The organism is Clostridium rhizosphaerae, from assembly GCF_016765585.1.
GTDB lineage: Bacteria > Bacillota > Clostridia > Clostridiales > Clostridiaceae > Clostridium_AT > Clostridium_AT rhizosphaerae.
In genome coordinates, this window is sequence record NZ_JAESWC010000008.1 from 115,344 (window position 1) to 173,014 (window position 57,671).

The 57,671-nt window shown below is 32.9% G+C and carries 54 protein-coding genes, 1 tRNA gene, 1 pseudogene, 2 riboswitches and 1 other annotated feature (1 of these 59 only partly in view); of the genes and pseudogenes, 12 read left to right on the forward strand and 44 right to left on the reverse strand.

Annotated features, from left to right (window positions below; translation table 11 throughout):
- Positions 1 to 7: 7 nt before the first annotated feature.
- Complete coding sequence (gene tkt / locus JK636_RS13305; protein ID WP_202749501.1) at positions 8 to 1,990, reverse strand: transketolase; 1,983 nt, start codon at positions 1,988 to 1,990, stop codon at positions 8 to 10.
- A gap of 168 nt (positions 1,991 to 2,158) precedes the next feature.
- Here tkt and JK636_RS13310 point away from each other — a divergent pair, with 168 nt between their 5' ends.
- Positions 2,159 to 2,413, forward strand: coding sequence for a YkuS family protein (locus tag JK636_RS13310; protein WP_202749502.1), 255 nt, complete (start codon positions 2,159 to 2,161; stop codon positions 2,411 to 2,413).
- A gap of 88 nt (positions 2,414 to 2,501) precedes the next feature.
- Here JK636_RS13310 and JK636_RS13315 read toward each other — a convergent pair whose 3' ends face one another.
- The 25 genes from JK636_RS13315 to JK636_RS13435 form a co-directional block, all read right to left on the reverse strand.
- On the reverse strand, positions 2,502 to 3,233 hold the full coding sequence (locus JK636_RS13315; RefSeq protein ID WP_202749503.1) for a class I SAM-dependent methyltransferase: 732 nt from the start codon (positions 3,231 to 3,233) through the stop codon (positions 2,502 to 2,504).
- A gap of 24 nt (positions 3,234 to 3,257) precedes the next feature.
- Entirely contained in the window at positions 3,258 to 4,169 is a 912-nt protein-coding gene (locus tag JK636_RS13320) for a ribonuclease Z (protein WP_202749504.1), read from the reverse strand.
- A gap of 127 nt (positions 4,170 to 4,296) precedes the next feature.
- Complete coding sequence (locus JK636_RS13325) at positions 4,297 to 5,508, reverse strand: HlyD family secretion protein (protein WP_202749505.1); 1,212 nt, start codon at positions 5,506 to 5,508, stop codon at positions 4,297 to 4,299.
- Positions 5,509 to 5,637: 129 nt separating this feature from the next.
- Positions 5,638 to 6,267, reverse strand: coding sequence for a TetR/AcrR family transcriptional regulator (locus JK636_RS13330; RefSeq protein WP_202749506.1), 630 nt, complete (start codon positions 6,265 to 6,267; stop codon positions 5,638 to 5,640).
- 250 nt (positions 6,268 to 6,517) lie between these two features.
- A complete protein-coding gene (locus JK636_RS13335; RefSeq protein ID WP_202749507.1) occupies positions 6,518 to 8,866 on the reverse strand; it encodes an ATP-dependent DNA helicase in 2,349 nt (782 codons plus the stop codon).
- Between the two features lie 9 nt (positions 8,867 to 8,875).
- Positions 8,876 to 9,604, reverse strand: a complete 729-nt coding sequence (locus JK636_RS13340) for a glycerophosphodiester phosphodiesterase (RefSeq protein ID WP_202749508.1) — start codon at positions 9,602 to 9,604, stop codon at positions 8,876 to 8,878.
- A gap of 224 nt (positions 9,605 to 9,828) precedes the next feature.
- Complete coding sequence (gene mnmA, locus JK636_RS13345; protein WP_202749509.1) at positions 9,829 to 10,941, reverse strand: tRNA 2-thiouridine(34) synthase MnmA; 1,113 nt, start codon at positions 10,939 to 10,941, stop codon at positions 9,829 to 9,831.
- Between the two features lie 115 nt (positions 10,942 to 11,056).
- Entirely contained in the window at positions 11,057 to 11,872 is an 816-nt protein-coding gene (proC, locus tag JK636_RS13350; protein ID WP_202749510.1) for a pyrroline-5-carboxylate reductase, read from the reverse strand.
- A gap of 42 nt (positions 11,873 to 11,914) precedes the next feature.
- Entirely contained in the window at positions 11,915 to 12,562 is a 648-nt protein-coding gene (locus tag JK636_RS13355; protein ID WP_202749616.1) for a deoxynucleoside kinase, read from the reverse strand.
- A 236-nt stretch (positions 12,563 to 12,798) separates the two neighbouring features.
- Positions 12,799 to 13,440 carry an endonuclease III gene (gene nth / locus JK636_RS13360; protein ID WP_202749511.1) on the reverse strand — a complete coding sequence of 214 codons (642 nt, stop codon included), beginning with the start codon at positions 13,438 to 13,440 and terminating at the stop codon, positions 12,799 to 12,801.
- Between the two features lie 177 nt (positions 13,441 to 13,617).
- Entirely contained in the window at positions 13,618 to 13,755 is a 138-nt protein-coding gene (locus JK636_RS13365) for an OadG-related small transporter subunit (RefSeq protein WP_202749512.1), read from the reverse strand.
- Between the two features lie 21 nt (positions 13,756 to 13,776).
- Entirely contained in the window at positions 13,777 to 14,898 is a 1,122-nt protein-coding gene (locus tag JK636_RS13370; protein ID WP_202749513.1) for a sodium ion-translocating decarboxylase subunit beta, read from the reverse strand.
- Positions 14,899 to 15,037: 139 nt separating this feature from the next.
- Positions 15,038 to 15,994: an L-threonine 3-dehydrogenase gene (locus JK636_RS13375; protein WP_202749514.1), complete on the reverse strand. Its 957-nt coding sequence runs from the start codon at positions 15,992 to 15,994 to the stop codon at positions 15,038 to 15,040.
- Between the two features lie 67 nt (positions 15,995 to 16,061).
- Positions 16,062 to 17,258: a glycine C-acetyltransferase gene (locus tag JK636_RS13380; RefSeq protein WP_202749515.1), complete on the reverse strand. Its 1,197-nt coding sequence runs from the start codon at positions 17,256 to 17,258 to the stop codon at positions 16,062 to 16,064.
- A 181-nt stretch (positions 17,259 to 17,439) separates the two neighbouring features.
- Positions 17,440 to 18,141, reverse strand: coding sequence for a 1-acyl-sn-glycerol-3-phosphate acyltransferase (locus JK636_RS13385; protein WP_202749516.1), 702 nt, complete (start codon positions 18,139 to 18,141; stop codon positions 17,440 to 17,442).
- 36 nt (positions 18,142 to 18,177) lie between these two features.
- The gene (queG, locus tag JK636_RS13390; RefSeq protein WP_202749517.1) at positions 18,178 to 19,158 is read right to left on the reverse strand and encodes a tRNA epoxyqueuosine(34) reductase QueG; all 981 of its coding nucleotides are present in this window, start codon (positions 19,156 to 19,158) and stop codon (positions 18,178 to 18,180) included.
- A gap of 62 nt (positions 19,159 to 19,220) precedes the next feature.
- On the reverse strand, positions 19,221 to 19,805 hold the full coding sequence (epsC, locus tag JK636_RS13395) for a serine O-acetyltransferase EpsC (RefSeq protein WP_202749518.1): 585 nt from the start codon (positions 19,803 to 19,805) through the stop codon (positions 19,221 to 19,223).
- Positions 19,806 to 19,908: 103 nt separating this feature from the next.
- Positions 19,909 to 20,820: a cysteine synthase A gene (cysK, locus tag JK636_RS13400; RefSeq protein WP_202749519.1), complete on the reverse strand. Its 912-nt coding sequence runs from the start codon at positions 20,818 to 20,820 to the stop codon at positions 19,909 to 19,911.
- Between the two features lie 136 nt (positions 20,821 to 20,956).
- Positions 20,957 to 21,208 (reverse strand) — a binding site (T-box leader).
- An 82-nt stretch (positions 21,209 to 21,290) separates the two neighbouring features.
- Positions 21,291 to 22,031: a spore cortex-lytic enzyme gene (sleB, locus tag JK636_RS13405; RefSeq protein ID WP_202749520.1), complete on the reverse strand. Its 741-nt coding sequence runs from the start codon at positions 22,029 to 22,031 to the stop codon at positions 21,291 to 21,293.
- Positions 22,032 to 22,184: 153 nt separating this feature from the next.
- A complete protein-coding gene (locus JK636_RS13410) occupies positions 22,185 to 23,411 on the reverse strand; it encodes an Nramp family divalent metal transporter (protein ID WP_202749521.1) in 1,227 nt (408 codons plus the stop codon).
- A gap of 34 nt (positions 23,412 to 23,445) precedes the next feature.
- Entirely contained in the window at positions 23,446 to 24,708 is a 1,263-nt protein-coding gene (locus JK636_RS13415; protein ID WP_202749522.1) for a magnesium transporter, read from the reverse strand.
- Between the two features lie 211 nt (positions 24,709 to 24,919).
- Positions 24,920 to 25,088: riboswitch (M-box (ykoK) riboswitch) on the reverse strand.
- Between the two features lie 167 nt (positions 25,089 to 25,255).
- Positions 25,256 to 26,143, reverse strand: a complete 888-nt coding sequence (locus tag JK636_RS13420; RefSeq protein WP_202749523.1) for an ATP-binding cassette domain-containing protein — start codon at positions 26,141 to 26,143, stop codon at positions 25,256 to 25,258.
- Positions 26,130 to 26,852 (reverse strand): ABC transporter ATP-binding protein, encoded by a 723-nt coding sequence (locus JK636_RS13425; protein ID WP_202749524.1) that lies wholly within the window; start codon positions 26,850 to 26,852, stop codon positions 26,130 to 26,132. Before JK636_RS13425 ends, JK636_RS13420 begins: the two co-directional genes overlap by 14 nt.
- Before the next feature lie 3 nt (positions 26,853 to 26,855).
- Positions 26,856 to 29,801 carry an ABC transporter permease gene (locus JK636_RS13430; protein WP_202749525.1) on the reverse strand — a complete coding sequence of 982 codons (2,946 nt, stop codon included), beginning with the start codon at positions 29,799 to 29,801 and terminating at the stop codon, positions 26,856 to 26,858.
- Positions 29,802 to 29,847: 46 nt separating this feature from the next.
- The gene (locus JK636_RS13435; RefSeq protein ID WP_202749526.1) at positions 29,848 to 30,840 is read right to left on the reverse strand and encodes an efflux RND transporter periplasmic adaptor subunit; all 993 of its coding nucleotides are present in this window, start codon (positions 30,838 to 30,840) and stop codon (positions 29,848 to 29,850) included.
- Between the two features lie 238 nt (positions 30,841 to 31,078).
- Between JK636_RS13435 and JK636_RS13440 the strand changes: the two genes are divergently transcribed.
- The gene (locus JK636_RS13440) at positions 31,079 to 32,929 is read left to right on the forward strand and encodes a YgiQ family radical SAM protein (protein WP_207751754.1); all 1,851 of its coding nucleotides are present in this window, start codon (positions 31,079 to 31,081) and stop codon (positions 32,927 to 32,929) included.
- A 200-nt stretch (positions 32,930 to 33,129) separates the two neighbouring features.
- Positions 33,130 to 35,028 (forward strand): BMP family ABC transporter substrate-binding protein, encoded by a 1,899-nt coding sequence (locus JK636_RS13445; RefSeq protein WP_202749527.1) that lies wholly within the window; start codon positions 33,130 to 33,132, stop codon positions 35,026 to 35,028.
- Between the two features lie 258 nt (positions 35,029 to 35,286).
- Here the strand turns inward: JK636_RS13445 and JK636_RS24215 are convergent.
- The 8 genes and pseudogenes from JK636_RS24215 to JK636_RS13485 all read right to left on the reverse strand — a co-directional run bounded on the left by JK636_RS24215 (position 35,287) and on the right by JK636_RS13485 (position 43,086).
- Positions 35,287 to 36,441 (reverse strand): annotated as a pseudogene (locus tag JK636_RS24215) (IS701 family transposase).
- Positions 36,442 to 36,653: 212 nt separating this feature from the next.
- Positions 36,654 to 38,552, reverse strand: coding sequence for an LPXTG cell wall anchor domain-containing protein (locus JK636_RS13455; RefSeq protein WP_202749528.1), 1,899 nt, complete (start codon positions 38,550 to 38,552; stop codon positions 36,654 to 36,656).
- A 61-nt stretch (positions 38,553 to 38,613) separates the two neighbouring features.
- A riboswitch (cyclic di-GMP riboswitch) is annotated at positions 38,614 to 38,698 on the reverse strand.
- A 149-nt stretch (positions 38,699 to 38,847) separates the two neighbouring features.
- Entirely contained in the window at positions 38,848 to 39,243 is a 396-nt protein-coding gene (locus tag JK636_RS13460) for an RHS repeat-associated core domain-containing protein (protein ID WP_202749618.1), read from the reverse strand.
- 250 nt (positions 39,244 to 39,493) lie between these two features.
- Complete coding sequence (locus JK636_RS13465; protein WP_202749529.1) at positions 39,494 to 40,081, reverse strand: metallophosphoesterase; 588 nt, start codon at positions 40,079 to 40,081, stop codon at positions 39,494 to 39,496.
- Between the two features lie 68 nt (positions 40,082 to 40,149).
- Positions 40,150 to 40,797: a hypothetical protein gene (locus JK636_RS13470; protein WP_202749530.1), complete on the reverse strand. Its 648-nt coding sequence runs from the start codon at positions 40,795 to 40,797 to the stop codon at positions 40,150 to 40,152.
- A gap of 75 nt (positions 40,798 to 40,872) precedes the next feature.
- On the reverse strand, positions 40,873 to 41,763 hold the full coding sequence (locus JK636_RS13475) for a YegS/Rv2252/BmrU family lipid kinase (RefSeq protein ID WP_202749531.1): 891 nt from the start codon (positions 41,761 to 41,763) through the stop codon (positions 40,873 to 40,875).
- Between the two features lie 112 nt (positions 41,764 to 41,875).
- Complete coding sequence (locus JK636_RS13480; RefSeq protein WP_202749532.1) at positions 41,876 to 42,304, reverse strand: CBS domain-containing protein; 429 nt, start codon at positions 42,302 to 42,304, stop codon at positions 41,876 to 41,878.
- Between the two features lie 98 nt (positions 42,305 to 42,402).
- Positions 42,403 to 43,086 carry a TVP38/TMEM64 family protein gene (locus JK636_RS13485; protein ID WP_202749533.1) on the reverse strand — a complete coding sequence of 228 codons (684 nt, stop codon included), beginning with the start codon at positions 43,084 to 43,086 and terminating at the stop codon, positions 42,403 to 42,405.
- A gap of 203 nt (positions 43,087 to 43,289) precedes the next feature.
- Here JK636_RS13485 and pssA point away from each other — a divergent pair, with 203 nt between their 5' ends.
- Positions 43,290 to 43,805 (forward strand): CDP-diacylglycerol--serine O-phosphatidyltransferase, encoded by a 516-nt coding sequence (gene pssA, locus JK636_RS13490; protein ID WP_202749534.1) that lies wholly within the window; start codon positions 43,290 to 43,292, stop codon positions 43,803 to 43,805.
- 17 nt (positions 43,806 to 43,822) lie between these two features.
- Here pssA and JK636_RS13495 read toward each other — a convergent pair whose 3' ends face one another.
- The 5 genes from JK636_RS13495 to JK636_RS13515 all read right to left on the reverse strand — a co-directional run bounded on the left by JK636_RS13495 (position 43,823) and on the right by JK636_RS13515 (position 48,700).
- Positions 43,823 to 44,161: a hypothetical protein gene (locus JK636_RS13495; protein WP_202749535.1), complete on the reverse strand. Its 339-nt coding sequence runs from the start codon at positions 44,159 to 44,161 to the stop codon at positions 43,823 to 43,825.
- Positions 44,162 to 44,234: 73 nt separating this feature from the next.
- Positions 44,235 to 45,278 carry a calcium/proton exchanger gene (cax, locus tag JK636_RS13500; RefSeq protein WP_202749536.1) on the reverse strand — a complete coding sequence of 348 codons (1,044 nt, stop codon included), beginning with the start codon at positions 45,276 to 45,278 and terminating at the stop codon, positions 44,235 to 44,237.
- 72 nt (positions 45,279 to 45,350) lie between these two features.
- Positions 45,351 to 46,226, reverse strand: a complete 876-nt coding sequence (sdaAA, locus tag JK636_RS13505; protein WP_202749537.1) for an L-serine ammonia-lyase, iron-sulfur-dependent, subunit alpha — start codon at positions 46,224 to 46,226, stop codon at positions 45,351 to 45,353.
- A gap of 9 nt (positions 46,227 to 46,235) precedes the next feature.
- Complete coding sequence (gene sdaAB / locus JK636_RS13510) at positions 46,236 to 46,913, reverse strand: L-serine ammonia-lyase, iron-sulfur-dependent subunit beta (protein WP_202749538.1); 678 nt, start codon at positions 46,911 to 46,913, stop codon at positions 46,236 to 46,238.
- 125 nt (positions 46,914 to 47,038) lie between these two features.
- On the reverse strand, positions 47,039 to 48,700 hold the full coding sequence (locus JK636_RS13515; protein WP_202749539.1) for a nucleoside kinase: 1,662 nt from the start codon (positions 48,698 to 48,700) through the stop codon (positions 47,039 to 47,041).
- Between the two features lie 264 nt (positions 48,701 to 48,964).
- Between JK636_RS13515 and JK636_RS13520 the strand changes: the two genes are divergently transcribed.
- Both JK636_RS13520 and JK636_RS13525 read left to right on the forward strand, forming a co-directional pair.
- Positions 48,965 to 49,654 carry a DUF421 domain-containing protein gene (locus tag JK636_RS13520; RefSeq protein WP_202749540.1) on the forward strand — a complete coding sequence of 230 codons (690 nt, stop codon included), beginning with the start codon at positions 48,965 to 48,967 and terminating at the stop codon, positions 49,652 to 49,654.
- Complete coding sequence (locus JK636_RS13525; protein WP_202749541.1) at positions 49,651 to 50,031, forward strand: DUF4363 family protein; 381 nt, start codon at positions 49,651 to 49,653, stop codon at positions 50,029 to 50,031. The genes JK636_RS13520 and JK636_RS13525 overlap by 4 nt, the downstream gene beginning before the upstream one ends.
- Positions 50,032 to 50,154: 123 nt before the next feature.
- Here JK636_RS13525 and JK636_RS13530 read toward each other — a convergent pair whose 3' ends face one another.
- From JK636_RS13530 to JK636_RS13545, 4 genes are all read right to left on the reverse strand, one after another.
- Entirely contained in the window at positions 50,155 to 50,340 is a 186-nt protein-coding gene (locus JK636_RS13530) for a cysteine-rich CWC family protein (protein WP_202749542.1), read from the reverse strand.
- A gap of 24 nt (positions 50,341 to 50,364) precedes the next feature.
- Positions 50,365 to 51,405, reverse strand: a complete 1,041-nt coding sequence (locus JK636_RS13535; RefSeq protein WP_202749543.1) for a nucleoid-associated protein — start codon at positions 51,403 to 51,405, stop codon at positions 50,365 to 50,367.
- A 152-nt stretch (positions 51,406 to 51,557) separates the two neighbouring features.
- The gene (locus JK636_RS13540; RefSeq protein ID WP_202749544.1) at positions 51,558 to 53,084 is read right to left on the reverse strand and encodes an alpha-amylase family glycosyl hydrolase; all 1,527 of its coding nucleotides are present in this window, start codon (positions 53,082 to 53,084) and stop codon (positions 51,558 to 51,560) included.
- A gap of 161 nt (positions 53,085 to 53,245) precedes the next feature.
- Positions 53,246 to 53,737 (reverse strand): DUF6106 family protein, encoded by a 492-nt coding sequence (locus JK636_RS13545; RefSeq protein WP_202749545.1) that lies wholly within the window; start codon positions 53,735 to 53,737, stop codon positions 53,246 to 53,248.
- Between the two features lie 191 nt (positions 53,738 to 53,928).
- Here JK636_RS13545 and JK636_RS13550 point away from each other — a divergent pair, with 191 nt between their 5' ends.
- The 6 genes from JK636_RS13550 (at position 53,929) to JK636_RS13575 (ending at position 57,246) form a co-directional block, all read left to right on the forward strand.
- On the forward strand, positions 53,929 to 54,525 hold the full coding sequence (locus JK636_RS13550; RefSeq protein ID WP_202749546.1) for an HD domain-containing protein: 597 nt from the start codon (positions 53,929 to 53,931) through the stop codon (positions 54,523 to 54,525).
- A gap of 44 nt (positions 54,526 to 54,569) precedes the next feature.
- Positions 54,570 to 55,115, forward strand: coding sequence for a class IV adenylate cyclase (locus JK636_RS13555; RefSeq protein WP_202749547.1), 546 nt, complete (start codon positions 54,570 to 54,572; stop codon positions 55,113 to 55,115).
- Positions 55,115 to 55,978: a DUF5685 family protein gene (locus tag JK636_RS13560; protein WP_202749548.1), complete on the forward strand. Its 864-nt coding sequence runs from the start codon at positions 55,115 to 55,117 to the stop codon at positions 55,976 to 55,978. Before JK636_RS13555 ends, JK636_RS13560 begins: the two co-directional genes overlap by 1 nt.
- Before the next feature lie 13 nt (positions 55,979 to 55,991).
- Entirely contained in the window at positions 55,992 to 56,597 is a 606-nt protein-coding gene (locus tag JK636_RS13565; RefSeq protein ID WP_202749549.1) for a J domain-containing protein, read from the forward strand.
- 33 nt (positions 56,598 to 56,630) lie between these two features.
- Positions 56,631 to 57,131 carry a hypothetical protein gene (locus JK636_RS13570; RefSeq protein ID WP_202749550.1) on the forward strand — a complete coding sequence of 167 codons (501 nt, stop codon included), beginning with the start codon at positions 56,631 to 56,633 and terminating at the stop codon, positions 57,129 to 57,131.
- 38 nt (positions 57,132 to 57,169) lie between these two features.
- Positions 57,170 to 57,246, forward strand: a tRNA-Gln gene (locus tag JK636_RS13575).
- Between the two features lie 112 nt (positions 57,247 to 57,358).
- Here the strand turns inward: JK636_RS13575 and potE are convergent.
- Positions 57,359 to 57,671: the 3' end of a putrescine-ornithine antiporter gene (gene potE, locus JK636_RS13580; RefSeq protein ID WP_202749551.1), read on the reverse strand. Its footprint extends 1,019 nt past the window's final position; 313 of the gene's 1,332 nt are visible here — the last part of the coding sequence; its start codon lies beyond the right edge, outside the window; its stop codon occupies positions 57,359 to 57,361.

Here is a 57,671-nt window from a genome sequence, read left to right on the forward strand (position 1 = left end):
CATTATACTACTTTACTAAGCTTAATGCTTTTTCAACTACATTTTCTACAGTAAAGCCAAACTTCTTAAATAATTTATCTGCAGGCGCTGATTCTCCAAAATGATCTAAAGAAATAATATCTCCATCAAGTCCTACATATTTATGCCATCCAAAGGATGTTAATGCTTCTACTGCAATTCTGTTTCTGCAAGCATTAGGTAAAATAAGTTCCTTATATTCCTTACTTTGCTTATCAAAAACTTCTAAAGAAGGCATACTTACAACTCTTGTATCAATACCTTTTTCCTTTAATATTTTTGAAGCTTCATAAATTAATTCAACCTCTGAGCCTGTTGCCATAAGTATTAAGTCTGGAATTTCCTTTTCACTGTCTCTTAATACATAAGCTCCCTTTAAAGCTTCGTTTGAGCTTTCTTCATATAAAGGTAAGTCCTGTCTTGTTAAAACTAAAGCAGTTGGTCCATCTTCTCTTGTTGCTGCTGAATACCAAGCAGCTGCAGTTTCCTTTGAGTCTGCTGGTCTAAACACATGGAAGTTTGGTATACTTCTTAGTGCAGCTAACTGTTCAATCGGCTGATGTGTAGGACCATCTTCACCTACTCCAATACTATCATGAGTTAAAACATATACTACTGGAAGCTTCATAAGAGCAGATAATCTCATTGCTGCTTTAGCATAATCTGAAAACACAAAGAAAGTTGCAACAAATATCTTTAAGCCTCCGTGAACTGCAATACCATTTCCAATTGCAGACATAGCAAATTCTCTTACTCCAAAATGAAGATTTCTTCCGCTTCTATCTTCAGCTGAGTAATCTCCCTTATCCTTCATGTAAGTTTTATTAGATGGAGCTAAGTCTGCTGATCCGCCTATAAGATTTGGAACTGCGTTAGCCAATCTATTTATAACTTCAAAAGAAGAATTTCTTGTAGCGGCTTTTCCACTGAACTTCCAAAAGTCTTCGTTATTTAATAATTGTTCAGCTGATTTATTGCTGTGCCATAGTTCCCATTCTGCTGCTAAGTCTGGATATTGCTTTTTATATTCATTAAACAGTTTATCCCAAGCAGCTTCTTCCTTTTTACCTTCTGATTTTAGAGTATTCATATATTCTCTTACTTCATCTGGCACATGAAATTCTTCGCCATAAGTCCATTTTAAGAACTCTCTAGTCTTTTGAAGATTTTCAATTCCAAGAGGCTCACCATGTGCACCTGCTGTGCCCACTTTAGGAGAACCATAGCCTATTTGAGTTTTTACAACAATCAGACTTGGTTTTTTGTTTTCTGCCTTTGCATTTTTAATTGCTTCACTTATAGCTTCAACATCGTTTCCGTCCTCAACAACTAACACTTGCCAGCCATATGCTTTGTATCTGTCTTCAACACTTTCTCTAAAAGCTATGTCTGTATTTCCTTCTATGGATATCTTATTTGAATCATATAAAACTATAAGTTTATCGAGTGCTAAAGTTCCAGCTAGTGATGCTGCCTCGGAAGTTATTCCTTCCATCATGTCTCCATCGCCTGAAAGCACATATGTATAATGGTCTACAATCTTAAATCCTGGCCTGTTAAACTTTTCTGCCAAATAGCTTTCTGCAACAGCCATGCCTACAGCGGTAGCAAAGCCTTGGCCAAGCGGTCCTGTAGTTGTTTCTACTCCTATAGTATGACCATACTCTGGATGTCCTGGTGTCTTACTTCCGAGTTGCCTAAAATTCATTAAATCATCAACTGTAAGTCCATATCCAAATAAATGTAATAATGAATATAAAAGCATTGAGCCATGGCCAGCAGATAGAACAAATCTATCTCTATCATACCACTTAGCATTTTCAGGACTATGCTTCATGTGTTTTGCCCAAAGAGTATATGCCATTGGAGCGGCTCCAAGAGGAAGTCCTGGATGTCCTGACTTTGCTTTCTGTACCCCTTCAGCAGATAATATTCTTATGGAGTTGATTGATAATTGGTCAATATTATTCATATATCCATTCTCCTTTACAAAAAAGTACAATATTCTAAATCGTCCATAATATAACTTCGTTATATATTATAACTCATAAAATTAAAATAATCCATTAGTACTTGACTCATAGTTAGTATATGAATCTTTTATATGCAAATAATAAACTTTGTGAAAGGAGATGTTAAAATGAAAAATATTGGTGTACAAAAGGAATTGAGTACAATACGCGATTATCTTTCCGATAATGGTTATAAGGTTTTTGAAGTAGATACAACAAACATAACAAGCAGCACTACTCTTTTAAGCTTTGATGCTGTAGTTGTATCTGGAGCTTCAGATAATATAATGGGTATTGATGATACTGAAGCAAAAATACCTGTTATTAATGCTGACGGCCTTACTCCAGTAGATATTTTAGATCAACTAAATAGAACTTTATAGCTTTATCTGGTAAAAAATTAAGAATGAATAATTAAAGGTGGTCTCTCAAGTGAAATCTTCAATTATTCATTCTTTTATTCATTTTTTATTATCCTTTAGCTCCCTTAACTACCAATGCAAAAGAATCTTCACTAAAAGGTTCTTCCGAAAAGCCTCCATAAACCTTTACAGTTTTAAAACCTGCATTTTTAAGCATTTCTTCAAGTTCATTTTTTCTAAGAGCAATTAAATCTACAGAATTAGTAAGCTTCTCTTCTTTATTGTCATTATGAATTATTAGCTCTGTTTGAAACTCTACTTTTTCCTCATGTTCCTTATAATTATAGTTTCTAATAAACTTAACTCCCTTTTCGTGTCTATCAATTGTAGGAAGTGATTTTATGTTTTGATTAATAATTCTATCATAATTAACTATTTGAATTATCAATGTTCCTTCTTCATTTAAGTTCTTGTAAATATCAGCAATAAAGTTTTCTATTTTTCCTTTGTTTTTAAGATGCACAATTGAGTTCCCTATACAATAGACCATATCATACTTTTCACTATCAAATACTTCATGGAATCTTGTCATATCACCAACTTTAAAATTAGCAAACAAGCCTCCTTTACCATTTGCAAGAGCAATCATTTCTTCATCTAAATCTATTCCATCTACCCTGTGCCCCTTCTGCGCCAAGGCTACCGAGTATGTTCCTGTGCCGCATGCCAGGTCAAGTACCTTTGAGTTATGATTTAGAGCTTTGCATAGAAACTTTAAGGTTGTTTCATCCTTAGGAAAAACTATATCATATACTTTGCTTAGTTCTTTATAAAACTTCATTTGAATCTCCTTTATCTATTTAAATTACTCTGAAAAATTCAGGGTTTTAGTCATTCTATCCTCACCGAGAAAAGTACTTTTAAATATTTTTCTTGTGCTTTCTATGTAATCTAAGGGTTCAATTAAGGATGGACTATAATGCGTAAGCCAAAGCTCTTTAACTTCACCTTCATTTCCTAGCGATGCTGCTTCTGAAAAAAGCATATGCTTATTATCAATTGCTTTTGGCAGAAATTCATCGTCTCCATACATTCCTTCACATATAAAAAGGTCTGAATGCCTAACAAAATCTATCAGCTCTTCTATTGGCCTTGTATCTGTACAATAGCTTATTTTTATTCCTTTTCTCCGCTCACCCATAACCAAATCTGGCGTCAATAGTTTTCCTTTATAATTAATCTCTTCTCCCTTTCTCAGTCTGTTCCAAAACTCCATAGGTATCTTTTCTCTTTCAGCCTTATCTCGGTCAAACTTTCTCATTCTCTCTACTATAAAAGAGTAGGCTAAGCATGGAACAGTATGTTCTACAGGTAAAACATTTATTATAATACTATCCAGCTTTATGCTGTTTTCCTTATCGCCTCCAAGCTCAATAAGCTTAAGTTCATAGGGTAAGTTTGGAGCAATTACTGAGAGGCCTTCTACTATTTTTTTCAGTCCTGATGGCCCAATTATAGTTAACGGCTCAGTCCTTCCGGAATTCCCTATGGTAAGAAGAAGCCCTGGAAAGCCGACTGCGTGATCGGCGTGGTAGTGAGTAAAGCATATTATATCTATATCCTTAAAGCCCCATTTCAAAAGCTTTAAAGATACCTGTGTACCTTCACCACAATCTATTAAAATCATTTTACCATTATAAGAAAGCAATAGCGAGGTTAGATATCTATTAGGTATTGGCATGCTGCCTCCACAGCCTAAGAGTGCTGCATCCAGCATATAATCCCTCTTTTCCATTTTAATATACTTTATTGATTATATCCACATATTAGAGAGTTTATTAACTTTCTTGCATAAAAAACTTAGGGAGAGGCTAATTCCTCTCCCTAGCAATAAATATATTTTATTATTTTACGGCAATCTTAGCTGTTACGCTCATTCCAGGCTTAATATCCTTACCTTGAGCATCTAAATCAAATTTAACTGGTATAACTTGATTTGTTTTTGAAGAAGTAGATAGACTAATTCCTGAAGTATTTAATGCTGAAGAAGTTGTTAATCCTATTTGCTTAACTTTTCCGTCAAAGCTTATTCCTTTGAAAGCATCTAGACTTAACTTAACTGTTTGACCTTCTTTAACTTTTGAAATATCTTTTTCTGCTACTTCACCGCTTATTTGAATTTTTGACATATCTACAATTGAAACTGCTCCAATACTTGGAGATGCATTGTCTCCAACCAATACATTAACTTGAACTACTGTTCCATCTATTGGTGCCTTTACTTGTGTGTTATCTAAATTTAGCTTCACTAAATCATAATTTGCTTGTGAAACCTTAACCTGCTGCTCTAGTATTGCTATATCCTTATCAGAAGCTCCAGCATTAGTTAAACTTAACTTACTGTTTGCAGCATCAACATTCGCTTTTGAAGCAGATATTTGTGAATCTGTAGAGCTTATTTGACCTTTAAGCTGACTTATTTGTGCTTCTAATTGTGATTTTGCAGAAAATAATTGATTTATTGCTTCTGCTTTTGCTGTGTATTGAGCATCACTTAAAGCTCCCTTTGCTTTTGCAGCATCAAGCAGTCCAATTGCATATCCTGCATCTGGAGTTCCAGTTGATGGATTTTTAAAGTTATCTAATTGAGCTACTAAGTCATTGTATTTCTTTTGAGCATCATTTAAAGAATTTTGAAGATTTGTCTTTCCTGTCTTTGCTCCGCTTAAAGCTGCTTGAGCTTGGTCTACCATTGCCTGTGCTCCTGCTACCTCTTGAGCTCTTGCTCCGCCTGCAGCTTTAGCTAATTGACCCTTTGCAGCTTCTAGAGCAGCTTGAGCCTGATTTAGCTGAATTTGTATCTGATCACTTTCTAAGGTAAATAATACGTCGCCTTTTTTAACCTTAGCACCTTGAGTTGCCTTAACTTCAGCGACCTTACCAGCTACCTTAGGACTTACATTAAGTATATCTGCACTTACTTTTGCATTATCAGCTGCAACATAGTTGCTATTGTCAACAAACCAATATACACCAAAAGCTGCAGCTCCTATAAGAATTAATAAAACAATAGTCAAAATTACTTTATCAGCTTTTGACTTCTTTTTCTTTTCCATTAATTTGTTCCTCCCATCCTAAAATAAAATATATATTATATAAAAAATTATATACTGCATAAAGTCTTCCTAAATATCTGCCCCCTTAACTAACTAGTTAGTTAATTATATACAAAAATATATAAGCTCTTATTTCATCAGCTTGTCATAATAACTTAAATATACTTTTTTATACACATCGATAAACTTTTTATCTGCTTCTTCCTTGCTTACCTCATAGTAATCTGCCCACTTATCTGCTAAAGTAAAATAAGCTGAGGCTGGAATAATTCCAAAAAAGAACGAATAAATCATAATGCTTAAAGGATCTTTTACCTCTACACCCATCTTATCCATCTTGGCAATCATCTTTGGAAGAGAAGGAAGTAAAAACTTAAATATTGAAACATCATCAGAGTCAGCCTTTAATGCCTCTATAGTAATTATTCTAAGCAAATCTTTTTTTCCTCTGAGATATTCAAAAGTTCTGTCAAAAAATTTTTCTCTATCCTCTTTTGTGAAGGTATTAACATCTTTAAGCAGTTCTTCTTTTAAAATCTTTGTCTCTACTATATGTTTTTTTATAATTTCTTCAAGTATCTTTTGCTTATTCTCAAAGTAATAGTATATCAGTGCTTTATTTACGCATGCTCTTTTAGCTATTTCATCAACTCTTGCACCATCATAACCCTTTTCGGCAAATATTTCTTCTGCAGCTTCCAATATTTTCGCTTGTGTTGCAGCTGCCTTATCAGAGTCATTATTTGCGTTACCTTTCATCACTACCTCCTATAGAACAAAACTGACTTACCAGTCAGTTAATTCTATCAAATTTATGTAGCTTATTCAATATCATAAAATGCATTTTATACTGAATTTAAAGGAGAAAAAACACATATTAAGCGTTTTCTCTCCTTTATACTCATGTTATCTATTTAGAAAGTATTAGTAATCTTTATATTGAGCTCTGGCAAAAGGTCCAATCTTCAAAGACTTATGGGATAACTCAATGTAATTAGATTATTACTTTCTATCTAGTTTTATTGTTCCAAAAATCTTGCAGAGTTTCGCCTATATTATTTGCTGCTTTTATAACCTGCCATTCAGGTGGAAACAATCTTCTGTAGGTATTATCAGAAAATCTCTCATCTATAAGCATAACTACGCCTCTGTCTTCTTCAGTACGTATTACTCTTCCCACTGCCTGCATTACCTTATTCATGCCAGGGTAGATATATGCATACTCAAAGCCCATTTCTTTTGTTTCACTAAAATAATCTCTTATTATATCTCTTTCAAGACAAACTTGAGGCAGACCTACTCCAACAACTATTGCTCCAGACAGCCTATCCCCTGTTAAATCTATACCTTCTCCAAAAATACCGCCCATAACCGCAAATGCTACAAGTGTATTATTTAATTCTACAGAAAAGCTGTCTAAAAATTTTTCTCTTTCTTCTTCGCTCATGCCTGCAGTCTGAACTAAGACAGTTACCTCTGTATTTAAATCTATAAACCTTTTGTAAACCTCATTCATATATTGATAAGACGGAAAAAATATAAGGTAGTTACCCTTTTTACTTCTTGCAAGGGTATTTACAGCCTCTGCTATCTTGTCGTAAGTAAATTCTCTTCTTTTATACTTTGTCGATATTTTGTCCTGTACTATTAAGCAAAGATTTTCCCTTGGAAAAGGTGAAGCTAAACGTATCCTGTAGCTCTTTTCGTCTCCGCCTAAAATATCTCTAAAATAATCTATGGGGCTTAAAGTTGCCGAAAACAAAACCGCTGCTTTTCCCTTTTTCATTCCTTCGCTTAAAAGCTTTGAAGGGTCAAGGCAAAACAGTTTTATAATTACATCATTTCCGATATTCTGTGCATAAGTTATATATCTTTCATCATAATACTCTGCAGTTTTTAAAAAACCATATACGTTAAAATAAAGCTCTAAAAGCTCCTCATTATAAACTGCATTTTTATGTTCTAAAAGCTCCTTTTCTGCCGATGCTAAGAATTCTGATAAAACTCCATATAGTTCCTTAGGAGCTTCCTTTTGAATGATTCTGCTCTCTTCATTTTCTTCACATTCTTTCCTTAATTCGATAAATGCCGTATTTATTTTATTTAAGATTTTACTAAGCTTTGGTGCTGCTAATTTGGTCGCCTTCTTGAGCTCGAGGAATTGCTTCTTATTAAGCTGTGAGGAAAACATTTCCCTAGCTCTATCAACAAGGTTATGCGCTTCATCAATTAGAAAAGCGTAATCACCTCCGCTTTCCATAAAAAATCTTTTGAGGCTTGCACTGGGGTCAAAAGCATAATTATAATCACAAATAACGCAATCGGCCCAATTGGATAGCTCTAAAGAAAACTCAAAGGGGCATAATGTATACTCCCTTGAATATTCCTCAATAAGCTCTCTTGTAAAGCTGTCTTCCTTAAAAATATCCTCTAAAGCAGCTTTTACCCTATCAAAATGTCCTTTAGCATACTCACACTTTTCAGGATTACACTCTGCTTTTTCTTTAAAACAGATTTTTTCCTTTGCAGTTAAAGTTAATGTTTTTAACTTTAATCCATTATCCTTTAAATTGTTAATAGCCTTCTCCGCTATAGTCCTTGTTATTGTTTTTGCTGTTAAGTAAAAAATTTTAGATGTATGCCCTTCCCCTAAAGCCTTTATTGTAGGAAACAAGGTAGCCATAGTTTTTCCAATACCTGTTGGAGCTTGAGCAAAAAGCTTATTGCCTTCCTTTATAGTTTTATAAACAGCAACCGCAAGTTCCCTTTGTCCTTTTCTGTACACTTCAAAAGGAAAGCTCAGTTTAGCTATGGCTTCATTTCTTTTCTCGTTCCAAGAAACCATAACCTGTGCCCAATGTAAATAATCCTGAACCAATCTTGAAAAAAAGCTTCTTAGTTCTTCTAATTTTAATTCCTTCAAAAACTTTTTTGTTTCCTTGTTATCTAAATTGTAGTAAGTAAGCTGAACAGAAATATGGTCAAGGTTGTTTTGCATAGAATAAATATACGCATAGCATTTGGCCTGCGCCCAGTGAAGCAGGTTATAATCTTCTTCAACAAACTCTAGATCCAAAGTTGTCGTTTTGATTTCATCGATTATAACCTTATCCTCACCTACATAAAGCCCATCAATTCTGCCTCCAATTTCTAAGATTATATCCTCAGCTTCTACACTGAAAGAAAGTGGAACTTCCTTGGAAAAACCTTCTCCATAGGCCTTTTGTATGATTTGGTGCGCTTTAATTGCATCCGTATTTCTTGAGCTTCCTGTAAAACCTGATACAATATCACCATGCATAAGCACAAATTCTACTAAGTTTCTTACTGAAACCTTAACACTTTCTTTAATCTCCATATTAAAAGGTTATTTTCCTTCCATAAGTTTTTTTAATTTGTCAGGGTAGTTTGTTATTATTCCATCTATGCCATAGTCAAGAAATCTCTTCATAGTCTCTTCATCATTGATAGTATAAGGATTTACCATTACCCCGGCTGCCCTTACTCTATCAATAACTTCCTTGCTGTCTATAGCAGGAAAGTATGGATGTATTGCTTCAGCTCCTACTATTTTAGCGTATAGATGAGGCTCGAATAGTCCCTCCATATATAAAAGTCCAGTCTTAATATTTTTGTCAATCTGCTTGCACTTGTGTATTGTATAATGATTAAAGCTTGAAATTATAACCTTATCAACTGCATTATATTTATGGATTATTTCAATTAATTTTTGCTCGATATCCTTATACCATATTACATCAGTTTTTATTTCAAAATTAATAATAATATCTCTACTATTTGCAAGCTTTATTAATTCTTCAACAGTGGGTATTCTTTCACCGCTAAATTCTAAGGCTTTCCACTTACCTGCATCAAGCTGCCTTAACTCCTCTAAATTATAGTCTTTTATATATCCCATTCCATCTGTAGTTCTGTCTATCTTTTCATCATGCATAAGCACTAAGTATCCATCCTTAGTCATATGAACGTCTGTTTCAATTCCTGTACATCCAAGTTCTATAGCTTTTTCAAAAGCCAAAATAGTATTTTCCGGGTAATAACCGCTTGCCCCTCTGTGTGCGTAGTTAATAGTCATAATTCTACCCCCTTTTTTTAGATAAACAATATGTAGGCTTATAGTTAATATTATTTATCTCTATATAAAACTCTATATCTATTTTATTACATTGCAATAATGATTTCAAAATTATTTTAAGCACTTTATGATAACATACAGCATTAGTTTATATAATCAAAAGCAAAAATATAACCACAAAAGCTTTAAAGCCTTTATGGTTATATTCTTAAATTCTTTTATTTTTACTTTATATCCTTCTTATTCTTGTAGATTGAATCAATGGTACCTCCGCCAAGGCATACCTCTCCATCATAAAATACAACTGCCTGCCCTGGAGTAACAGCTCTCTGAGGCTCATGGAACACTACCTTGCACTTATTGTTCTCTCTCATGTATACTGTTACCTTTTGATCAGGTTGTCTGTATCTGAATTTTGCAGTGCATTCAAAGGTCTCCTCAGGCTTGTTAATGCTAATCCAGTTTAAATCTGCTGCCTCTAAGCCATATGAGAATAAAGCAGGCTGATCTTCACCTTGAACTACGTATAATATATTTTTTTTCAAATCCTTGTCTACAACGAACCAAGGCTCCCCAGTTCCTACACCGCCAATACCTAATCCTTTTCTTTGTCCTAAGGTATAATACATAAGTCCATCATGTTTTCCAACAACCTGACCTGTAAGAGTTTTTATATCTCCAGGCTGTGACGGAAGATAATTACTTAAGAAATTATGAAAGTTTCTTTCTCCTATAAAACAAACTCCAGTACTATCTTTTTTGGATGCAGTTTTTAAACCTGCCTTTGCAGCTATTTCTCTAAGTTCAGGTTTTTTCAAATGTCCTACTGGGAAAAGTGTTTTAGACAATTGATACTGATTTAATTGACAAAGAAAATAGGTTTGATCCTTATTGGAATCTGAACCTCTAAGCATCTTATACTCTCCATCAATAAAATCAACCTGTGCATAGTGACCTGTAGCTATATAATCTGCTCCTATTTTAAGTGCATAATCTAAAAATGCCTTAAACTTTATTTCCTTGTTGCACATAACATCAGGATTTGGTGTTCTTCCCTTTTTATACTCATCTAAGAAGTAGCTGAACACCCTATCCCAATATTCCTTAACAAAATTCACTGAATAATAAGGTATTCCTATTTGATCACAAACTCTTCTTACATCTTCATAATCTTCAGTAGCTGTGCATGCCCCATTGTCATCTTTTTCATCCCAGTTCTTCATGAATATACCTATAACATTATACCCCTGCTCCTTTAATAGAAGAGCTGCAACAGAGGAATCAACTCCTCCTGACATACCTATAACCACAGTTGTATCCTTTGGTTCTTTTTTCATCTATATTAACGACCTTTCTGTTTATTATTTAGACTTAATAATCATTTCTTACTAAATAAATATTATATGAAAAAAAGCTGTATAAATCAATACAGCTTAAATTATAATCTAAAAATTAATTATTATTCTTAGTCATTGCGAGGTTTTTATCAGTACAGGCTTTCATAGCCTCCATAATTGTTCCTCTAAAGTTATTTTTCTCTAAAGCGTACACAGCTTCTATAGTTGTTCCTCCAGGAGAGCATACATTATCCTTTAACTGACCTGGATGCACTCCTGTTTCAAGCACCATCTTGGCAGCACCAAGTACAGCCTGAGCAGCCATGCTGTAAGCCTTTGCTCTGGGAACACCATCCCGCACAGCTCCATCTGCTAAAGCCTCTATAAACATATATACATAAGCAGGCGAGGATCCGCTTACTGCCGGAACAGCATCCATAAGTTTTTCACTTATTATCTCTACTTTTCCAAAGCTTTCAAATAGTCTTACAACCTCATTGAGTTCTTCTTCAGTTACTATATCATTATAACATACAGCACTCATACCTTCTCCAACCATTGCAGGAGTATTAGGCATAGTTCTTACTACCTTAAGCTTTTTCCCAAAGGCTTTTTCCATAAAACTTATTGTTACGCCAGCTGCAATTGTAACGATTACTGTATTTTCTTTAACATAATCTTTTATTTCCTCTATAACTGCAGGATACATATGTGGTTTTACTGCTAATATAAGAATATCAGCTACCTTAGCAACTTCCTTATTATCTTTTGTTGTCTCTATACCATACTTTTCTTTTGTTATATTTAAATTTTTGTCTCCTGAATTGCTTCCAATAATACTGTCCTTAGAAACTATTCCTGATTTAACAATACCGCCAATCATTGCCTGAGCCATATTTCCACAGCCTATAAAGCCTACTTTTTTATTCATATCCTCTCACAATTCCTTTCTAACATTATCATAAAGACAAAATTACTCAGCTGCTACCAATTCCTGATTATAACTAAGTTTATCTATTTCTTTTAGCTTTTCTTTTATTAGATTAATTATGTATTTCCTGTCTTCCTCATTATTAACAAAATCTATATTATCAGTATTTATCTTTAATAAAGGTGATACATTATAATATCCAAAATACTCTTGATATTCATTATTAAGTTTTTCCCAGTATTCTCTTTCAACTATTTGCTCATAGTCTCTTCCTCTTTTTTTAATCTTCTTAATTTCACAATCAACACTTGTCTCCAAATAAATCATGAGCTTAGGAGGTTGAACATGTTCAAGCATGTTTGCAAGAAGTTCCTTATATAAAGCATATTCCTCTTTCTCCATATCTCCACCTTCGCAGAGCATTTTAGCAAATATTACATCTCCATATATACTTCTATCCATAACAGACCCATCAATTTTAGCTGCCTCTTTAAGTATTGCAAATCTTCTATTTAAAAAGAAAATTTGAAGAGGAAAGGAATATCTCTTTCTGTTGTAATAAAACTTATCAAGTAAAGGATTATCAGTGACTGGTTCCAAGAAAGGCTTGTATCCAAACTCCTCAATAAGTATATCCATTAAGCTTGTTTTTCCTACTCCAACTGGTCCATCTATAATAACAGCATTCATTATTTCCTCTTCCCTTCTGTTTCTGCTTATTAACTGAAAAAACTCTAAATATTCGCTCACGATTTTTTCCCCTTTCCCTGGAAACACTAGACATATATCAACAAATTAAAACTCTATATAACAAGAAATATTATACCCCCTGAATAGTGCTAATTCAATTTGTTTTTTTACTGAAAACCTATTGACAAAGCAAAGAGATGGTATTAATGTACAAACCATCTCCAAAACTAAAATATTTATTTTTTCTTATCAAGTTTCAATTTATATTTGCACAAATGTGCTATAGAGCATTCCTCACATTTAGGTTTTCTTGCTTCACAGGTTCTTCTTCCATGGAATATTATAAGATGATGTGCCTTAGTCCATCTATCCTTTGGTATAATCTTCATGAGCTGCTCTTCTGTTTCTACAACATCATCGCTGTTTGCAAGCCCAATTCTGTTTGATACTCTAAATACGTGAGTATCCACAGCAATAGCCGGCACTCCAAAAGCGTTGCTTACTACTACATTTGCAGTTTTTCTTCCTACCCCAGGAAGTCTTACTAATTCTTCCTTTGTCTTTGGAACTTCTCCTCCATATTCATCAATAAGCATCTGTGATAATGCAATAATATTTTTAGCCTTATTTCTATAAAGCCCTATTTCTTTTATTTCCACTTCAAGTTCCTCCTGCTTAAGCTTTGAAAAAGCCTCAGGAGTATTATATTTTTTATACATTCTTTCCGTAACCTGATTAACTTTTTTATCTGTGGTTTGAGCACTTAAAACTGTTGCTATTAAAAGCTCAAATGGATTGCTGTGAACAAGCTCGCACTCTGCATCCGGATATCTATATTCTAAAAGATCTAAAACTTCTTTAACGTCACTTTTTTTCATTTTTTAGCTTTCTCCTTTCAATCGAAACACTGGGCGGCCTGAACATGTTCGCTCCCACTCACAAGCCGCCCGTAAAAGGTCATTTAGACCTTTTACCCTCGCATTTATTATTTTACCATATTGATAAAAAAATAGTCTATTCCTAATTATTACAATTAAGATATAGACTATTTGAACTTATCTTTTTTCCGGAAACATCTTTACTAAAAATTTTATAGAGCAATAAATTGCAATAAGAACTATAAAAATACCGCCCATGCCCTTCAGCATAACAAAGAGGGCATCTATAAAGTTTTTATAAACTTCAGCACTCATAATCTTCTCCCGCCTTTATCATCATTTAATAATATTTAATATTATGCCGCCGGCAATAACAGAAGCTATCTGCCCTGCTACATTTGCTCCAACTGCATGCATAAGTATAAAGTTTTGATTATCTTCCTTCTGTGCCATCTTTTGAATAACTCTAGCCGACATTGGGAAAGCCGAAATTCCGGCTGCTCCTACCATTGGATTAACCTTGTTCTTTAAAAACAGATTTAAGAATTTAGCAAAAAGAACTCCTCCAATAGTGTCAAATATGAAGGCTATTAATCCTAAGCCTATTATCATAGCAGTCTGCAAAGTTACAAAGGTTTCTGCTCTCATAGATGAAGCTATAGTTATTCCAAGTAAAAGAGTTATTATATTAACTAAATCCTTTTGTGCTGTTTCAGATAATCTGTCCAGTACACCGCATTCTCTGATAAGATTTCCAAACATCAAAAATCCTATAAGTGCAACAGAAGTTGGTGCAATAAGACCTGCTATAACTGTAACAACAATTGGAAATAATATTTTTGTTCGTTTTGATATGCTTTCAGGTTTATATGGCATCCTTATTTGTCTTTCCTTTTTGGTAGTAACAAGCTTAATTGCAAAAGGCTGAATTACAGGTACTAAAGACATATAAGAATAAGCTGCAACCGTAATTGGTGCTATGTACTTGCTGTTAAAATAATTGGCTACAAATATTGAGGTTGGCCCATCAGCCGCCCCTATGATACCGATTGAAGCCGCATCCTTAATACTGAATCCCAGAAGTGCTGCTGCTGCAATGGTAAAGAATATACCAAATTGAGCTGCTGCTCCAAATAAAAGCATAAATGGATTTGAAAGAAGAGGTCCAAAATCTATCATTGCACCTATACCTATAAATAAAAGCAGTGGAAACATTTCTGTAGCAATTCCACCTTTAAATAAAACATCCAGTATTCCCTCAACTTCTTTGCCATTTATATTTTGAGTAATTGCCCCGGATAAAGGTATGTTAACTAATATCGCTCCAAAGCCTATTGGTAAAAGAAGTGCAGGCTCAAAATCCTTAGCTATTGCAAGGTAAATAAGTATTCCACCTATAGCCCACATAACCACATGCTTAATGGTTATTGCTCCTATACCTTGAATTAAAAAATCCATTATGATATCCTCCTAAGTATTTCAATTTAAAGTAATGTATTTATTATAACACAGTAATTTCATATTTAGCCTTAATTTTCATAAAAACTTGGAAATTAAAAAGAGACTCTGCAATAGAATCTCTTTTGTATAAATTGAATTATTTAATATTTAATTTTTCTCTTAACTTTAAAAGCATATCTGATGTCATTGAAGCTAAATCATACTTAGCATTAAAGCCCCACTCTGCTTTAGCTGCACTGTCATCTATAGAATCTGGCCATGAATTTGCTATAGCCTGTCTAACAGGATCTACATCATAACTCATTTCAAAATTAGGTATATGTTTCTTGATTTCTGCAGCAATTTGTGATGGCTCAAAGCTCATTGCTGTAATATTGAAGGCATTTCTGTGTATAAGTTTTGATGAGTCTGCTTCCATCAAAGTTACGATAGCATTTAAAGCATCAGGCATATACATCATATCCATATATGTTCCTTCTCCTATGAAGGAAGTATACTTGCCGCTTTTAAGCGCTTCATAATATATATCTACTGCATAGTCAGTAGTTCCGCCTCCTGGAGGTGTTGTATAGGAAATAAGTCCTGGGAAACGTACTCCTCTTGTGTCTACACCAAATTTCTTAAAGTAATAATCACAAAGAAGTTCTCCTGAAACTTTTGTTACACCATACATTGTTTGTGGACGTTGAATTGTATCCTGTGGTGTTTTTATTTTTGGAGTTCCAGGTCCGAAAGCTCCAATTGAGCTTGGTGTAAAGAAGGCTGTATTTAATTCTCTTGCAACTTCAAGAGCATTAAAAAGTCCTCCCATGTTGATTTCCCATGCTAATACTGGTTTTGCTTCTGCTACTGCTGATAAAAGTGCTGCTAAATGTATTATAGAATCTACATTATATTTTTTAGCTAAATCAGCCATTTGCTTAGCATTTGTTACATCTAGAACTTCAAACGGACCGCTCTCTACAGTTTCATGTCCTTCTATTCTTCTAATATCAGTAGCTACAACATTATTAGCTCCGTATATGTTTCTCATGTGCATTGTTAATTCTGAACCTATTTGACCTAGTGCTCCAGTTACAAGTATCTTTTTCATCTTACCCCTGCCTCCACATTTTTATCATATAAAGCTTGTATTTATATATTCTAATAAATATATATTCTTATTTTATTATTCCTAATTTTCTTCCTACCTTTGCATATACTGCTATTGCTTCATCTAACATTTCTTTAGTATGAGCAGCAGTAGGCATATTTCTAACTCTTGCTGTTCCAAGAGGTACTGTTGGGAATACTATTGATTTAGCATATACTCCTTCTTCAAAAAGCTCTCTGCTAAACTCTTGTGCCTTATCAGCATCTCCAATTATACATGGAGTTATTGGAGTTTCACTATGTCCAATGTCAAAGCCTAACTCCTTTAAGCCCTTCTTTAAATAATTTCCGTTTTCCCAAACCTTTTTAACCAGTTCATCACTTTCAGTTAATATGTTAATAGCTTCGATTACTGCAGCACAAGATGATGGAGTCATAGCTGTTGAGAATAAGAATGGTCTTGCTCTAACCTTTAACCAGTCTATTAAATCCTTTGAACCAGCAACATATCCTCCTACTACACCAATAGCCTTAGAAAGTGTTCCTATTTGGAAGTCAATCTTTCCTACTAAATCATGGTGAGTTGCAGAACCGCTTCCGTGCCATCCAAGTACACCTGAAGCATGTGCATCATCTACATAAGTTATTAAGTCAAATTCTTCAGCTATTTCAACTATTTCCTTCAGTGGAGCTATATCTCCATCCATAGAAAATACACCATCAGTTATTACCATCAACTTTTCATAAAGACCTGATTCTTTAGCTTCTTTAGCCTTTTGTCTCAAATCATTCATGTCAGCATGTTCAAATCTTATTATTTTAGCTCCTGAAAGTCTGCAGCCATCTATAATTGATGCATGATTTAAAGAATCAGAAAGTATTGCATCCTTTTTGTTCATAACTGCTGAAATAGCTCCCATATTACAGTTAAATCCAGACTGGAATACAATAACTGCCTCTGAATGTTTAAATTTAGCTAATTTTTCTTCAAGTTCATCATGAATGTCTAAAGTTCCGTTTATAGTTCTTACAGCTCCAGCACCAACACCATACTTTTCTGTTGCTTTTATTGATGCTTCAATCATTCTTTTATTTCCTGCAAGCCCTAAATAGTTGTTTGAGGATAGATTAATAAGTCTCTTGTCATTAATCTCTATAACAGGTCCATTTCCACCCTTTACAGTATTAATTACGTTATAAAGTCCCTTGCTTCTTAAGTCTTCCAAATTCTCTGTTAGAAATTTTTGTAAAGCTTTACTTCCCATGGTCCTTCCTCCTATACTTATATTTATTTTATATGTATTTAATTATTTTCACCAACATATATAGTATATAAAAATGCAAGCAAATTTGCAACAAGAAAAATACATGATGGTTATATTTCATTAAATGGAATATTTAACATTAAAAAATACAGCATGATAGCTGTATTATGTTATTAATCTTCTATTTATATACTCCCTTATATTCTTCAGGAACAAGCTCTGAAATAGCCTTCATCATATTTGTCAAAGCTCTTGTTTCATAATCTGCTTTACTTTCATCTTTTTCTCTTTCTGAAAGACTTATTTGTTTGCCAATTGTTACTCCTATCTTAGCATGATGAAAACTTTCCGAAGCCATATTACCGCTGTCATTAATAGGCAAAAATTTTTCGGTACCATGTATGCCGATAGGTATCATAGGAGCTCCTGTAACTCTTGCAATCAAAAGTAAGCCCTTTTTTGCTTCAATCATGCTTCCGGTCCTACTGCGTGTCCCCTCTGGAAATAGCAATATATTATTTCCACCCTTAACTATGTTTATTATTCTAGTCAGTCCTTCTTTATCAGCCGTATTAGGTTTTAAAACTGTAGTTTTTATTATTCTTATTCCTATATTTGTAGTAGGATTTTCAGTAAGCTTTACTCCAGCTACAAAAGTAACATCCTGCTCTTTTAAAATTTTATTTAGAATAAGTGCATCAGAGTTACTTAAATGATTACATATAAAAATTACAGGCTTTTTAATATGGTTTAAATTTTCTATACCTTCTATCTTTAAATCAACATATTTATTGATTATACTATCTATTACTTTTTTAGCCATATAGTTTACTAATCCGTCTGGCAAATACTGTATAAGCTTTGCAAGTTTTGGAGAAATCACCTTATGCTCCACCTTTCATAAATAAATCTAACTATATTATAATTGCATTTTTTTTAAAAGTCTATGATAATAATCTTTTACAAAAGGTGAATTTATTGCTTTTTCATCTATAGGAAGCTTCTTATTTACTACAGCTGAATTAATAAGGGCATTTCTCTGAAGAATATTTTTGCCTCTCCAGCCGCATGAGGTTACAGCATATTTTTCTTTAAAAATACTATTATCTATATTAATCAGCTCTTCTAAGCTAATATCTTTCATATATTCATAAGGTTTAAATTGTTCAATTTGAGATAATTTAATATCTATATTAAATGGGCACACATTTTGACAGCTGTCACAGCCAAACATTCTTCCACTAAGTTTTTCAAACCAAATATCTTCAATTTGTTTTTTCTGAGTTATATATGATAAACATATATTAGGGAAACTTCCGGCTCTATTTACAGCCTTTGTTGGACACTCCTTTAAACATAATGTACATTCCCCGCATTTTTGCTCAATTGGTTTATCTCTCCTAAGCTCAAGGTCCGTTATAATTTCTCCTAAAAAAACATAAGAACCATACTTCTCTGTTATAACCATATTATTCTTACCTATAAAACCTATTCCGCATAAATAAGCAATATATCTCTCCGGCAGTGTATTGCTGTCAACAAAATACTTTGCCTCTCCCCCTAAACTTTCAATGAATTCACAAACCTGTTTTAAATAATAAGAGACTACCTGATGATAGTCTTTTCCTCTAGTGTATTTTGAAAAATAAATCTTAGGATCTTCCTTGTCTTCGTACAAATAAGGAAAAGCTATTGATATAATTGTTTTTCCATTCTCCATATTATTAAAAGGATTAATTCTCTTTTCTATATCTTGCTCTTCAAACTCATTTTCTTGATTATTAAGCTTTCTTTCCTCGTAAAAGGATCTTAATTCTTCAAAAACTCTGCACTCACAAAATCCAATTGTATCAAGACCTAAATGCTTACAAAAATCAACTATGCTTTCTTTATAATTCATTATAATATTCATTCCTTTAAATATCTTTTCTTAAGTTTATCACTTTTTTCACCTAAGCTAAACTAAATAATCATTTCATTATAAATCTTTTGTTTTCTTCCTCTGTAGTCTTTTATCTCTATTATTGTATTAGATTTTGCTGATATAACCTTGGCAGGTATCCCTACAGCTGTTGAATTGCATGGAACATCCTTAAGCACTACTGCATTTGCTCCTATTTTAGCATTATCTCCTATATATACTGGTCCTAAAACCTTTGCTCCAGTACCAATGATTACATTATCTCCAATAGTTGGATGTCTTTTTCCTTTTTCCTTTCCAGTTCCCCCAATAGTAACACCATGGTATATTGTTACATCATTACCTATCTCTGCTGTTTCACCAATAACAACACCCATGCCGTGATCTATAAATAATCCTCTGCCTATCTTTGCTCCAGGATGAATTTCAATACCTGTTAAAAATCTGCTGAACTGAGAAACTAATCTTGCTAGAACAAATAACTTACTTTTATATAATCTGTGAGCCATTCTATGAAACATCATTGCATGTATTGATGGATACAATAATAACACTTCAAAAGCACTATTTGCTGCAGGATCATTTTCTAGTATATTTTTTATATCATACTTTAAATTTTTGAACATAGTGTCCCCCCCTTTCTGTTTAATTAAGAATGAAGATTGAAGAATGAAGAATTGAATGATGTTTTTCATTCTTCATTCTTAATTGAATAAACTGCCACGCAGTTTATTCATAAAGTCCCATTGAAAGATACTTCTCTCCTCCATCTGGAGCTATTGTTACTATCTTTTTACCTGCACCTAGTTCCTTAGCAAGCTTTATGGCAATTGCAACATTGGCACCTGAGGATATACCTATAAGAATTCCTTCCTCTTTTGCTACTAGTCTTGCTGCTTCAAAAGCTTCTTCTTCGCTTGCAGTAAATACTTTGTCTACGAATTCTTTATTATATATTTCAGGTATGAACCCTGCTCCTATACCTTGTATCTTATGAGGTCCAGGCTGTCCTCCTGAAATAACTGGAGACTTTTCTGGTTCAACTGCTATGACCTTAACCTCTGGTCTAAGTTCCTTTAATCTCTTTCCAACTCCTGATATTGTTCCGCCTGTACCTACACCAGCAACAAACATATCTAAATCAGTTACATCCTTAACTATTTCTTCAGCAGTAGTAGCATAATGTTTGTTTGGATTTGCCTCATTAATAAACTGCTGAGGAATATAAAAGCCTTTTTCATTTTCAGCAATTTCTTGTGCTTTTGCTATAGCACCCTTCATTCCTTTAGCACCTTCAGTTAAAACAAGTTCTGCTCCATAGGCTCTTATTAAGCTTCTTCTTTCAACACTCATTGTTTCAGGCATAACTATAATAACTCTATAGCCTTTAAGCCTTCCTATCATAGCTAAGGCTATTCCTGTATTTCCACTAGTTGGCTCTACTATTGTATCACCTGCTTTAATAAGACCTAATTCTTCTGCCTTTTCTATCATTCCAAGTGCTGCTCTATCTTTAACACTTCCGCCTGGATTATACTTTTCAAGCTTAAGATAAATCTCAGCCATACCTTCCTTTACTATATTATTAAGTTTTAATAAAGGTGTATTACCTACCATTTCCAATGTATTATTAAATATCATGATTTTTCCTCCTTATAATCCTTTATATTTTTATTTTTATATTCATTTTATTTTTTACTTCCATTATCCAGGCTATACTCACCCATGGTTATGAGTTAGTCTGGATAAAAAAATAAAAACTCCGCCTCTTATAAATATAAGAGACGAAGTTAAACTTCGCGGTTCCACTCTAATTGGATAAATTATCCCACCTTACTCGAGCACATTATCATGCTCTATCACTATAACGGGTGAACCCGATGCAGCCTACTGTATAAATTAAAATTTATATTTCGGCACATAGCTCCGAAGGGCACTTCACATAAGCTTCTTCATAGAAACCCTCTCAGCTTTGGGAATCCTCTCTGTATGTTCCATCTATGCTACTTTCCTTCTTCACAGCATTTCCGACTAAATTACTATGATTTCTATATTTATATTATATGCTATCTATTTAATTTGTCAACACTTTATTGAAATAAATTCCTTTTTTATTTGCAAAATCTATGACTTCCTATTACTTTAATTAGAGGTCTTGACCATATCCATGCATTGGTAGTCTTTGCAGGATTATAATAAAATACCGCTCCGCCAGATGGATCCCATCCGTTTAATGCATCTCTTGCGGCTTTAAGCGAAGATGGATACATTTGTGCATGTATTTGTCCGTCTACTATGGCTGTAAAAGCTCCCGGCTGATATATTACTCCTGCAACGGTGCTCGGGAATCTAGCATCTCTAGTCCTGTTCATTATAACTGCACCAACTGCCACCTGTCCCTCGTATGGTTCTCCTCTGGCTTCTCCATTAATCAGTCTCGCTAAGAGCATAACATCTGCATTATTAGAATTATCCACATTAGCAGCTGCTGTAGTCTGCCCTGTTGAAGCTCCTTGGCCACCAGCATACTGTCCTGCATTTATACCCAAGGAATTTAGAGTGCTGTCCCCAGCAATTCCATCAACCTTAAGACCATTTTTAGACTGATAGCTTCTGACAGCAAGATAAGTGTTATAGCCATATACACCATCTAAACCGCCACTATAATATCCCCAAGCTCTAAGCCTTCTTTGAATTTCAGTTACTATAACACCTCTTGAACCCCATTTATATGCTACCGCGCCAACGGGATTATTGATTGGAGCAAAATAAGTGGAAGTTCCTAAGTATGTAATCATTATTACAGCAAGATATAAAGCTATTTTCTTAAGGCTGAATACTTTCTTTATCATCTTATCCCTCCTCATTACCATATACAAATATTCATAAATAGTTTGTGCTTATAGCTAAAAATAATACATTTAAAATATTATAGTGAACTACTTATAAAAAACTTAAAAATAAAAAAACCCCACAGCATATTTACTGCAAGGTTTTATAGCATTTTATAAAAAGGAGCTTACGAGCGTAATAACAGTCAAAACTATTATCAATAAAACTGTAGTTTTTGATATAAAATTTTGAAGTTTGTTATTTGTATGCTCTCCCATAACTTCTTTATCATTGACTAAATTAATCATAAAAATTAATACTACAGGACAAAGTATTCCTGCTAACTGCTGAGTTACAAGAATTATTTTAATAAGAGATATTCCTGGAAATAGTACTATAATAGCACTGACAATAATGATAAATAAGAATAAACCAAAAAACACCGGTGCTTCTTTGATTTTATTATTTAACCCGCTTTCAAAACCAAAAGCTTCACAAACTGCATAAGAGGTTGAAAGTGGAATAACAAAACATGCTAAAAATGATGCTCCAAAAAGTCCTACTGCAAATAGAATAAAGGAATAACTCCCCGCCAAAGGCTTAAGAGCTAACGCTGCATCCTGAGCAGTGTTTATATTTATACCAAACTTATGAAGAGTTTCTGCCGTACATATAGTTATGAATAAGGCTGTTAATACTCCCCAAAAAGTTCCTAAATAAACATCCAGCTGCTCATACTTGTAATCTTTAAGTGATATCCCCTTATCTACAATAGAGGATTGAAGATAAAACTGCATATAAGGAGTTATGGTTGTACCTACCATTCCAATTAAGGCTAAAGAATAATCCTTTGTAAAATTAGCATTTGGTCGTACAACACTTGTAAAAACTTCTGGCCAATGTGGTTTTACTAAAAATGCAGTTATAACATAACTGAAAAATGTAAGAGTAAGTCCTAGAAATACCTTTTCAGCTGTTGAGTAATCTCCCTTCATTAAAATAAAAGGGATTAAGAAAGTGATAATTGGTATTGAAAAATATTTACTTATATGAAATAATTCCAAACTTGCCGCAATACCTGCAAAATCGCCAATACAAACTCCTATATTAGCTACTAATAGTACAAACATCGCAAAGAACGCAAGTTTAACACCGTATCTTTCTCTTATTAAATCTGATAAGCCTTTTCCTGTAACTACAGCCATCCTTGCGTTCATTTCCTGAATAACTGCAAGACCTATTCCTATTGCAAATAGTCCCCACAGCATTGAGTATCCGTATTGTGCACCAATAACAGAATAAGTAGTTACTCCACCGGCATCATTTCCTGCATTGGCTGTAATTAATCCTGGTCCTAATATTGTTAATACAAATAAAAATTTGTTCCATCTTTTCTTCATTTACTGCACCTTCTTTCCATAAACTAAAAAAGTTCTAACTGACTTTTTTAGTACGTCTTCTCCAGGTTGGAAGGAAGACTTCATCTATAATATCCGTCATTATTACTATACCGCAAAGTTTATCTTCCTCATTAACCACAGGCATGGAAAGAAGGTCATATTTTACTGCAAGTTCTATAGACTCATCTATTCTTTCATCATCTTTAACCTTTATTACATTTGTATCCATAATATCCTTAAGCTTGTTTTCCGGAGCTGAAACAATTAAATCTCTAAGCGATACAACCCCATTAAGCTTTTCTTCTTCATCAACAATATATATATAGTAAGCTACTTCATCATCCGGTTTAAGTTCTCTTAAAAGTTCTATAGTTTCCTGTGTTGTTATATTAACATTAAAAGCTATAAAATCTTTATTCATTATACTTCCAACAGTTTCCTCTTCATATTCCATAAGCACTCTGACTTCATCAGCGTCTTCTTTTTCCATGCTCATAAGAAGTTTTTCTGCTGTTTCTTCATCTACTTCATCAAGTATATCCGCAATTTCATCATTTGGCATGCTGTCAAAAACCTCAACCATTTTGGATTCACTAAGGCTTTCTAAAAGATCCTTTTGAATTTCAGGCTCTATTTCTTCAAAGGTATCCGCTGCTAAATCTTCATCTAGACTTTCAAATACCTTAGCTCTATAATTTACATCCATTTCTTCTAATATATCTGCTAAGTCTGCAGGATGAAGCTTTGAAAGCTTTTGATATGGAACTGTAAGCTTGAGATTATCATTTACCATTTCAAGAGATTCAACACTTTCCCACATTATCAAACTATCGGAGGCATTTTTGTTCATTAAATTATAGAAGCCTTTTACAACCCCTTCAATTCCAAGTCTTCTTCCTAAAGCTAAAACTCCTGTGTCAACCGCAAGCACTCTAAGTTCTCCTGCTATCTCGCCCATTCTAAGGTCATTAACTCTTACAAGCTTCTTGCCATTTATATCAACAATCTGTTTGTCTAAAAGATGTTTTGATAAAAGATAGGAAAAACTTCTTGGTATAATTTCCTTTGCATCCTTAACTTTTATTAGTATATCTCTTTCATCTTCATAGAAATCAATATTTCTAAATTCGTAGTTAAAGATTTCTCCATCCTTTTTTATCTTATAGCCAATTGCTCTTGGATATCCATCTTCCGTAGTTACATAAATATCCCATACCTTACCAATAACATCGTCATACTCATCATAAACTTTCTTGTATAAAATGTTGCTTAAAAAGAAATTGGTTAGCTTTTTCATAGTCATTCTCCTCTCTTTTTGCAGAGGAATGCCTAATCAGAATAGAACAGCCTCCCTCTGCCTGTATTTAATTTTCGCTTTAAAATTGTCCTCTCGTATCGAGGGGCACCGTCCATTCATCTCACCACCCAATAAGTATAATTATTTTGCCCAAATATTGGTTTATAAATGAAAGAAAATAAAAAAAGAGCGCAAAGGCTCTCTAAAATTCAACAATAGCTTTCGTTGAGTTTTAGCACTATAGGGCGTAAGACAAAAGTCTAAGCTGCATTAGATAAAACCTTAATTCGGTAGTATCTGTTGACCATGAGTTGGCATCTCTCGATGTTTCCCGGTAGCAGCGTATATCCATATAGGAGCCTCACCTAACAAATATATTTTCTTTACACTATAAATTATATTACAAAAAACTTTAAATGCAACTATATTAGGCTAAAAATAATTAAATTTGTTTATTATTTTATATTAAATTTGTATTGTTAATGTTTTCATCATGTTTTCTCTTACTATTTATCATTCTCTCTTATTCTCACATTGATTTTTATGTCTACTTAGAATGAACTACAATTTGATTATCTACCAGCTCAACTTTAACTTTATTCTTTCCTTTCAGGCCCAAAGCTTCTAAATATTCCTTTGGTATTTGCAGCCTTCCATTTTGATCCATAACAATAAGTTCTTCATGTGTATCTTCTTTTTGTATGGTTTCTTTATTTAATTCCTCGCTGCTTAAAGAATTAAACTCATCAAGATAGGAGCTTTTTATTAAAAATTCACTGCTTGTTCTTCCATCTCTTATAGCAACAACTCTATTAACCTTTTTAGAAAGCTCCATGTCATGAGTTACTATTATTACAGTTACTCCTAAATTTTTGTTAATATCTCTAAAAACATCTAATACCTGAGAGGAAGTTCTAGTGTCCAATGCCCCTGTTGGTTCATCTGCTAGAAGAAAACTTGGGCTATTAGAAAGCGCTATAGCTATAGCGACTCTTTGCTGCTCTCCACCTGAAAGCTCATAAAGCTTATTATTTTTTCTGTGAGAAAGTCCCACCATTTCTAAAAGCTCTACAGCTCTTTCCCTCTTTCTTTTTCCCGTAAGATACATTGGAAGCTCAACATTTTCTAATGCAGTTAAATAGTTAACTAGATTTCTAGCATTATTCTGCCATATAAAGCCTACAGTCTCTCTCTTATATTTGATAAGCTCTTTATCCGTAAGCTTTAATAAATTTTTTCCATCTACTAAGAGAGTACCTGCGGAAGGTCTGTCTAAACCGCCAAGCATATTTAAAAGAGTTGACTTTCCGCTTCCACTGCTGCCAATTATAGCCATAAGCTCTCCATCTTCAACGTTCAAATCCAATCCCTGCAGCGCAACTACCTCTATGTCTTTTGTCTTATATATCTTTACTAAGTTTTCACATACTACCATTATTAGCTTCTCCTTTAAAAAGCTCATTTTGCTTTTCTTCTATAACCAAACCATCCTCTAAGGTTATAACACAATCACCAAGCTCCATCATATTAGGATCATGAGTAGTCATTACGATAGTTATGCCCTCTTTTTCAACCAAATCCCTAAAAAGCTTCATAACTAAAACAGCATTATGAGAATCAAGTTCTGCAGTGGGCTCATCAGCAAATATAATTCTTGGATTGTGAGCAATTGCCCTGGCAATTGCTACTCTTTGCTGCTCGCCTCCAGACATCTCCTGGGGCCTATGATGCATTCTTTTTGTAAGTCCAACAAGTTCTAAACACTCTTCAGCTCTCTTTTTAGCCTCACTGTAAGAATAACCTGCAATTTTTAATGCAAACTCTACATTTTCAAAGGCAGACATAAGCGAAATCAATGCAAAAGATTGAAAAATAAAGCCCATATGTTTTCTTCTTATATTATCTATCTTATTTAAGGTCAACTTTGTTATTTCTTCTCCATCAAAAACAAGTTTGCCTGAACTAGGTTTATCTAGTCCGCCCAATATATTTATCAAGGTGGTTTTTCCTGAACCAGACCGCCCCTTTAGTATTGTCAACGTTTTAGCTTCTATATTTATATTTATATCTTTCAAAGCATGTACAACATCTTTGCCTACATGAAATTCTCTACTTATAGCTTCAGTACTAATAATTGGAACCATAGCTTAGTCCTCTCCTAACTTTATTACGTTGCTTATTTTTATTTTGGAAAGCAGATAAATTAAAATTCCAAGCCCTAATATAAAGGTAAAGCCGATAAAACCATATACCTTAAGTCTATCACTTAAATAGGACATAATTTTAAAAGGTGGTATCTGCTGTGCAAAGCCTTCTGAAAGCTGGAAAAACACTACATATATTTTGCTGCACAAAAGCCCGATTAAGCTGCCAATAATCATCGCTATTCCAGAAGTTAAGAGCTGTTCCCAAATCATCATAAGCTTAAGCTGCATAGAAGATAATCCAATAGCCCTTAAAACACCAAATTGCAGATTTCTTTCCTTGAGAGACAGCACCCAATATAGTATAAAACCCAAAAAGCAAACAACACCGCTTATTATAAATCCCATAGTTAAAGATCCATTTACAGCAAGCTGACTTGGATTATTTTTTAGATTTACAATATCATTTTTCGTATCTACAAGGTTAGAGACTATAATAAATTTGTTGTCAGCTATTGCTTTATATAATTCTTCTCTTGATGCATCCTTTTTAAGCTTCAGCCATACTTCATATGGTTCCTTTGGAAAGTTATCCTGTATATAATTTAAATTAGTTACTATAAACTTATTTTCTCCTGCCTCTTCATCTTTTTTGTTATCCTCAGGAAGATTAGATGGCCAGTAATCCAAGACTGCATATACATTAAATTTTACTTCTTTGTTTCCATTCCAAGATACTGTTATGCTGTCTCCAGCTTTAGCTCCTGTACTTTCACTAATAGATGATGAGATTATACACGCAGCTTCTTCAGAAGATAGTAAATTTAAATACTCATTAATGTGGTAATGTAAAAGACCATTTCTATACCAAACTACATTTCCATAGTCATAAGGGTCTACAGCCATTAAATTGGCGTTATTTATAGATTTGTTTCCGGCCTTTGCAAAAGCTTCCTGCTTTTTAAATACTCTTGCAGCATGTTCAACACCAGGCAACTTTTCAAAAGCATCAAAAGGCGGTTCAATATACTGTGCAGTTTTTGCAGAAGCCGCCCCGCTCGTTTGGCTTCCGCCATACTGTCCATAAGGTGCTGGAGCAGTGCCTCCCGAATCTACCCTATCCCAAATAAGCTTCATTGCTATATCCGCACCGTTTTTATATTCTATTTTCTCTTCATCGTTAGTATTTATCGTTCTTGCAGCCGTTGCGCTAAATATACCAATAGACAACGTAAGCATTATAAAGACCATTAAAAAATGATAGCTTACTGAAGAGCGAGATACTTGTATTAAAGTTCCGTACATAGACGGTTTCCAAAACCTTTTACCAAGCTTATAAATAAGCTTAAGAATATACGGGTATAGTCTTAAAAATAAGAGACTAGCCCCTAATATAAATAATACCGGAACAAAAAATAATATAGGATCTACTTGCACATCACTTCCGGATAATGCAGCAGTTTTTATAAGTTTTTGTCTTTGAACAAAAGTATAATATCCATAAGCAGAAACCCCTAAAAGTATAAAATCTAAGAAAAGCTTTTGCCAAAAAGCTTTTTCTTCCCCTCTAGCTTTTTTCCTTTTATGATCTACTATACTTGTACGGCTTGCCTTGTAAGCTGGTATAAGCAGTGCTAAAAGAAATATACCGCTTGCAGCAAGAGCATAAATATAACTGCTTCCGCTGAGTTTAACCTCCAAAGCTTTTCTGTTTACAAATTCTAAGAAACCATTGGAGGCTCCTAAGAGTTTGGTTAAATACAAACCTAGAAGAGGCCCGACAGCTAAGGCGAACAACGCTAATATCATTCCTTCTATAACATAGCCAAACACTACCTGAAGCCTGCTTGCTCCTCGGCTTATTAGAAGAGATATCTCATTTTTTTCCTTTTCAATTATAAGCTTTGAAACCATAAACAAGTATATGGAAAGCATTATAATTACAGGTACATTTAAAGACCACATCATAGTCTTCAGCTGTTTTTCTTTTCCAAGATATTTTGTTGTCAGGTCCTTTAATGGAAAGTTTATATTAGTACTGCTTCTTATCTCTGATAAATCCTTTGATATGGAATACTCACCTGAATACAGCTTGTTTATATTTTTAAGGGATAGATCATGGTAATCCAGTGCTGAATACCACTTTGCTGAATCCAGCTGTGTTGGCTGAGCTTTAACAAAATCTTTTATCATCAAGTCCTCGTTAATAATTATGGACTCATTAAAATTAGATATTTTGTTTCCAGACCAGTACAAATTATCCTCTTCTTTAGGTCCTACTACCCCAACTGGTTTAATTTTGATGTCTGCTATTCCTTTTTTGTTAACATCGCTTAATACATACACCCTGTTTAAAACCATTTTAAATTTGCTTAGCGCACCTTCAGTTATCATAACTTCATAAATATTATCGGTCTTTTCATTAGCAGGAAGCCTTCCATCCACAATCTTTATGTGCTTTTCTATATTGCTTAACGATTGAATCCTTGCAAAAGCATTGTCGTCAAAATCGCCTGCTTTGAAGTTATCATGAACCATCTTTCTTGGCTCAGTTGAGTAATTAACAACTTGTTCCTGCACTTTTATTCCTATTCTATTTTGAAAATCTTTCTTAAAAAATTCATCCGTCTTTATAAAATCTTCATAGTATTTATTAAAATACTTTTTAACATTATCGTTTTCAAAAATATTATTTCCTTGCACATCCTTAAGAACATCGCCTAAAGAGCCGTCATTTAAATAAAAAAGAGCTGTAAAACCTCCCGGGTACGCTTCACTTTCTTTTTGATAGTTTTCCAAATCCTTTATAAAAACTTTCTGAAGCACAGCATCTGTATACATTGGTATACTGCTCATTAAAGCAGAACATATTAAAAGACCTATCATTAAAAATATGATAAACCATTTATTTTTAACCATTTTTCTTAATACCATCTTAATTAAAGCCATAAAAATCCCCCAGTATCATAAAATACGTACAACTTCGTATATCGCATTAATTTAATATTACCTTCTGACCTTCCTTTAGACCTGAAATTATCTCAACTTCCGTTGTGCTTTCTATTCCCTTTTCTACATCTATACTTACCTTTTTATTGCCGTCTAGAACTTCCACTGTATTGTTTCCCATAAAGTTTTTCAGTCCCTGCTTCGGAATAACTATGGTATTTTTCTTTGTTTCAAGAGTTATATTAAGTTCCATGGAATCTCCTAGATTCACATCCTTTACAGCATCCTTAAAATCTAGAACAGCCGAATCCTTATATTTTCCTGATGAAGGCAGCTGGGCTACCACTCCCTCATAACTTTTTCCGTTTAAGCTTAAATTTACTTTAAGACCGGTCTGGAGCTTGGCTATACCGGAAGTATCTGAAGGCTTATAATTTACTTGAAGTTTATTGGGATCTGAAATAGTAACAAGAGTCTTATAAGGCTCTACAATATCTCCCTCCTTCAAAGTTTCAATAAAATCAACTTTTCCTCCTATAGACGCAGTAAGCTTCGAAGATTGAAGCTGACTTTTCATAGTATCAAGTTTTGTCTTTTCAACTTGAACATCAATAGCAGCAAGCTGTTTTGCATACTCATCTGTCCCTGCAGAAGCCCGGTCATTATTAATCTGTGCCTTTTTAAGGCTTAGTTCCTGAAGCTTTATATTACTTTCAAGGTCATTTGTATCAAATTCTAAAAGAACATCTCCCTTATTAACCATCTGCCCAAACTTCACTTTTATACTCTTAAGTCTCTTTCCATTTTCCTTAGTAAACAAATTATTTTCATTAGATGATACAACAGTACCATTTCCTTTTACTGCCTTTGTTATATCTTTTTTAACTACATCATACAGTTCATATTCCTGCTTTTGAGGTTTTACTAAAGGTGGTGCAAGCGTTTGCTCTTCCTTGGGTAAAACACCGCAGCCCGTTAAAGCTACACTTCCAGTTATTAAAATTGCAATAAGTTTTTTATAATTTTTCTTTAAATTCATCGTAAAATATCCCCCATTTTCATCATATAAGCTTATAAACAGTATATATCATATTTTATTAAAGTAAAAGTTTACACCACAAAAACTTTTACTTTTGTAAATTATTAAGTTTTTATATAACTTTTTTAGGCAATAATTCTAAAAGAAAATAGATTTCATAACCCATATAATTATGATAATATATAATGGATTCAATATACTAAAATGTATTTATGTATAGATCATAAGGAGAAACCTAATGAAAAAACAATCAGACAACATTACTAATAAATTTCTTCCTATAAACAGGAAGGACTTACAAGATAGAGGAATAGACCAATTAGATTTTGTATTTATAAGCGGTGATGCCTATGTAGACCATCCTTCCTTTAGTACTGCTGTTATTTGCAGAATACTTGAAGATGAAGGCTTTACTGTAGGGGTAATTGCTCAGCCAGATTGGAATACAGTAGAGGATTTCAAAAGACTCGGCAAACCAAAACTGGGATTTTTGATAAGCTCTGGTAATATAGACTCTATGGTTAATCACTATACTGCTGCCAAGAAAAGAAGAAGCGACGACTTGTACTCTCCAGGAGGAAAATCCGGCTTCAGACCAGACAGAGCAGTTATAGTTTATTCAAACCGTGCAAAAGAAGCTTATAAAGATGTGCCAATTATACTTGGAGGCATTGAAGCAAGTCTTAGAAGATTTGCTCATTATGACTACTGGTCCGATAAAGTAAGAAGAAGCATACTTTTGGATTCCAAAGCTGATTTGCTTGCTTACGGTATGGGTGAAAAAACAATAATTGAAATTGCAAATTTATTAAAATATGGAATGTCTATAGATAAAATGACAAACATAAGAGGTACTGCATATGTTTCAAAGAATATTGAAGAACTAAAAAATTATATAGAAGTTCCTTCATTTGAAGAGGTTTCAACCGACAAACTCTCTTATGCAGAAAGCTTTAAACTAGAATCTTATGAACAAGACGGTATCAGAGGAAAAACCTTAGTTCAAAAACATGGAGACAGATTTATTGTTCAAAATCCTCCTCAGCTTCCAATGACTCAGGAAGAAATGGACAGAGTATATAATATTGCTTATGCAAGAACTTATCATCCAAGCTATGAAGCTCAGGGCGGAATTCCTGCTATAAACGAAGTTAAATTTTCTATAACAAGTCATAGAGGCTGCTTTGGAAGCTGCTCCTTCTGTGCTCTTACCTTCCATCAAGGAAGAACTATACAAAATAGAAGTCAGGAATCCATAGTTAAGGAAGCAGAAGATATTATTAAAGATAAAGATTTCAAAGGCTATATCCATGATGTAGGCGGTCCTACTGCAAACTTTAGGCATAAATCATGCAAGCTTCAAGAGGAACACGGGGTATGCAAAGCAAAGCAGTGTATGCACCCTAAACCTTGCAAGAACTTAATAGTAAGCCATACTGAATATTTAAGCCTTTTAAGAAAATTAAGGAGACTACCCGGAGTTAAAAAAGTGTTTATTCGTTCCGGAATAAGATATGACTATTTAATTTATGATAAAAATGAAGAGTTTTTCGAAGAACTCTGCAAGCATCATATAAGCGGTCAGTTAAAGGTTGCACCTGAACATGTAAGCGATAAAGTTTTGGCTCAAATGGGAAAACCAACTAGAGAAGTTTACGAAAGATTTGTTAATAAATATCATTCTGTAAATGAAAAGCTTGGCAAAAAACAGTTTTTAGTACCTTATTTAATGTCCAGTCATCCTGGAAGCGATTTAAATGCTGCTATAGAGCTTGCACTTTATATAAAGGAAATGGGCTATACTCCGGAACAGGTTCAAGACTTTTACCCAACCCCCGGAAGCCTTTCAACTACAATTTACTATACAGGAATAAACCCGTTCACTAAAGAGAAAGTATACGTTCCAAAGGATCAAAGAGAGAAAAATATGCAAAGAGCTCTGCTCCAATACAATCTTCCTCACAATTATAATCTGGTGAAAGAAGCCTTAATAAAAGCTAACAGACAAGATCTTATAGGTTATGATAAGAAGTGCCTGATTCCTCCAAGAGCGCCAAAACTCAATACAGGTACTAAAAAAAGAACTTAGTACCTGTATTGAGTTAATGTAGAATTTAGAATTAATAATGTAGAATGGTGGTAAAAAGTCCCTTATGGGGCTTTTTTTATTAGATGCATTTAAAAACCCCCTAAGGGATTTTTTTCATTAATTCTTCATTCTACATTCTACATTCTTCATTCGTGTGCTATACTATATCTAACAATATTTAACAATGAGGTGGAAGCATGATGGATAAAAATGGTCATGAACACTTTGATGAAGCAAGGAAACTGGCTGTAAGAGAATATAATAGAAGTATTTCCAGTGGTGAAATAGGATATCTACCTTCCCTTGAAGGTATTTTAAAAGATACGGAAATAGTTGCACAAGTGGACTTAGGTCTTATTGAAATTCCTCTTAAGAAAACTATAGGTACTTACACTCATTTGAGAAGTCTTTCTTTTGCAAGAAACTTTATGCCTCTTATAGAAACAGAGTTTAGAGAAAAATGGTCTTCACTGTGTGAAGCTCATCTTCATGAGGGCATAAGAGATGCCATTAAAGTTTATGAATATATGAATTGGTTTTACGTAATCGAAGGCAATAAAAGAGTAAGTGTGCTTAAATATTTTGATGCCTACTCTATTTCTGCCAAGGTAACAAGACTTATACCGAAGCTTGATGAAAACAGCAAAGACAGCAGGCTTTATTATGAGTTTCTTAAATTTAATAAAATAACTAACCTCTATTCAATATGGTTTTCAAAAGAAGGCAGCTTTGACAAGCTTCTTAAGCTATTTGATAATTTTAATCCTGAAAACTCTTATTTTGATAACAAATATAAATACTTTGAAGTATATATTTACAATACCTTTAGAAAAATATATTTATCTTACGGAGGAGACAGACTTAAAATAACAACAGGCGATGCTTTCCTTGAATACGCAAAAATCTATGGAATGCCTAAGAAAGCAAATGAAGAAAAGCTTACTTTAAGAATGAAAGAATTTTTAAAGGAGCTTGAAGTTTTATCAAAGGATGAAGGTATAGATTTATCTACAGAACTATTAGAAGTAAGTCCAAACAAAATGATCAACACCTTAACTTCTTTAGTTATTCCAAAAAAGAAATTAAAAGTAGCCTTTGCTTATGCAAGAACTATAGAGGGCTCAGGCTGGACCTATTCACACGAGCTTGGAAGACTTCATCTTGAAAAAGTTCTTGGCGATCAGATAACTACCGGCTACATAGAAAATGTTCCTGAAAACAGTGATGCCTATAAGATGCTTAAAATTCTAGCAAACGCCGGTAACGATATTATTTTTACTACCAGCCCTATTTACTTAAATTCAACCTTGAAATGTGCTTTGGAATTTCCGCAGGTAAGATTTTTCAACTGCTCCGAAGCTCATCCGTACACACATGTAAGCAATTATTACGGCCGCACCTATGAGCCTAGATTCTTAACAGGAATTATTGCAGGCTCAATGACAAAAGACAATATAATAGGTTATGTTGCCACAAGCCCCACTCCTGAAGTTATAAGCTCTATAAATGCCTTTGCTTTAGGCGCTAAAATGGTTAATCCTTATGCCAAGGTTAAAGTAGCCTACACTAACGAGTGGAATAGTCGTTTAAAATTTACGGATGCAGGAAGCAGGCTTATTAAAGAAGGTGCAGACATAATTTGTAATCGTACCTTAGAGGTTTCTCATCCTGTTTCTACAGACTTTGGTGTTTATTCCATGCTGTGCACCATTGATAAAGAACGTGGTGTTCCGGATAAATATCTGGCAACCCCTATATGGAACTGGGGCATATTTTACGAAAGAATACTAAAAAACATATTAAATAACACCTTTAAAACTATTGTTGATATGTTCAGTAACAATCCAAAGCTTATAAACTTTTGGTGGGGAATTGATACTGGTGTTGTAGATATTTTTTATTCAAAGGAGCTTGTACCTCCAGAGACTCAAAAACTTGTAAACCTAATGAAAAAAATGATTATGAACAATGCATATCATCCTTTTACAGGACCAATTTACGATAGAGATGGGAACCTTAGAATAAATAATGAGGAAACAGCCTCCTTTGAGCAGATATTATCTATGGATTGGTTTGTTGAAAATGTAGAAAGTATTTAAAGCAGCTGTCTCAAAACAGTTTAAACCTGCTGCCACAGTCTAAGTTGCCCATGAGAAGTCATTTAGACCTTTCATGGGCAACAAGCATATTTGCACCTGTACTTACAAATTGTTCATCAAGAGCAAAAATAAAAATCTAATTCTCGTGAACGCTACTATAAAGTCAATCCTCTCTTTGAACAGCTCTATTAAAAGCAAGTGATGGCCTTTTTATTATTTACATATTTAAATATAGACCTACACCACTTTACAATAAAATTAACTAACTTCATCTAAACAATGCAGGAATTAATTGCCTCTAAAGTCGCTTGATTAATTTCACTCTTTTGTATCTTTTGCACGAAAGTGCCTAATATTAATTCTTTTGATATTTGGTAAGAGATAGCATTTTTAATCTCCTGTGGACTTTGAAATTTATATTTAGAGAAACTCTTGTGTATGAAAGGTAATATGACTGCAAAGTTATAGGCGATAGCCAGTAAGTTAGTATAGTTTTCTATCGCTTCTTTATTTCTTACCATATAGTTACCAAAAGACCAAAAGAATTTATGCTGATAGAAAAACACTTCAATATTCCATCTGAATTTATATGTAAAAAATAGAATAAGGTTTGATTTCTCTTTATTAACTGTACAATTATCCACAGAATAATTCCTAAATGAGTATATATCTGCAGGCTCTATCGAGCAAATATATACCCTAACAGATGAAAATTTATCAGTATCTGTAGTTGTTACTGTTACTAAAACAGAATCATCAAACAAATTTGTTTTGTTGCAATATATTTAGAAAAGGCTTTTTAGTATACCAGCTATCACATAATACTATAACTTGATAATCCTTTAGTAATGGCATTATATTTTGTATCATATTACCTGCTATTTCAAGTTTGGTTTCACTTTTGTCATAAATTTTATACCCTACAGGTAATGTTATATATTTGATTTTTCCATAAACGAGGATTGGAATACTTATAGCCAAAGATACAAAGCAGTGCCCATTTAAAAAAGACGTACCATCATGTTTTGTACGATCAAATAATTTGCCATAGCAATCAAATTTATCTCCAAATTTAGCTTGAAGAGTATCACCTGTAATCAGGAAAATAGTTACAGATGACTTAAGTTCCTCTGGAATAAGTGTTAATGCTACTTTTACAGTTGCAAACATCAAACTCTCTACCGAGAATTTTGTATAGGATAAAAAGTAGTAAAAAGAGTTGAGAGCTTTATCCCAGTATCTGTTGATAAAATTATCATATAGAAACCTTATTGAGCGAACCTCTTGAGTAGAAAGTATAGCTGTAATAAGCAAAACAAAAATATGAAAGCTAAGTTTATAAAAAATAGAACGATATTCACTTAAATAGTTTTCTATTGTTTTAATTATAGATTTTTCGTCAATACTAATCATGAGTGCCAGATCCCTCCTACAGAAATACTCTGTTTGTTCAAAATTAGTATTGATAATAAAGAGGTATTTGGTACTATGATTTTTTTGGTAATTTTAAATTACTTGTAAAGTGGTGTTATGGTTATATAATTAATTATTAAGTGCTTTATAAAGAGATTTCAAATCAACGATAAAAAGCTGACACAACTAATTATTTGTGTCAGCTATAACAATTAAATTTGCTTCATCGTAGGTTTTTTTATAAATAAAAGTACCCCAAATGCAATTAGTAGGAGGGCTCCTATTATCAAGTCATTGTTATTTAAAAACGCTCCAGTTTGAGGAAGCATACCATTTGTCTGAGCTATAGTATACTTGCTAAAATGAGTTGTTTCAAAGGTAAAGGTCTTAGTGTTCTTATCATAGCTTCCACCTATAAGCTCCCACTGCTTAGTTGTTTCATTGTAGTAATATGCTCCAAGCTTTGTGGTATCCAAGTTCTTAACCTCATCACTGGTAAGTTTAACTGCTATCTTGGCCTTGCCGCTCTTAAAGTTATGTATATCCTTTATCTTAGTTCCATCCTGCATGTAGGTTCCCAAGCTGAAATCAAAGATTTTTCCAACATTCTTAAGTGAGTTTAATATAGGGTCATTAGTTATAATATTTTGCTTAATATTTACATAGGAGCCTTGTACAGTTCCTTCATAGTCCACTGCAGCAAATGGTAGTTCCATAGTTACTTTGCTTGTATTCATCTTATAGCTTCCAGTGCCACTGTTTATAGCAGCTGCATCAAGCTTTGCTTCAACAGACTGCACATCAGCACCTAATAAAGGGGATACTTCGTTTACTTCATTCTTCACTATTTGTGCAGTATCAAGAATAACAGTTGCTGATTTGGTATTGCTGTCAATTTTAGTTGTAAATTTTTCTACTACAGGTGGTTTCGCATCATCCACTACTGGTGATTTTCCATCATCTACTACAGGCGATTTCGTATCATCAACTACAGGTGGTTTTTCATCATCTATGGATATATTAAAATACCCAAATCCGACTATTCCGGTTGCTACCAGGTGCTTATCGTCGTAAACTCGCACTCCTTTTAATGCATCTGAAACAACATACTTTTTAACCAGGCTATCTCCCTCAAATTTTGAAATTACACCATCTTCATCTACCCAAAGATTACCGTTTATATCTTTATCATAATAGACGTCTTTACCTGTCATATCAAATTCTTTCATAAGCTGAAGATTATCTCCAACTATTGCATATCTTTGTACGAATTCTTTGTCAAACCTCTCTGAACTATCAGTTTTTGTGATGTGACCGTCTACGATATTAATAGTATTATTGCTGCCTACATACATAGATCGTATAGTATAGCTAGTTGGTAAAGTAAATTCTTTTATTTGATTGTCTTTTGATACCCTATACAGCTTATTATCTGTTCCGGTTCCAAAGGATTTAAAGAACCATACATTCCCACCTTGATCTACCTGTAACCCATTAAAAGAATCAAAGTTGCTTCTCCCAGACTGCTGTAATATGCTAAATTCAAACTTAAAGCCCTTTTCATTATAAACTATGTGTCTTGTGTAATTGTCTTTTATTCTTGTAGAGTTAGGATAATATTCAGGAATATTATATTCTGATCCTAAGAACCACATTGTACCAGTTTGATCTATTACTATTTTCTCAACATATGGATTACCAACTGGAGATTTAGGCATATTTTTAACAAATTCCATCTTATAGGTATTTAAATCCACTTTATAAATAGGTTTATCTTCTTCTGTGTCCTGAATTACATATAAATTGTCATTGTATACTCCGATATCATCGAGCCATCTCAAAAAGTTAAAATCTTCAGATATAATATGTTTTTGGTCTTTTTCTTCAACAAATAGTTTTAAGTTATTATCTACTATGTTTACATTTTTAATAATAGTCTTGCCCTTGTGCTGAAGCGCAAAACCTATAGTTTCTTTTTTAACCTCTGTAAAGGTAGGTACTGTTGAATCAGCTTCCTCTGCTTTAACTTTTATATCCAACGTCTGAAACAGCATCGTTAAAAATAAAAGAACCATTAAAATTGAATTTCTTCTCTTTTTTTGTGTTTTCATTATTATCCCCCTCTAATTTCCCATAGAAAGGTTCTAGTCAAAAAATAAAAAATAATCCTATTTAGGTGGCCCGGCTGTCATAGAATTGCTTCCTTAGACCCGCAGCTTTGCGTCTTTATTTTTCAATAAATTTGCCATTTTCTATGGGATTTTGTTAAATTAATGAATATATTGTAATATTTTTACTAAACATGCAATATTATATCATATTATTTGATAAAAATAAACACTATATAGAAAGCAAATTTTATATTACAAACTAGTGTATTCAAATTATTTCTATTTCGTTTCAATCTCAATCGCTTGCTAATGCACTTCCTGCAGGATGAGTAGGATCTATAAAGTTTACAGGGTCATTAGAACAATAGCTGTAAAGATGCTGTGTCCATGGCTCATATGGATTTCCGCTGTAGGTATCCTGAGTTAAGAATCTTCCTGTTATTGGGTTATAGAATCTAGAGTCCATGTAGTAAAGATTTGCTGATAGGTCGTGTACTGCTCCTGTGAATTTGGTAGTATTTTTGAATAAGGAGTCTCCTTTATCCGCTGTCTTGCCAAACTCGTCATAATCATAACCTTTTACAAGACTTCCCTCTGGATTAATTATACTGCTTACGCTTCCTCTTATGTCATAGTTATAGAAGAAATATTTGTTAGCATAGTTTCCGTCAAGTCTCTTCGAAGCTATTATTTATTGCAGAGTATTGTATATTAACATCTTGGAATATATTCCTGTATCACACTGCTTCTACACTAACATTCGTACTATCATTCAAACTTGTCCCCATTTTTATAATGTATGGGTGAGTCATAAATTCTGGCTGTATACGTTCCGTCGCTATTAAGAAAAATTTTTTCATTTTTTGTTCTTTGGTCTATTATTTACATATAAAAATAAGATATATCAAAATAAAGTTATCTTTTATCTTGATATATCCTATTTAAAGCTCAACTATATAATATTGAAAAGCATTTATAATCTTTGTATTCTTATACTCATTAAATCTTGGCTTCATGCCGTAATTTAAGTGAACATGACCATGAAAAAAATATCTTGGTGAATATTTATCCATAAGCTCTATAAAACACTTAAAACCTCGATGACAGTTATCAGTATCATCTCCAATACCAAAGGCAGGAGCGTGAGAAACCAATATATCAAAGCCTTTATTAAACCAAAGCTTTGGCTTTAACTTAAATATTCTTTTTTTCATTTCTTTTTCATTATATTGATATTCCGCAAAACTATATCTATGACTGCCTCCAAGACCTAATATTCTTAATCCCTTATAGTTTACTAGTTTTCCATCAATGCACTCACAGCCTTCAGGAGGGTTGCTTATGTATCTTGTATCATGATTACCAGGCACATAGAATAAAGGTGCCTTAATCATGGTAACTAAAAAGGAAAGATATTCTGCCTTTAAGTCCCCGCAGGATATTATAAGGTCTATATTTTTAAACTTCTCAGGCTGAAAGTAATCCCATAGATAAGGATTTTCTTCATCAGAAACTAAAAGTATTTTCACGGCTAACTCCTGCCTTCTCTTTAGTAAATTATATATACAATGCAAGAACTTTATTGCATTGTATATATCTATTTTCTCAGCTTAGAAAGTGCATAATCTATTGTTATAATCCAAAGTATATCTCCAAACAAAACTGTTGAAAATAAAGTAATACCGGAGGCTTCAAGTATAGTCTCGATAATAACTGCCGCAGACGAAGCAATTATCATTCTTACACCAAGCTTATTAATATTTTTATTTTCTATGAAAATTATTGCTGTAAACAAAAACAGTGTATTTATTATCAGATAAATTCCATACTGTATATTTTTATTATTAAAATACATTATGTATCCTAGATTCCTGAATATCTCTATGTTAATGGAAAACTTGGATATTAAAAATATGTAACATGGAAATAAGACACCTGATAAAATTAAACAATAATTAAACTTAATTTTATCATTTCTAAATAAAATATAAATCGCAGCTGAAGCCAATACTGGTATAGTCAATAGATTTAAAAATGCAAAAGGCTTTAACAAATATAAATTTTTAATATTCGCTGAAAATAATAAAATTATTAAAGCTGCATACCTTAAGCTTACAAGTGATAATGCACTGAGGCTTAAAATTTTTATCTTTAATGGAGCAAACTTTAAGCTATAGCTTATCCCATAATAAAGTAATATAAATACAAGCAATAACAAGGTTACATAAAAATAATATACGTTCATATACACTCCACCTAAATTGTTACTACTTATATTTATTATTTTTTTTAGACTTTTATTCTATTTTTATATATAATTCTAATCGTTTAAGTAACCTAATACCTTAAGACCGCCCTTTACGCACTCAACAGTAAGAGGAAAATCCGGTCCTCTTTCCCCATCGATATCTGTTACTATATCTTCATAACACTCAATATACATTTTATTTGTTTTAAAATATATTAAATTATGTGCATCCTCTTCTAAGTGCTCCCCTCGAAGCATCTTAATTAAGAGAGCAACCATATCCTTTATTGTTCCTGCTTTTATAATTATAACATCTAAATACCCATCATCTACTTCTGCTTTATAAGCAAATTTTAAATTTCCTGCGGTCTGACCGTTAAAAGCAAGCATCAAGTACATGTCGCCATCATACTCAATTTCCTTTGAAGAAACTTTTATTTTAAGCTTTTTAAAATTTGGAAGCTGTTCTATACCCTTAACGTAGTAAGCAAGCTTTCCCATTGTATTTTTTAATGTAACACTTGTTTTTTGAGAAATATCTGTAAAAAGACCTGTACTTGCTACATTAACAAAATACTTATCATTAACCTTTCCAAGATCCACAGTTCTAGGTTGTGTATTCAATATTTGTTCACAGGCTCTTTCAACATCCTGTGGAATTCCTAAAAACTTAGCAAAGTCATTAGCTGTGCCCACGGGAAGTACAGCAATGGGAAGATTGATATTTAGAGCTTTCATATGATTAACTACATTATCTACGGTACCGTCTCCACCAGCTACTAAAATATATTTATATGTATAATCAATATCTTCAAATGCTTTTGAAAGCTCATATTCAAAGCTTATTCTATAAGGCACAATTGAGTAACCATGCCTTTGATGAATATCTACAATCTTATCTAGATCATTCACAATTGAATTTTCACCTGAAAAAGGATTATAAATAAATTTAACTTTGTTCATACGACTTATTCACCCACTAACACCTTTATTTACACATACATTATATTACCAATGTATAAAATCCACAAGAAATTTATAGAATTTCCTGTGGACTTTTAAAGTTTGTTTATGTCTACATCATAGGAGAACTTGGCTCTGATATTTCGCTTAGAGCTTCTTCTGCATTATCCTTGAGTTGCTGCTCAACTGCTAAATCTCCAAGAGACACTATACCAACAATATTACTTTTATCAACTACAGGTAATCTTCTTATCTGTCTTTCGCTCATTATTCTTGCTGCATCATGCACATCCATATCTGGATTTGCTAATACAGGATTAGAACTCATCACTTCTCTAACCTTTTGATTCTTTACGTTTTCTCCTTCTGCTACTGATCTAAGAGCAATATCTCTGTCAGTAATAATACCAATAACATTTTCACCATCACATACCGGAACCGAACCAATATTATGTTCCTTCATCATCTTTGCAGCCTGCTCAACAGAATCTTCAGCATTTAAAGTGGCAACATCTTTAGTCATTAAATCTTTAACTTTCATTAACGTCCCCTCCTTAAATTAAACAATTAGTCTTCCTATATAGTCTTAACTTAAAGAAAGAGATTTATTATAGGTATATGTATACTTAAATAGAAATTTTAAGCTTTAGTTTTACTGGTTTTATTATAAGACTTAAACATAAAAGATCCTCCAATAGCAACTATTGCTACCAGTGCTAAAGGTATTATAAACTTTTTAGAAAATGGGTGATGCATATTTTGTCCTAAATATGAATATGCAAGCATTTCTGGAAATGCTCCCAGCAACGAGGCAATAATAAAATCTTTATAACTTATTTTAGTTAGTCCTGCAGCATAGCTTAATGGATCATATGGAAATAGTGTGGATATTCTCATTAAAAACATTATTTTAAACCCATGAGTTTCAATATTATCATCAAGCTTTAAAAGTTTTCCTTTAGTTATCTTAGATACAAATGGCTTTCCTAAACGTTTTGCAAGAAAAAATGCTAAGGTTCCAGAGAAATAGAGTCCAAGCATTGTAAGTATAAAACCTTTAATAGGTCCAAATATATTTCCAGCAAGTACTGTAAAAGGAAGAGCCGGGAAAAACACTATTATTGGTTTTAAAGAATATATTATCAACAGCACTAAAAAGGCTAAAGGTCCAAAGCTGATTATGTAGTTTCTTAAAGCTTTAAAATTAATATATCTAAAAACAAATCTTAAGTGCCTTTGATACCTTAAAAGAAAATAAATAAAAAGAAAAGAAATACATATTATAAGTATAGCTTTAATTATGTTTTTCGTTTTATTCTTCATTTTTTAACCCCTTACATTTTGTATAATTAATGATATCATTTAAATTAGTTTACAGCTACTGCTTTGAAAAAAATAAACTTAATTTTTTTTACTATTAACCATTTACTAAATCTATGTTATAATATATTGTATTAATTTAAAGCTGATTTTATATTGGTAATTTATGCAAGACGGAATTATATTATTTTTAGGAGGAATTTTAAATGTCAAAGAAAAACGCTGTGCCTAATATATTTACTTTTGCTAATTTGGCCTGTGGCGTGTTATCATTACTTATGACTTTTAATTCAAATTATAGATGGGCATGTCTGTTTATAATTATTGCGGGATTAATAGACAGATATGATGGCAGGGTAGCAAGATTCTTACAAGTATCAAGCGATATAGGAAAAGAGCTCGATTCTTTAGCTGATTTAGTATCTTTCGGAGTTGCGCCATCTATACTTATGTTTAATTTATATGATTATACTCACTTGGGACTTATCGGCTATATGCTAGTTTTAGTATTTCCTATTGCAGGTGCTTATCGTCTTGCCAGATACAATTCTATGCCTTTCAACAATGTATTTACAGGCATTCCGATAACCATTGCAGGAACTTTTCTTGCTCTGTTTGCTTTACTAACTCTAAATTATAAAACAAATTTATCAGTTTCGATAGTTCTTGTAGTTATGTTATCCTACTTAATGATAAGTAAATTAAGATTTAAAAAGGTGTGAGATTTTTCCTCACACCTTTAACTTTTTAACTCATCAAATTTAATTTCATCATCTATTTCTGTTAGAATGTGATTAGAATTTACTTTTCCTTTAATAATTTCAGACTTTATCTCACAATACTCCATATAATTACAAGATGCCTTTTCAAGCGTAACTATTAAATCATCTATTATATCTCCGAGTTTATCTGACCTTTTAAGAGCATCTCTTATTTCCTCTTTTCTTGCTAAAGCAATCTTATTAAGTTCATCAGCTCCTCCAATTAGAAGTCTATAAGAACTTACAAGCTTACCAAGCAAATCTGCCAAATTATTTATATCCACGTAATATGTTTCGATAAGTTTCCTTCCGCTCAATTAATCACCTAAAAAGAATTAATATCATAACTATTTATATTATATGCCTTGATATTTTATTACATATAGAGCTTTAAGCTATATAATAATATCCAAGCGTTATCATAATATATATGGCTATAAGTATTGCCCCTTCAAACCAATAGGTTTTCCCATCCTGAAACACAAAGTATGACATACCAACTCCAATAAGTCCAATAATTATTTGGAAGTTAGTAAATATTAAATTCATTGGAGATATTGTAAAGTAAGAAAAAATCATTAGTATTGGAGTTACAAATAGTGATATTTGTATGCTGGATCCTATTGCTATCTCAAGGCTTAGGTTTACTTTATTTTTTAAAGCACACATTATAGCCGAAACATTTTCGCCAATATTTCCTAGTATAGGAATAAGAATAATTCCTAAAAATTCTTGAGAAATATTATAAGTATCTACCACTCCTTTAATATTTACTATTAGTTTTTCGCTCAAAAAATACAATATTACTGAGCATATAATTATACCTATGAATATAAATTTCATTTCTCTTGGCTTTGTACTCACTTCTTCACTAGACTCACTCACTACAAACAAATTCCCATGAGTATAGAGGGAAAATACAAGTCCTAATATATATACTAAAATAAGTACGACAGCGACTTTAAGACTGATAGAAATCATAGCTCCTTTAGTAAGTGCAGCATATCTGTTTAAAGAAGCCAAAACTACTATGGCTGACATAGCCAAAAGCAGCATATTAAAATTAGTCCTTGCAACTAGCTTATTAAAATTTTGGTCCTTATACTTAATTCCTCCAAAAAATATGGAAACGCCAAGAACTAAAAGCATATTGCTTATTATAGAGCCTATAAGTGCAGATTTTACCATTGGAAGCATTCCAAGCTGAATAGACCAAATTCCCATCATAAGCTCTGGAAGGTTACCTACTGTGGCCGCAATAAGACCGCCCTTCTTATCACCTATATATTCAGAAATATCTGAAGTGAATTCACCTAATAGAATAGCCAGTGGAATAACTGCAGCAGAATAAATTATAGTATTAATAAGACTTGATGAGGTACTTATAAAAGTTAATACAAAGGATAGAGCACCAAAAAAATAAATTTTCTTCATAAAAATAACACCTTATTTATCTTAGTCTCTTTACTAGACTATTCAAAAATAAATAAAGTGTTACCTGTAAAATTATTCTCCCAATATTTGCTTTCTAAGTTTTATTCCCGTAGGTGTAGATGCAAGCCCGCCAAGAGCAGTCTCTCTTAATTCACAAGGCATAGATTTTCCTACTCTATACATAGCTAGTACTGTGTCGTCAAAAGGAATTATGCTCTTTACTCCGCTCATGACTAAGTCAGCTGTTGTAAGGGCTGCTACAGTGCCTGAAGCATTTCTTTTGGCACAAGGTGCTTCTACAAGACCTGCAATAGGATCGCAAACCAATCCTAAAATATTTTTAATAATAATTGCGCCAGCATTTAGTGCCTGTTCCGGTGTTCCTCCCATCATTTCTACAACAGCGGCTGAAGCCATAGCTGAAGCTGAACCCACCTCTGCCTGACAACCTCCCTCTGCACCTGATACGGTAGCATTTTTTGCTATAATGATTCCTACACCAGAAGCAGTAAATAGGGCTTCAATCATTTCCTTGTCTGACTTTTCAAGCTTCTCCGCAGCCGATATTATAACTGCAGGCATAATACCGCAGGAACCAGCTGTAGGAGCTGCCACTATTCTTCCCATGGCTGCATTGACCTCAGAGCTTGAAAGTGCTCTTGCCATAGCCTTTAATATAAATTTATCGCAGAGAGTATTTCCCTTTTCCAAATAATCATAGAGCCTTTTTGCATCTCCGCCAATAAGTCCGCTTACGGAGACAACTTTGTTTTTCAAACCTCGATTTGCTGACTCTTTCATAACCTCTAAGTTTTTAGCCATTTTCTCTATAATTTCTTCTCTGCTTATACCTGTCTCTTTAATTTCTTCTCTTATTGTATATTCAGCAATAGATATGTTTTCTTTTTTACATATTTCAATTAATTCTTCACCTGTATTTACAAACACTTATGCTCACTACCTTTCAACTATTGGACTAATAGCTCTTATGCTTTTAATATTTCCGATATCTATAATGTCTTGTATTAATTTTTGAGGAACATCCGAATCCGTTTCAAAAATCATAGTGGCCTCTGAACCCCTACTGCTCCTGTATACCTTCATTGTTGCTATATTTATTTTAGCTTCATATATTATTGAACTAACCTTTGATATAATACCAGGTACATCCACGTGCTTAATAATAAGCGTTGGATATTCTCCTGTAAATTCTATCTTTTCCCCATCAACTTCCTTTATAATAATGTTGCCGCCGCCAATTGAGGACCCCATGACTTCAACCACATTATCATCATAAGTTGTTATTAAAAATTTTACTGTATTAGGATGCTCGTCCCCTAAGTCTGCTTCAATAAATTCCATTTTTAGTCCTTGTATTTCAGCAATATCAATAGCAGCTCTTAATCTCTCATCCCACGGCTCCATACCTAGTATGCCAGCAGCTAAAGCCCTGTCTGTACCGTGTCCCCTGTAAGTTTTTGCAAAGGAACCATGTAGTAAGAATTTAACTTCCTTAATATCCTTTCCGGCGATTATTCTTGCAACCTTTGCAAGTCTCGCCGCTCCTGCTGTATGTGAACTTGAAGGGCCTATCATAGCAGGTCCTAATATATCAAAAGCACTATAATTTCTCATTATATCTCCACCTTATTAACAATTATTATTGCATTTTATATATATTAATTTACAACACAATTCGACATTTGGCAATTAGAAAATGTTATAAATAAAAGAGACTGCATTTCTGCAATCTCACAAAACTAATACTTATAAAAAACGCTTCCGCCTACGAATTCTCTTAATATTGAATTTTCAGGAACAAGTTTCATATCTACTTCTTTAAAGAAATTTAAAAAACTTCCTAGTCTTAAGGCTTCATAATATACAGGACTCTTAGAAGTTATCTTCTTAAGTTCTTCTAAAGCATACTTTTTAAGTACACATAGTTCATATACAAGGGTAGAATTAAACATAACATCTGCTTCTTCCTGATATACAAATATATTCTTTTCCTCTCCTCTTCTTATTGAAGGCCACATTTTAAGAGTTTGTTCTCCTCCATAGCCTCTTGAAAGAAAATCTCTAACAAGCCTTCTTATTATTCTTACATCTGTTGTTGCAATTCTATTATGATCATCTAGATTTAGCTGAGTCAAAGCGCTTATATAAATTTTAAATTTGCTTTCCTTTGGAATACTTGAAGTAAGCATCTCATTTAAGCCATGAATCCCCTCAACGATAAGTATTCCATTTTGAGGAAGCCTTACTCTTTCTCCATTCCACTCTCTTTTTCCCACCTTAAAATTAAAGGTAGGAGTTTCAATTTCTTCACCTTTTAATAAAAGTTCTAAGTGCTCATTAAAAAGCTTCAAGTCTAATGCATATATTGACTCAAAATCATACTCTCCGCTTTCATCCTTAGGAGTATTTTCTCTATCTACAAAGTAGTCATCTAAGGAAATTGGTATTGGAAGAAAGCCATTCACTCTAAGCTGAATCCCAAGTCTTCTTGCAAATGTAGTCTTCCCGGAGGAAGAAGGCCCAGCTATAAGTACAAGCTTAGTGCCTTTTCTTTCATGAATCATATCAGCTATATAAGCTATTTTTTTCTCATGAAGTGCTTCTGCTACGTGAATTATATTTCTTATATCACCATTATCTACCTTATCGTTTAATGACCCTACATCACCGACTTCTAATATATTACCCCACTGCTCTGTTTCGTAGAATATTTTTGCTAGCTTTCTATATTCAATAAACTTTGGTAAAACAGTTGGGTCTGCTTCGGTGGGGTATCTTAAAATAAAACCTGACTCATAACACGTAAGATCAAAATATTTTATCACACCAGTTGAATAAGCCATTGAGCCATAAAAATAATCATATCTTCCATCAAGCTCATAAAGCTTCACTTTCTCTGCGTTCACGTGCTTTAAAAGTCTTAATTTATCTTCCATATTATATTCACTAAATATCTTTATTGCCTCAGTTTTAGAAACTTCCAGCTTTCTAATTGGCAAGTCCCTATCAATTATATCCTGCATTTTTAATTTTATATTTTTAATATCTTCACAATTTAATCTTTTTTCATTTCTGTGTATCTCACCAAAAAGTCCTTTGCTTAAAGCATGTTCTATTGTAATTTTTGCATCAGGATAAAGTTCAAGCACAGCCTTTATTAGAACAAATTGAAGCGTTCTTACATAAGTTCTCATACCTAAATTTGTGCTGATATCAACGATATCAAAATCTCCATCTTCTTCTGCTGTTTTAGTAAGTTCATAATACTTTTCATTTATCTTTACTAAAACTACAGGAAGCCGACCTTCCTCATAATTCTCTTTATAAATATCATATAAAACAGTTCCTTTGTCGACTTCAATATTTTTACCGTTACTTAAATTCAACTTTATTTTCTCCATATTTGTGCCCCCTATAAATTCTGCAGAAATCTATATATAATACAATAAAGTTCTTACATTAATGATGTCATAAAATGTCCAATCTTCAAGGACTTTTAGGACATCATTAATGTATTAGAACTTTTGCATAGTATATATTTAAGAAATTAATATTATTATACTTCACCATTTTAAAAAATGTCCTCCTACTACTCATAATTTTTAATATTTTAACAAAAAATATACCTATTGTTCTATTTTTCAATACTAAAAGGATGTGGTATTTTGTTAATAGTTCTTCTTAGAACCGTTATCTTATATTTTATCGTAGTTTTTACAATGCGAATGATGGGTAAAAGACAAATTGGTGAGCTTCAACCATTTGAACTTGTTATAGCAATAATGGTATCAGAACTTGCTTCACTTCCCATGCAGGATACAAGAATTCCATTACTTCACGGTATTATTCCAATAATAACTTTACTGGTTCTCCAAGTTAGTATATCCTTAGCAGAGTTAAAAAGCGAGACCGCCAGAACTATTTTCAGCGGAAAGCCCAGTATAATTATTAAAGGTGGCAAAATTGATATTAAGCAGTTAAAATACGACAGGCTTAATATTAATGATTTGATGGAGGAGCTTAGACTTCAAGGCTATTATAATATCGAGGACATAGAGTATGCCATACTGGAAACCAGCGGCCAGATATCGGTAATTCCTAAAACTGAATTAGAGCCGGCTACCAAACAGGACTTAAACATAAAGTCCACACAGGATAAACTTCCTATTACGCTGATACTAGATGGAAAAATCAATAAATACAATCTAAATCTTATCGAAAAAAACAACTCCTGGCTTCAAAGTCAGCTAAGAAAAAATAACGTTTCTTCCTCTGATAAGGTTTTTATTGCCCTCCTCGATTCAAAAGGAAAGTTCTTCTACCAACTTAAGGAAGGAGGTTCCAGTAAGCAATGAGAAATATAATTATCTCTGTAACCGTATTTTTAGCAATGATTACTGCTATATTTTTTTCCATAGGATATTTAAATAGAATATCTTCAAACCTCCAAATCCTAAATGATGACTTAGAAAAATATATTTCAGAGGAAAAATGGGATAAAGCTTATAAAACCTCCATGGATTTTACTAATCAATGGGAAAAGCATTCAAAGGTAATAAAGCTTTTTGTCAATCATCAAGAGATTGATAATATAGAAATGGAGCTCTGGAAGCTTCCTCAATACATTAAGGAAAAATCAAAGGATGAAGCTCTTGCCAGTGTGCATGTTTTGAAATTTCTTCTAAAACATATTTCTAGTTTAGAAAAAGTTAATATTCAAAACATATTTTAAAATCACTACATAAATAGTATATGCTAAATACTATTTATGCGTTATATTCAACACCTACTTTATCAAATACAGTATCACAATTACTTAAAAACAAAGAGATAGAAGAAAATCTCTTCTATCTCTTCATTTCATATATTTTTCTATACAATCTCTGCATATACACGCCTTACCTCTTTTATCTTCTGGAACTAAATCTAGTACCTTCTTAGAAACCTTAACATTTTCGCACCAGCACCCACCCTGTCCATGTTGACAGTTATTATCCTTACCGCATAGCGGACAAATTTTTTCACTCTCATTTAAACTCATAAATATCACCCTTTCATTACTAATTCATTTCTCAATATAATTCATAACATGTTTTAAAATAATATTTATAGAACCATCACCATTTCTTTGTATTTCAAAACGGCTCCTGTCATCGTAGGTTTCTTCCTTTAAATAAAGATCAATATCGCTATCAATCTTTAATCTCACTCTTTTTAGCTTTTTAGAAACCCATTCCTTATCCACAGGAATCTTTCCCTCAATCTCTACTCCCGAAGATGAAACATACTCTATAAAATCCTGCTGGGCTTCATATTGATTTTTAAATAAATCCTCTGAAAGAGCTTTCACATCAATATGTTCTTCTTCCTTAAGCTTTTTCTTTATTGCAGTTCTTACAATTTCCTGGGTATCTGCATTTTCCTTCAGCTTATTTCGTGTAAAGTTTTCAGCTGCGTTTACAAAAGCCTTGGTCATGTCTCTTTCATTATCAATAATACTGCAGCCTAGGTAACTATTAATAAAATAATTTGAACCGTATTCCTCTTTCTCTTTATTATTACTCTTATCAATAACCATAAGATTAAACTTCTGTTCAGAGTTTAAAAGTTTTATAAAAGCACACTTTTGAATTTTCTGGCTGCTGGCAGGAAGGCCAGTAAACTGCGGGACAATATTTATACCTATTTTTTCCTCAACAAAATCAATGCTGTGAGTATAGTTCTTTATATAGTCCATTTTCATTATTCCAAGCATTGGTCCATGTTCTGTAGAAATTGATATCACAAGCAAATCGCAGGAAGGTATGTTTCCCTTTGACCTCATAAGCACAAACATTTGCCTGGCCAATTCCTTTGAAACCTCTAAAAGATCATTTTCTCCACTAAGATACTCCTGTGACAAATCCTTTACTATATTTCTTTCTTCATTAAACACGGCATATTTTAGCTCTTCATCTTTTAAACATCGTTCAACGTGCCTTAATAGAAACTTATAGATTTCCTCATTAAGCTCTATAGTATATTCATTTAAGAGCGGTTCTCCTGAATTATTATCAAGAACATGAAGTACAGCTTCATTTATATGTATTTCTTTTATATATTCCAAATTAATCACCTGCTAATGTAATAGTCTATATATAATTTAATAATAAAAGTTTTATATGTCAATAAAAATAGAGATTAAAAATATCGCTGAAGCAGATCTCTAGACTTACAGCAATATTTTAATCTCCCTTTTATTATTTTGATTCTAATTTATTATTTTGATTCTAATATAAGAATTTCATTCCCCTGTATATCTAAGCTGGCTTTAGTGCTCAAAGTTCCTTTCTTTCCTTTATTAGAATAAAGAACCTTAGCTTTTGATAAATCTATTTTTTCCTTCGAAGCTTGTGTCCCTAAGTTAACATATACATAAACGCTTTTATTATCTTTAGTTCTCTTGTAAGCAAAAATATCACTGCCTTGTGTTTCAAGAAGCTCAAAATTTCCATACTTAAGAGCATCACTATTATTTCTCACTGCAATTATGCTCTTGTATAAATTTAAAAGTGAGTCTTTATTTTGCAGCTGAACATTAACCGCAACTGTATTTTCATCATTTTTTGAAGCTTCCCATGAGCTGTTTTTTGAAGTATCCTTGTTATCCCAAATAAAAGGCTCTCTTATTTGTTCATCAGGCTTAACTCCAGTCATGCCTGTTTCTTCCCCATAATATATATAAGGAGTTCCCGGAAGAGTTAATAGTATTGCAGCAGCATTTTTTGCTTTGTTAACATCGTTTAATTGGCTCATAACTCTGTTTTGGTCATGATTAGTTAAAAACGGGCTGTCTATAAAATTTTTATTTACCGCAGCATACTGCTGATATGCATTATCTATAGCAAAAGCTCCTGTTCCTACAGTTCCACTCTTTGCCATGTTTACAAGTGCATCTGCTACAGGGAAATTAAAAGCTGAATCTAAGCCGTTAAAATACTTAGCTATTATAGGTGTCTTATCCCAAACCTCTCCAACTAAAACAGCATCCTTTTTTTGACTGGTAACATATTCTTTAAATTCTTTCCACCACTGCACATTCTTAGTGTTATCTTCGTATATATGCATTGCAGCATCAAGTCTAAAGCCATCTACACCCATATCAAGGTAAAACTTGGCTGCCTTTTTCATTTCATCTCTTACCGCTTGGTTATCATAATTTAAATCAGGCATTCCTTCCCAAAATAACGCATAATAATGGTCCTGGCCAAGAGGTACCCATGGCTGTGCACTTATTGGAGAACCTTCAGTAACATCTGTATTTTTATCAGCCCAAATATAATAATTTCTATATTTGCTGTCTTTATTTTGAGCAGCTTCCTTAAACCACTGATTTTCTGTACTTGTATGATTTATTACTAAATCCATCAACACTTTAATATTTCTCTTATGAGCTTCATTTAAAAGCTCCTTAAGGTCTTCTTCAGTTCCATAATCAGGATTGATTTTATAATAATCTGAAACATCATAGCCATGATAGCTTGGCGATGCATTTATTGGCATAAGCCATATGCCGCTAACCCCTAAATCCTTGCTGAGATAATCAAGCTTTTGGGTTACACCCTTTAAGTCACCTTTTCCATCACCGTTACTGTCATTAAAAGCTCTTACAAATATCTCATAAAAAACTCTTCCGTTGTAATTTTCTTTCTGTACATCTTGTGCAATCGTTTGTCTATTGCAGCCAAAAAATAAAGTACTAAGCATCAAAACCGCAAGTACTACTGCCAGCCCTTTCTTTTTCATAGCTTACCCTCCTCTTATATTTTAGGTTTTCCATAATGTACTAAAGCACTTACATTAATAGTGCCATACATTCTCAAATCTTTGTAAATACTTTAGACACTACTTATGTATTAGATCTTTTTCATTGCAGTTAATATGGTAAATATTAAATACTTACCATATTAACTTTTCTTAACTGCCCTTGGATTATACTTATAACATAAATTTAAGAATTCCTCATCTGGAGTAAATCTTAATTGAAATCTCTCGTTTCCGCCAGTTACCATTGCTACATATACATTTCTATCTGTACCGCCCGGAAATAAAGTAAGCATCTTGGACGGTTTATTTGAGAAGTCTTTAACATAGCTGCTATCTTCTGGTGCTATAAGCTCCGCATTTTTTACATCAAAAGTAAGAAGTCTCTTTCTTTTCTTTGCTTCTACAATTCTATCAATGTCTATATCTCCATTTGTAAAAGCATATTCAAATTCAACATATAGTGCCTTCTTTCCAAAGAATGAAGCTACTGCTAAAAGTAAACAAACAACAAAAATAGGAATAGCAGATAAAGTCAGTAAAGCTAAGCCTGCAAATATATAAAATGCCGCATTTACAATTTTATAAGCTGAAGACTTTTGCTTTGATACAAGCTGTTCATAAAAATTATCCAATGTATGTCCCCCCTTTAAGCTCTTTATGAAATGATTTAGACTTATTATATCATAATTTAAATAAATTAAAAAATAGTGATTTTCTACAACAAATAAATTATTTTTTTATTACACATAATAATGATATAATTAATGGTAGCAGTGGAAATTTATATTTTGCATAACATTTACCCATAGGAGGATAAACAGCTATGAGTTTAGATAAATACTTAAGAACTGTCAGAAAGCTTAACAATATGGGACGCTGGGCTCCGGAATTCATGCATCAAAGAGCTACAGTAAGCGAGCATTCCTTTCAAGTTGCCCAAATTGGCCAGATGCTTGCCTTAATTGAGGAAGAGCACGGTAATAAAGTTGATTGGGAACGTCTTTTTAAAAAGCTCATTAATCACGATGTTGTAGAAGCCTTAACCGGCGATATATTAAGCTTTGTTAAACACAGAAAACAGGAAATGAAAAATATGGTGGACCTAATCGAAGAAGAGGTTGCAGACGAATACCTTCTTTCCTATATGGAGGAACCTTACAGGAGTAAATATAAAAAGCTTATGTTTGATGGAAAGGATAATACCCTAGAAGGTCAGCTTCTTAAATGTGCCGATCACATAGATGCTTTAATTGAGTGTATTAACGAAATAAACTTAGAAAATTGCAATCCTTTTGAAGAAAAATATAATACAATATTAAATCAATTAAAGCAAATCGATTTAATAAGCTCAAGATTTTTTCTTGAAAATATACTGCCTGCGCTGCTTACTGATTGCCGCAAACTAAATATCACTAAATAAATATATATACGCCGCTGAATGTTTTAACTGAAAGGATGAAATTTATGCAGGAATTAGAGACTAGAATATTGGATATAGATGTGGACGATATAAGAAACAAACTACTAAACTTAAATGCTGTAAAGGTGAAAATGGAAAACCAGATAAACAGAATTTATGATTTTGAAGATAGAAAACTGCTAAATAAAAAAGGCTATGCCAGAATAAGAACAATTGAAGATACGATAAATAACATAACAATTCATTACATGACTACGAAAGAAATGATAAGCCAGGAAAAATACAAAGTTATGGATGAACATGAAACTATTATTGCCGATTCAACTGAAGGAGAAAATATTTTTAAGGCTTTGGGACTTTCTTTAGTACAATCAATAAAAAAGTACAGAGAAAGCTATAAGTATAAAAATACGCTTATAGAAATAGATATAAATTCTAAAGACTTCTGTCCATTCCCCTATATTGAAATAGAAACAGCCTATGAAGAGGAATTAAAAGAAGTAGTTTCTTTGCTTGGATATACTATGGAAGATACCACCTCAAAAACTATTTTTGAAATATTAAATGACAGAGGAGTTAAAGGTATATAATGTTTGGCTATGTAACTCCCTGCAAAATGGAATTAAAAGTTAAGGACTTTGAAAAATTTAAAGCTTATTACTGCGGGCTGTGCAGAGCAATAAAGAAGAATTTTGGCAATGTTCCAAGACTAGCCCTAAATTATGATATGACTTTTCTTGCAGTGCTTTTAGATTCTCTGAGTGATGAGAAAATAAAGGTAAGCAGAGAATTATGTGCTGTTCATCCTACTAAGAAAAGACTTATACTTGTTGATAATTCACCCTTAGATTACGCTGCTTTTTGCAATGTACTTCTTGCTTATTATAAGCTTGTTGACGACACTTATGATGACAGTTCTAAGTTAAGCAAGTTTTATTCTGCAATTTTAAGTACTTATTTAAGAAAAGCTTCAATGAAATATAAGGAAGTTGAAAGCCAAATAGAAAATTCCTTGAAGGAACTTTCTGTACTTGAAAAAAACTTTACAAATAGTTCTTTAGATGAACTTAGTCATCCTTTTGCTGATTTAACTGGTCATATACTTTCTTCCTATAATAAAAATAATGTTGAAAATTTGTATTGGCTTGGATATAATCTTGGAAAATGGATATATATAATTGATGCTTTTGACGATTTAGAAAAAGATATGAGCAGCAAAAAATTTAACGCTATTAATAGTATTTTTAATACTACCAATTTACCATATGATGAATTTAAAACCTCTATTGAAGACAGAGTCGATTTTACCTTAGTAAACTGTGCTGAAGCCTGCGTAAATTATTTAAAAGCAATTCCTATTAAAAAAAATCATGAGCTTTTATATAATATACTTCAGTTTGGTCTTATGGAAAAGATGGACAAAGTTTTTGGAAGATTAGAAATTAGCAATTGAAAGGATGAAAAAAATGAGAAATCCATATGAAGTACTTGAAATCAAAGAAGGCTCCTCTAAAGAAGAAATTAAAAAAGCCTATAAGGAAATGGTAAAAAAATATCACCCTGATCAATACGGCAATAACCCATTAAGGGACTTGGCCGAAGAAAAATTAAGAGAAGTAAATGAAGCCTATGACTATCTTTTGAAAAACACCAGTGATGGTCCACGTTATACAGAAAACAACTATGAAAGCAGCAGTAATAGCGGCTATGGCAATTATAATGAAATTAGAATAGATATACAAAACGGTAACCTAAGAGCGGCCGAAGAAAAACTAAATCAAATAAATACACGTGATGCTCAGTGGAATTATCTTATGGGGCTCGTAAACTTAAGAAAAGGCTGGTATGATAATGCATATAATTACATAGTAAACGCCTGCAATCTTGAGCCAAATAATTTAGAGTACAGACAGACATTAAATAATTTAAAAAATAGAAATACAGGATATAGACAAACCTATTACGGAAGAAATAATAGAAGTGACAGTGACTTTTGTGATCTTTGCTTTAAGCTGTGGTGTGCAGACAGCTTATGCGAATGTTTTGGTGGAGACCTAATAAGCTGCTGTTAATTAATTAATTAATTATTATAGGAGGATATATTAGTGAATAACACTGCAAGTATTGCCCGAGGTGGTCTTTACACCGCTTTAGGAGTTCTCTTTATATATCTAAGTACAATAACACCTACAAGCAAGTTATATCTCTTAGGTATAGCTTCTTGTATTATTCCTCTTTCCATATTAACTATAAAAATCAGAAATAGTTTTTTTATGTATATATCAACAAGTCTTTTAAGCCTTCTTTTATTGGGTATAAAGGGCGGTGTAATTGCTTATATTTTATTCTTTGGTCTTTATGGTTTTATAAAATATTTTATAGAAAGACTAAGAAATATGTATCTTGAAATATTCTTAAAGCTTATATATTTTAATCTTTCTATAGCATTAGTTTATATTCTTTATAGAGTATTTTTTACAGAGATGTTCAAAGTAGCTATACCTATCTACGCTCTTATATTAATGTTTCAAATTATATTTTTAATCTTTGATTATGCCTTAACTCTATTTGTCGCTTATGTACACAGACGTTTAAAAATTTCTTGACAACAGTGTAAAAGATGATATAATAATTATTGTGTTATTGCCCAATCGCCAAATTGGTAAGGCACCAGACTCTGACTCTGGCACTGTGTAGGTTCGAGTCCTGCTTGGGCAGCCAGTAAAGACTTTGCATTTTATGCAAAGTCTTTTTATTTTGTGTATATAAAAAATAACAGCCTTTTAGTAGCTTTATTATCAAAGTTACCAAAAGGCTGTTAACAATTTTAGAGTTATGCAACCCTATCCATCATATCATCTTTTTTAAGATCAAATTTGTGTGATACAAATCCGTATAATATCCAACCAGCAAAGGTTACTATTGAACCATAAGTAAGCGCTTCAGCTCCTGAAGAATATAGTGCATATAATCCATATACAGCTCCTACTAAAGCAATGAAGTTTGTTACTTTTGCTCTACCAGCTGGTACATTTTCAGATTTCTGCATTACCCTTATAGATGCCATAGATAATAAATATGGTATAACGTTTGTAACTACTGCTAAGTTTACTAGTACATTAAACTGCTTTGATAAAGTAGGACTG

What these genes read in the sequence shown, in the direction of transcription:
- tkt (WP_202749501.1), bottom strand. Translation starts at nt 1,990, where the DNA reads ATGAATAATATTGACCAATTATCAATCAACTCCATAAGAATATTATCT.
- JK636_RS13310 (WP_202749502.1), top strand. Translation starts at nt 2,159, where the DNA reads ATGAAAAATATTGGTGTACAAAAGGAATTGAGTACAATACGCGATTAT.
- JK636_RS13315 (WP_202749503.1), bottom strand. Translation starts at nt 3,233, where the DNA reads ATGAAGTTTTATAAAGAACTAAGCAAAGTATATGATATAGTTTTTCCT.
- JK636_RS13320 (WP_202749504.1), bottom strand. Translation starts at nt 4,169, where the DNA reads ATGCTGGATGCAGCACTCTTAGGCTGTGGAGGCAGCATGCCAATACCT.
- JK636_RS13325 (WP_202749505.1), bottom strand. Translation starts at nt 5,508, where the DNA reads ATGGAAAAGAAAAAGAAGTCAAAAGCTGATAAAGTAATTTTGACTATT.
- JK636_RS13330 (WP_202749506.1), bottom strand. Translation starts at nt 6,267, where the DNA reads ATGAAAGGTAACGCAAATAATGACTCTGATAAGGCAGCTGCAACACAA.
- JK636_RS13335 (WP_202749507.1), bottom strand. Translation starts at nt 8,866, where the DNA reads ATGGAGATTAAAGAAAGTGTTAAGGTTTCAGTAAGAAACTTAGTAGAA.
- JK636_RS13340 (WP_202749508.1), bottom strand. Translation starts at nt 9,604, where the DNA reads ATGACTATTAACTACGCACACAGAGGGGCAAGCGGTTATTACCCGGAA.
- mnmA (WP_202749509.1), bottom strand. Translation starts at nt 10,941, where the DNA reads ATGAAAAAAGAACCAAAGGATACAACTGTGGTTATAGGTATGTCAGGA.
- proC (WP_202749510.1), bottom strand. Translation starts at nt 11,872, where the DNA reads ATGAATAAAAAAGTAGGCTTTATAGGCTGTGGAAATATGGCTCAGGCA.
- JK636_RS13355 (WP_202749616.1), bottom strand. Translation starts at nt 12,562, where the DNA reads ATGAATGCTGTTATTATAGATGGACCAGTTGGAGTAGGAAAAACAAGC.
- nth (WP_202749511.1), bottom strand. Translation starts at nt 13,440, where the DNA reads ATGAAAAAAAGTGACGTTAAAGAAGTTTTAGATCTTTTAGAATATAGA.
- JK636_RS13365 (WP_202749512.1), bottom strand. Translation starts at nt 13,755, where the DNA reads ATGAGTGCTGAAGTTTATAAAAACTTTATAGATGCCCTCTTTGTTATG.
- JK636_RS13370 (WP_202749513.1), bottom strand. Translation starts at nt 14,898, where the DNA reads ATGGATTTTTTAATTCAAGGTATAGGAGCAATAACCATTAAGCATGTG.
- JK636_RS13375 (WP_202749514.1), bottom strand. Translation starts at nt 15,994, where the DNA reads ATGAAAAAGATACTTGTAACTGGAGCACTAGGTCAAATAGGTTCAGAA.
- JK636_RS13380 (WP_202749515.1), bottom strand. Translation starts at nt 17,258, where the DNA reads ATGGGAAGTAAAGCTTTACAAAAATTTCTAACAGAGAATTTGGAAGAC.
- queG (WP_202749517.1), bottom strand. Translation starts at nt 19,158, where the DNA reads ATGAATTATAAAGAAAGCATAGTTGATTTTTGTAAGCATTTAGGTCTT.
- epsC (WP_202749518.1), bottom strand. Translation starts at nt 19,805, where the DNA reads ATGTTCAAAAATTTAAAGTATGATATAAAAAATATACTAGAAAATGAT.
- cysK (WP_202749519.1), bottom strand. Translation starts at nt 20,820, where the DNA reads ATGATATTTAATAATACATTGGAAATGGTAGGTAATACACCTTTATTA.
- sleB (WP_202749520.1), bottom strand. Translation starts at nt 22,031, where the DNA reads ATGATAAAGAAAGTATTCAGCCTTAAGAAAATAGCTTTATATCTTGCT.
- JK636_RS13410 (WP_202749521.1), bottom strand. Translation starts at nt 23,411, where the DNA reads ATGAAGAAAAGATGGAACAAATTTTTATTTGTATTAACAATATTAGGA.
- JK636_RS13415 (WP_202749522.1), bottom strand. Translation starts at nt 24,708, where the DNA reads ATGAAAAAGCTAACCAATTTCTTTTTAAGCAACATTTTATACAAGAAA.
- JK636_RS13420 (WP_202749523.1), bottom strand. Translation starts at nt 26,143, where the DNA reads ATGGTAGTATGTGAAAACTTAGTAAAGATATATAAGACAAAAGACATA.
- JK636_RS13425 (WP_202749524.1), bottom strand. Translation starts at nt 26,852, where the DNA reads ATGGTTCCAATTATTAGTACTGAAGCTATAAGTAGAGAATTTCATGTA.
- JK636_RS13430 (WP_202749525.1), bottom strand. Translation starts at nt 29,801, where the DNA reads ATGGCTTTAATTAAGATGGTATTAAGAAAAATGGTTAAAAATAAATGG.
- JK636_RS13435 (WP_202749526.1), bottom strand. Translation starts at nt 30,840, where the DNA reads ATGAATTTAAAGAAAAATTATAAAAAACTTATTGCAATTTTAATAACT.
- JK636_RS13440 (WP_207751754.1), top strand. Translation starts at nt 31,079, where the DNA reads ATGAAAAAACAATCAGACAACATTACTAATAAATTTCTTCCTATAAAC.
- JK636_RS13445 (WP_202749527.1), top strand. Translation starts at nt 33,130, where the DNA reads ATGGATAAAAATGGTCATGAACACTTTGATGAAGCAAGGAAACTGGCT.
- JK636_RS13455 (WP_202749528.1), bottom strand. Translation starts at nt 38,552, where the DNA reads ATGAAAACACAAAAAAAGAGAAGAAATTCAATTTTAATGGTTCTTTTA.
- JK636_RS13470 (WP_202749530.1), bottom strand. Translation starts at nt 40,797, where the DNA reads ATGAACGTATATTATTTTTATGTAACCTTGTTATTGCTTGTATTTATA.
- JK636_RS13475 (WP_202749531.1), bottom strand. Translation starts at nt 41,763, where the DNA reads ATGAACAAAGTTAAATTTATTTATAATCCTTTTTCAGGTGAAAATTCA.
- JK636_RS13480 (WP_202749532.1), bottom strand. Translation starts at nt 42,304, where the DNA reads ATGAAAGTTAAAGATTTAATGACTAAAGATGTTGCCACTTTAAATGCT.
- JK636_RS13485 (WP_202749533.1), bottom strand. Translation starts at nt 43,086, where the DNA reads ATGAAGAATAAAACGAAAAACATAATTAAAGCTATACTTATAATATGT.
- pssA (WP_202749534.1), top strand. Translation starts at nt 43,290, where the DNA reads ATGTCAAAGAAAAACGCTGTGCCTAATATATTTACTTTTGCTAATTTG.
- cax (WP_202749536.1), bottom strand. Translation starts at nt 45,278, where the DNA reads ATGAAGAAAATTTATTTTTTTGGTGCTCTATCCTTTGTATTAACTTTT.
- sdaAB (WP_202749538.1), bottom strand. Translation starts at nt 46,913, where the DNA reads ATGAGAAATTATAGTGCTTTTGATATATTAGGACCTGCTATGATAGGC.
- JK636_RS13515 (WP_202749539.1), bottom strand. Translation starts at nt 48,700, where the DNA reads ATGGAGAAAATAAAGTTGAATTTAAGTAACGGTAAAAATATTGAAGTC.
- JK636_RS13525 (WP_202749541.1), top strand. Translation starts at nt 49,651, where the DNA reads ATGAGAAATATAATTATCTCTGTAACCGTATTTTTAGCAATGATTACT.
- JK636_RS13530 (WP_202749542.1), bottom strand. Translation starts at nt 50,340, where the DNA reads ATGAGTTTAAATGAGAGTGAAAAAATTTGTCCGCTATGCGGTAAGGAT.
- JK636_RS13540 (WP_202749544.1), bottom strand. Translation starts at nt 53,084, where the DNA reads ATGAAAAAGAAAGGGCTGGCAGTAGTACTTGCGGTTTTGATGCTTAGT.
- JK636_RS13550 (WP_202749546.1), top strand. Translation starts at nt 53,929, where the DNA reads ATGAGTTTAGATAAATACTTAAGAACTGTCAGAAAGCTTAACAATATG.
- JK636_RS13555 (WP_202749547.1), top strand. Translation starts at nt 54,570, where the DNA reads ATGCAGGAATTAGAGACTAGAATATTGGATATAGATGTGGACGATATA.
- JK636_RS13560 (WP_202749548.1), top strand. Translation starts at nt 55,115, where the DNA reads ATGTTTGGCTATGTAACTCCCTGCAAAATGGAATTAAAAGTTAAGGAC.
- JK636_RS13565 (WP_202749549.1), top strand. Translation starts at nt 55,992, where the DNA reads ATGAGAAATCCATATGAAGTACTTGAAATCAAAGAAGGCTCCTCTAAA.